General features: G+C 72.9%; 51 protein-coding genes, 3 pseudogenes and 1 riboswitch (1 of these 55 cut by a window edge). Of the genes and pseudogenes, 30 read left to right on the plus strand and 24 right to left on the minus strand.

The window, feature by feature from the left end:
• Positions 1–347: NUDIX domain-containing protein (locus tag ACRX5S_RS20580; protein ID WP_436774467.1), on the plus strand; the 347-nt coding region annotated here is incomplete at its 5' end.
• Positions 348–381: 34 nt separating this feature from the next.
• On the opposite strand, the gene ACRX5S_RS20585 is transcribed toward ACRX5S_RS20580, so the two are convergent.
• Both ACRX5S_RS20585 and ACRX5S_RS20590 read right to left on the minus strand, forming a co-directional pair.
• Entirely contained in the window at positions 382–1,548 is a 1,167-nt protein-coding gene (locus tag ACRX5S_RS20585) for a lactate 2-monooxygenase (protein WP_436774682.1), read from the minus strand.
• Positions 1,549–1,782: 234 nt separating this feature from the next.
• Positions 1,783–2,529 (minus strand): hypothetical protein, encoded by a 747-nt coding sequence (locus ACRX5S_RS20590; RefSeq protein WP_436774468.1) that lies wholly within the window; start codon positions 2,527–2,529, stop codon positions 1,783–1,785.
• 175 nt (positions 2,530–2,704) lie between these two features.
• On the opposite strand from ACRX5S_RS20590, the gene ACRX5S_RS20595 reads away from it, so the two are divergent.
• Together ACRX5S_RS20595 and ACRX5S_RS20600 are read left to right on the plus strand one after the other, a co-directional pair.
• Entirely contained in the window at positions 2,705–3,967 is a 1,263-nt protein-coding gene (locus ACRX5S_RS20595) for a sensor histidine kinase (RefSeq protein WP_436774469.1), read from the plus strand.
• Positions 3,968–3,975: 8 nt separating this feature from the next.
• Positions 3,976–4,680 (plus strand): response regulator, encoded by a 705-nt coding sequence (locus ACRX5S_RS20600; RefSeq protein ID WP_436774470.1) that lies wholly within the window; start codon positions 3,976–3,978, stop codon positions 4,678–4,680.
• A 118-nt stretch (positions 4,681–4,798) separates the two neighbouring features.
• On the opposite strand, the gene ACRX5S_RS20605 is transcribed toward ACRX5S_RS20600, so the two are convergent.
• A complete protein-coding gene (locus ACRX5S_RS20605) occupies positions 4,799–6,187 on the minus strand; it encodes a serine/threonine-protein kinase (RefSeq protein WP_436774471.1) in 1,389 nt (462 codons plus the stop codon).
• The gene (locus ACRX5S_RS20610; RefSeq protein ID WP_436774472.1) at positions 6,174–6,821 is read right to left on the minus strand and encodes a hypothetical protein; all 648 of its coding nucleotides are present in this window, start codon (positions 6,819–6,821) and stop codon (positions 6,174–6,176) included. Before ACRX5S_RS20610 ends, ACRX5S_RS20605 begins: the two co-directional genes overlap by 14 nt.
• A gap of 212 nt (positions 6,822–7,033) precedes the next feature.
• Here ACRX5S_RS20610 and ACRX5S_RS20615 point away from each other — a divergent pair, with 212 nt between their 5' ends.
• The 3 genes from ACRX5S_RS20615 to ACRX5S_RS20625 are packed head-to-tail and all read left to right on the plus strand — an operon-like array spanning position 7,034 to position 8,657.
• Positions 7,034–7,942, plus strand: a complete 909-nt coding sequence (locus ACRX5S_RS20615; RefSeq protein ID WP_436774473.1) for a hypothetical protein — start codon at positions 7,034–7,036, stop codon at positions 7,940–7,942.
• Positions 7,943–7,957: 15 nt separating this feature from the next.
• Positions 7,958–8,098: an SDR family oxidoreductase gene (locus ACRX5S_RS20620; RefSeq protein ID WP_436774474.1), complete on the plus strand. Its 141-nt coding sequence runs from the start codon at positions 7,958–7,960 to the stop codon at positions 8,096–8,098.
• Positions 8,099–8,141: 43 nt separating this feature from the next.
• The gene (locus tag ACRX5S_RS20625; RefSeq protein ID WP_436774475.1) at positions 8,142–8,657 is read left to right on the plus strand and encodes a YchJ family protein; all 516 of its coding nucleotides are present in this window, start codon (positions 8,142–8,144) and stop codon (positions 8,655–8,657) included.
• An 85-nt stretch (positions 8,658–8,742) separates the two neighbouring features.
• Here ACRX5S_RS20625 and ACRX5S_RS20630 read toward each other — a convergent pair whose 3' ends face one another.
• The 3 genes from ACRX5S_RS20630 to ACRX5S_RS20640 form a co-directional block, all read right to left on the minus strand.
• A complete protein-coding gene (locus ACRX5S_RS20630) occupies positions 8,743–9,180 on the minus strand; it encodes an ankyrin repeat domain-containing protein (RefSeq protein WP_436774476.1) in 438 nt (145 codons plus the stop codon).
• 325 nt (positions 9,181–9,505) lie between these two features.
• The gene (locus ACRX5S_RS20635) at positions 9,506–11,143 is read right to left on the minus strand and encodes an ABC-F family ATP-binding cassette domain-containing protein (protein WP_436774477.1); all 1,638 of its coding nucleotides are present in this window, start codon (positions 11,141–11,143) and stop codon (positions 9,506–9,508) included.
• 140 nt (positions 11,144–11,283) lie between these two features.
• Positions 11,284–12,885 (minus strand): MFS transporter, encoded by a 1,602-nt coding sequence (locus ACRX5S_RS20640; protein WP_436774478.1) that lies wholly within the window; start codon positions 12,883–12,885, stop codon positions 11,284–11,286.
• A gap of 202 nt (positions 12,886–13,087) precedes the next feature.
• On the opposite strand from ACRX5S_RS20640, the gene ACRX5S_RS20645 reads away from it, so the two are divergent.
• On the plus strand, positions 13,088–13,810 hold the full coding sequence (locus tag ACRX5S_RS20645) for a TetR/AcrR family transcriptional regulator (protein WP_436774479.1): 723 nt from the start codon (positions 13,088–13,090) through the stop codon (positions 13,808–13,810).
• A gap of 79 nt (positions 13,811–13,889) precedes the next feature.
• On the opposite strand, the gene ACRX5S_RS20650 is transcribed toward ACRX5S_RS20645, so the two are convergent.
• The gene (locus tag ACRX5S_RS20650; RefSeq protein WP_436774480.1) at positions 13,890–15,107 is read right to left on the minus strand and encodes a PucR family transcriptional regulator; all 1,218 of its coding nucleotides are present in this window, start codon (positions 15,105–15,107) and stop codon (positions 13,890–13,892) included.
• Between the two features lie 205 nt (positions 15,108–15,312).
• Here ACRX5S_RS20650 and ACRX5S_RS20655 point away from each other — a divergent pair, with 205 nt between their 5' ends.
• Both ACRX5S_RS20655 and pruA read left to right on the plus strand, forming a co-directional pair.
• Positions 15,313–16,242 carry a proline dehydrogenase family protein gene (locus ACRX5S_RS20655; RefSeq protein WP_436774481.1) on the plus strand — a complete coding sequence of 310 codons (930 nt, stop codon included), beginning with the start codon at positions 15,313–15,315 and terminating at the stop codon, positions 16,240–16,242.
• An 82-nt stretch (positions 16,243–16,324) separates the two neighbouring features.
• Complete coding sequence (gene pruA, locus ACRX5S_RS20660) at positions 16,325–17,953, plus strand: L-glutamate gamma-semialdehyde dehydrogenase (RefSeq protein ID WP_436774482.1); 1,629 nt, start codon at positions 16,325–16,327, stop codon at positions 17,951–17,953.
• A gap of 97 nt (positions 17,954–18,050) precedes the next feature.
• Here pruA and ACRX5S_RS20665 read toward each other — a convergent pair whose 3' ends face one another.
• A complete protein-coding gene (locus ACRX5S_RS20665) occupies positions 18,051–18,653 on the minus strand; it encodes a hypothetical protein (RefSeq protein WP_436774483.1) in 603 nt (200 codons plus the stop codon).
• 283 nt (positions 18,654–18,936) lie between these two features.
• On the opposite strand from ACRX5S_RS20665, the gene ACRX5S_RS20670 reads away from it, so the two are divergent.
• From ACRX5S_RS20670 to ACRX5S_RS20680, 3 genes are all read left to right on the plus strand, one after another.
• Entirely contained in the window at positions 18,937–20,205 is a 1,269-nt protein-coding gene (locus tag ACRX5S_RS20670; RefSeq protein WP_436774484.1) for a sensor histidine kinase, read from the plus strand.
• Positions 20,206–20,328: 123 nt separating this feature from the next.
• Positions 20,329–21,021, plus strand: coding sequence for a response regulator (locus ACRX5S_RS20675; RefSeq protein ID WP_436774485.1), 693 nt, complete (start codon positions 20,329–20,331; stop codon positions 21,019–21,021).
• Positions 21,022–21,498: 477 nt separating this feature from the next.
• Positions 21,499–22,029: a nuclear transport factor 2 family protein gene (locus ACRX5S_RS20680; protein ID WP_436774486.1), complete on the plus strand. Its 531-nt coding sequence runs from the start codon at positions 21,499–21,501 to the stop codon at positions 22,027–22,029.
• 121 nt (positions 22,030–22,150) lie between these two features.
• On the opposite strand, the gene ACRX5S_RS20685 is transcribed toward ACRX5S_RS20680, so the two are convergent.
• The gene (locus ACRX5S_RS20685) at positions 22,151–23,044 is read right to left on the minus strand and encodes a hypothetical protein (protein WP_436774487.1); all 894 of its coding nucleotides are present in this window, start codon (positions 23,042–23,044) and stop codon (positions 22,151–22,153) included.
• A gap of 159 nt (positions 23,045–23,203) precedes the next feature.
• Positions 23,204–23,297: riboswitch (cobalamin riboswitch) on the plus strand.
• 235 nt (positions 23,298–23,532) lie between these two features.
• Between ACRX5S_RS20685 and cobN the strand changes: the two genes are divergently transcribed.
• Genes cobN through cobM form a run of 3 tightly spaced genes read left to right on the plus strand, consistent with a single transcriptional unit; the run spans position 23,533 to position 28,749 of the window.
• The gene (gene cobN / locus ACRX5S_RS20690) at positions 23,533–27,171 is read left to right on the plus strand and encodes a cobaltochelatase subunit CobN (protein WP_436774488.1); all 3,639 of its coding nucleotides are present in this window, start codon (positions 23,533–23,535) and stop codon (positions 27,169–27,171) included.
• Positions 27,164–27,937 (plus strand): precorrin-6Y C5,15-methyltransferase (decarboxylating) subunit CbiT, encoded by a 774-nt coding sequence (gene cbiT, locus ACRX5S_RS20695; protein ID WP_436774489.1) that lies wholly within the window; start codon positions 27,164–27,166, stop codon positions 27,935–27,937. Before cobN ends, cbiT begins: the two co-directional genes overlap by 8 nt.
• A complete protein-coding gene (cobM, locus tag ACRX5S_RS20700) occupies positions 27,934–28,749 on the plus strand; it encodes a precorrin-4 C(11)-methyltransferase (RefSeq protein WP_436774490.1) in 816 nt (271 codons plus the stop codon). The genes cbiT and cobM overlap by 4 nt, the downstream gene beginning before the upstream one ends.
• A gap of 29 nt (positions 28,750–28,778) precedes the next feature.
• On the opposite strand, the pseudogene ACRX5S_RS20705 reads toward cobM, so the two are convergent.
• Positions 28,779–29,273 (minus strand): annotated as a pseudogene (locus tag ACRX5S_RS20705) (LuxR C-terminal-related transcriptional regulator); the annotation flags it as partial.
• On the opposite strand from ACRX5S_RS20705, the pseudogene ACRX5S_RS20710 reads away from it, so the two are divergent.
• From ACRX5S_RS20710 to ACRX5S_RS20720, 3 genes and pseudogenes are all read left to right on the plus strand, one after another.
• A pseudogene (locus ACRX5S_RS20710) lies at positions 29,239–29,679 on the plus strand (DUF2306 domain-containing protein); the annotation flags it as partial. The pseudogenes ACRX5S_RS20705 and ACRX5S_RS20710 overlap by 35 nt on opposite strands.
• Position 29,680: 1 nt before the next feature.
• Positions 29,681–30,010, plus strand: coding sequence for a DUF4288 domain-containing protein (locus ACRX5S_RS20715; RefSeq protein WP_436774491.1), 330 nt, complete (start codon positions 29,681–29,683; stop codon positions 30,008–30,010).
• Positions 30,011–30,081: 71 nt separating this feature from the next.
• Positions 30,082–30,900, plus strand: a complete 819-nt coding sequence (locus tag ACRX5S_RS20720) for an MOSC domain-containing protein (protein WP_436774492.1) — start codon at positions 30,082–30,084, stop codon at positions 30,898–30,900.
• Between the two features lie 12 nt (positions 30,901–30,912).
• Here the strand turns inward: ACRX5S_RS20720 and ACRX5S_RS20725 are convergent, their stop codons facing one another.
• Positions 30,913–31,443, minus strand: a complete 531-nt coding sequence (locus ACRX5S_RS20725; protein WP_436774493.1) for a nuclear transport factor 2 family protein — start codon at positions 31,441–31,443, stop codon at positions 30,913–30,915.
• Positions 31,444–31,583: 140 nt separating this feature from the next.
• Here ACRX5S_RS20725 and ACRX5S_RS20730 point away from each other — a divergent pair, with 140 nt between their 5' ends.
• Together ACRX5S_RS20730 and ACRX5S_RS20735 are read left to right on the plus strand one after the other, a co-directional pair.
• The gene (locus ACRX5S_RS20730) at positions 31,584–32,159 is read left to right on the plus strand and encodes a TetR/AcrR family transcriptional regulator (protein ID WP_436774494.1); all 576 of its coding nucleotides are present in this window, start codon (positions 31,584–31,586) and stop codon (positions 32,157–32,159) included.
• A gap of 62 nt (positions 32,160–32,221) precedes the next feature.
• Complete coding sequence (locus ACRX5S_RS20735) at positions 32,222–33,403, plus strand: GDSL-type esterase/lipase family protein (protein ID WP_436774495.1); 1,182 nt, start codon at positions 32,222–32,224, stop codon at positions 33,401–33,403.
• Positions 33,404–33,423: 20 nt separating this feature from the next.
• On the opposite strand, the gene ACRX5S_RS20740 is transcribed toward ACRX5S_RS20735, so the two are convergent.
• From ACRX5S_RS20740 to ACRX5S_RS20750, 3 genes are all read right to left on the minus strand, one after another.
• Positions 33,424–34,836 carry an MFS transporter gene (locus ACRX5S_RS20740; protein ID WP_436774683.1) on the minus strand — a complete coding sequence of 471 codons (1,413 nt, stop codon included), beginning with the start codon at positions 34,834–34,836 and terminating at the stop codon, positions 33,424–33,426.
• 202 nt (positions 34,837–35,038) lie between these two features.
• Positions 35,039–36,268, minus strand: a complete 1,230-nt coding sequence (locus ACRX5S_RS20745) for an MFS transporter (RefSeq protein WP_436774496.1) — start codon at positions 36,266–36,268, stop codon at positions 35,039–35,041.
• Between the two features lie 253 nt (positions 36,269–36,521).
• Entirely contained in the window at positions 36,522–37,625 is a 1,104-nt protein-coding gene (locus ACRX5S_RS20750; RefSeq protein WP_436774497.1) for a cobalt-precorrin-5B (C(1))-methyltransferase, read from the minus strand.
• An 86-nt stretch (positions 37,626–37,711) separates the two neighbouring features.
• Here ACRX5S_RS20750 and ACRX5S_RS20755 point away from each other — a divergent pair, with 86 nt between their 5' ends.
• Positions 37,712–38,476: a cobalt-precorrin-6A reductase gene (locus ACRX5S_RS20755; protein WP_436774498.1), complete on the plus strand. Its 765-nt coding sequence runs from the start codon at positions 37,712–37,714 to the stop codon at positions 38,474–38,476.
• 254 nt (positions 38,477–38,730) lie between these two features.
• Here ACRX5S_RS20755 and ACRX5S_RS20760 read toward each other — a convergent pair whose 3' ends face one another.
• The 3 genes from ACRX5S_RS20760 to cobG all read right to left on the minus strand — a co-directional run bounded on the left by ACRX5S_RS20760 (position 38,731) and on the right by cobG (position 42,340).
• Positions 38,731–40,347, minus strand: a complete 1,617-nt coding sequence (locus tag ACRX5S_RS20760) for a precorrin-2 C(20)-methyltransferase (protein WP_436774684.1) — start codon at positions 40,345–40,347, stop codon at positions 38,731–38,733.
• 128 nt (positions 40,348–40,475) lie between these two features.
• Complete coding sequence (locus ACRX5S_RS20765; RefSeq protein WP_436774499.1) at positions 40,476–41,102, minus strand: precorrin-8X methylmutase; 627 nt, start codon at positions 41,100–41,102, stop codon at positions 40,476–40,478.
• The gene (gene cobG / locus ACRX5S_RS20770; RefSeq protein WP_436774500.1) at positions 41,087–42,340 is read right to left on the minus strand and encodes a precorrin-3B synthase; all 1,254 of its coding nucleotides are present in this window, start codon (positions 42,338–42,340) and stop codon (positions 41,087–41,089) included. Before cobG ends, ACRX5S_RS20765 begins: the two co-directional genes overlap by 16 nt.
• Positions 42,341–42,498: 158 nt before the next feature.
• Between cobG and ACRX5S_RS20775 the strand changes: the two genes are divergently transcribed.
• The gene (locus ACRX5S_RS20775) at positions 42,499–42,996 is read left to right on the plus strand and encodes a Fur family transcriptional regulator (protein WP_436774501.1); all 498 of its coding nucleotides are present in this window, start codon (positions 42,499–42,501) and stop codon (positions 42,994–42,996) included.
• Between the two features lie 267 nt (positions 42,997–43,263).
• On the opposite strand, the pseudogene ACRX5S_RS20780 reads toward ACRX5S_RS20775, so the two are convergent.
• Both ACRX5S_RS20780 and ACRX5S_RS20785 read right to left on the minus strand, forming a co-directional pair.
• A pseudogene (locus ACRX5S_RS20780) lies at positions 43,264–43,632 on the minus strand (sigma factor); the annotation flags it as partial.
• Positions 43,607–44,842, minus strand: a complete 1,236-nt coding sequence (locus ACRX5S_RS20785; protein ID WP_436774502.1) for a serine hydrolase domain-containing protein — start codon at positions 44,840–44,842, stop codon at positions 43,607–43,609. The gene ACRX5S_RS20785 and the pseudogene ACRX5S_RS20780, both read right to left, overlap by 26 nt.
• 325 nt (positions 44,843–45,167) lie before the next feature.
• On the opposite strand from ACRX5S_RS20785, the gene tsaD reads away from it, so the two are divergent.
• The 3 genes from tsaD (at position 45,168) to ACRX5S_RS20800 (ending at position 47,895) form a co-directional block, all read left to right on the plus strand.
• Positions 45,168–46,247, plus strand: coding sequence for a tRNA (adenosine(37)-N6)-threonylcarbamoyltransferase complex transferase subunit TsaD (gene tsaD, locus ACRX5S_RS20790; protein WP_436774503.1), 1,080 nt, complete (start codon positions 45,168–45,170; stop codon positions 46,245–46,247).
• A 65-nt stretch (positions 46,248–46,312) separates the two neighbouring features.
• The gene (locus ACRX5S_RS20795; RefSeq protein ID WP_436774504.1) at positions 46,313–47,329 is read left to right on the plus strand and encodes an aminoglycoside phosphotransferase family protein; all 1,017 of its coding nucleotides are present in this window, start codon (positions 46,313–46,315) and stop codon (positions 47,327–47,329) included.
• Entirely contained in the window at positions 47,326–47,895 is a 570-nt protein-coding gene (locus ACRX5S_RS20800) for a DUF1697 domain-containing protein (protein WP_436774505.1), read from the plus strand. The genes ACRX5S_RS20795 and ACRX5S_RS20800 overlap by 4 nt, the downstream gene beginning before the upstream one ends.
• Positions 47,896–47,928: 33 nt before the next feature.
• Here ACRX5S_RS20800 and ACRX5S_RS20805 read toward each other — a convergent pair whose 3' ends face one another.
• Entirely contained in the window at positions 47,929–49,134 is a 1,206-nt protein-coding gene (locus ACRX5S_RS20805; RefSeq protein WP_436774506.1) for a hypothetical protein, read from the minus strand.
• A 90-nt stretch (positions 49,135–49,224) separates the two neighbouring features.
• Here ACRX5S_RS20805 and ACRX5S_RS20810 point away from each other — a divergent pair, with 90 nt between their 5' ends.
• Together ACRX5S_RS20810 and ACRX5S_RS20815 are read left to right on the plus strand one after the other, a co-directional pair.
• Positions 49,225–49,704, plus strand: a complete 480-nt coding sequence (locus ACRX5S_RS20810; RefSeq protein WP_436774507.1) for an RrF2 family transcriptional regulator — start codon at positions 49,225–49,227, stop codon at positions 49,702–49,704.
• A 66-nt stretch (positions 49,705–49,770) separates the two neighbouring features.
• On the plus strand, positions 49,771–50,238 hold the full coding sequence (locus ACRX5S_RS20815; RefSeq protein WP_436774508.1) for a carboxymuconolactone decarboxylase family protein: 468 nt from the start codon (positions 49,771–49,773) through the stop codon (positions 50,236–50,238).
• A 24-nt stretch (positions 50,239–50,262) separates the two neighbouring features.
• On the opposite strand, the gene ACRX5S_RS20820 is transcribed toward ACRX5S_RS20815, so the two are convergent.
• Entirely contained in the window at positions 50,263–51,054 is a 792-nt protein-coding gene (locus ACRX5S_RS20820; protein ID WP_436774509.1) for an AraC family transcriptional regulator, read from the minus strand.
• A gap of 85 nt (positions 51,055–51,139) precedes the next feature.
• Here ACRX5S_RS20820 and ACRX5S_RS20825 point away from each other — a divergent pair, with 85 nt between their 5' ends.
• The 3 genes from ACRX5S_RS20825 to ACRX5S_RS20835 all read left to right on the plus strand — a co-directional run bounded on the left by ACRX5S_RS20825 (position 51,140) and on the right by ACRX5S_RS20835 (position 54,111).
• Positions 51,140–52,609 (plus strand): MFS transporter, encoded by a 1,470-nt coding sequence (locus ACRX5S_RS20825; RefSeq protein WP_436774510.1) that lies wholly within the window; start codon positions 51,140–51,142, stop codon positions 52,607–52,609.
• Between the two features lie 121 nt (positions 52,610–52,730).
• Positions 52,731–52,889 (plus strand): hypothetical protein, encoded by a 159-nt coding sequence (locus ACRX5S_RS20830; protein WP_436774511.1) that lies wholly within the window; start codon positions 52,731–52,733, stop codon positions 52,887–52,889.
• Between the two features lie 691 nt (positions 52,890–53,580).
• On the plus strand, positions 53,581–54,111 hold the full coding sequence (locus tag ACRX5S_RS20835; protein ID WP_436774512.1) for a hypothetical protein: 531 nt from the start codon (positions 53,581–53,583) through the stop codon (positions 54,109–54,111).
• Between the two features lie 364 nt (positions 54,112–54,475).
• Here ACRX5S_RS20835 and ACRX5S_RS20840 read toward each other — a convergent pair whose 3' ends face one another.
• Positions 54,476–54,985, minus strand: a complete 510-nt coding sequence (locus ACRX5S_RS20840; RefSeq protein ID WP_436774513.1) for a DUF5134 domain-containing protein — start codon at positions 54,983–54,985, stop codon at positions 54,476–54,478.
• Between the two features lie 93 nt (positions 54,986–55,078).
• Positions 55,079–55,310 carry the final stretch of a Cmx/CmrA family chloramphenicol efflux MFS transporter gene (locus ACRX5S_RS20845; protein WP_436774514.1) on the minus strand. It continues 911 nt past the right edge of the window, so the window shows 232 of its 1,143 coding nt (coding positions 912–1,143); the start codon falls outside the window, past its right edge — the gene reads right to left on this strand; the stop codon is at positions 55,079–55,081.

Here is a 55,310-nt window from a genome sequence, read left to right on the forward strand (position 1 = left end):
GCGCCCGCGACGAGGCGGGCGCCTGGGACTGCGGGGCGGGCGCGCTGGAGTTCGGCGAGACCTTCGAGGCCGCCGTCACGCGCGAGGTCCGCGAGGAGTACGTCGCGCCGCCGCTGGCGATCCGCGGCCTCGGCGTCCGCAACGTCCTGCGTGGCGACCCCGTCGAATCGCACTGGGTGGCGGCCGTGTTCGCGGTGCGCGTGGACCCGGCCCGAGTCGCGATCGGCGAGCCCCACAAGTTCGACGCCCTCGACTGGTTCACCCCGGACCGGCTCCCCGAGCCGCTGCACACGCAGCTCGCCGAGACCCTGCGCATGCTGCCGGACGACCCCGCGACCTGGGGCTGACGACCCTTCCGGCCGCGACGCACGGGTCCGCAACTCAGCGGCGCACCAGCACCCGCGGGTTCAGCTCGTCCACATGCGCGTGCCCGGACAGCGCCAGCGTCAGGTCGAGTTCGGCCAGCAGACAGCGCAGTACGTGGCGTACCCCCTCCTCGCCGCCCAGCGCGAGACCGTAGGCGTACGGCCGCCCGACCAGCACCGCCTGCGCGCCGAGCGCCAGTGCCTTGACGATGTCGGCACCCGAGCGCACCCCGCTGTCGAACAGCACCGCCATGTCGTGTCCGACCGCTTCGGCCACCGTCGGCAGCGCGTCCAGCGCGGCGATGGCGCCGTCGACCTGGCGGCCGCCGTGGTTGGACACGACGACGCCCTCCATGCCCGCGTCCCTTGCCCGCCGAGCGTCGTCGGGGTGCAGGATGCCCTTCAGCACCACGGGCCCGTCCCAGTGCTCGCGCAGCCAGGCCAGGTCGTCCCAGGTGAGCGCCGGGTTCGAGAACAGGCCCGCCCACTGCGCGACCGCTCCGAACGGGTCCTCCTCCGCGGGCTTCGCCAGCTTGGCGCGGAACACCGGGTCGCTCAGGTAGTTCGCGATGCCGATCGATTGCAGGAACGGCAGGTACGCCTGGTCCAGGTCGTACGGCCGCCACCCCAGCATGCCGGTGTCCAGCGTGACGACCAGGTGCGTGTAGCCCGACGCCTTCGCCCGCGCCAGCAGGCTCGCCGCCACCTCGGGGTCGCGCGACCAGTAGAGCTGGTACCAGCGCGGCCCGTCCCCGGTTGCCTCGGCGACCTCCTCCATGGGCGTCGAGGACGCCGTGCTCAGCACCGTCGTCAGGCCGAGTGCGGCGGCCGCCCGGGCGGCGGCGGGCTCGGCGCCCTCGTGCACGATCGACAGCACGCCGATGGGGGCGAGCAGGACGGGTGCGGGCATGGGGGTGCCGAGGACCGTACGGGAGGTGTCCCGTACCGCGACGTCGGCCAGCATGCGCGGCACGATGGCCCAGCGGTCGAACGCCTCGCGGTTCGCCCGCACCGTCGACCCCGTGCCGGCCCCGCCCGCGACATAGCCGAACGGGCCCGGCTCCAGCACGCTGCGGGCGGCGTCCTCCAGCTTCGAGGGATCGGTGGGGAAGGGCGGCACCCCGCCGCCGAGCGCACCGTTGAGGTAGATCTCGTCCTGGAAGCGGGAGAGGGCCGCGGACATCTCGGCGGGCGGTGCGTCCGCCTCGTCCGGGCGCGGTCCGTCCTGCTGGTCATGCGTGTTGTTCGAGGTCATCGACCCTTCATACACCTCACGGGTGCAGACATCGATGCGTGCGGACGGACGCGCGCGGAGGCGGCTCCGACCTGGGGGCCGCCACAATCCGCCGCCGCCGATCGGCCGCCTGTCAGCCGTCGATCCGCCCTCGATCCGCCGTCGATCCGCGGTCTCCCCAGGTCACCCGTTGCGCCTGCGGCGGAGGTAGTAGGCGACCGTGACGACGCCGAGCAGCGGACCCCAGAGCACCAGCGGCGCGTAGGAGGCCGTCATGATCCAGTACTTCGTGCCGTCGGGGGCGGCCGGGTCGCCCATCGCGCCGGGGTCGTTCCAGGCAAACGCTCCCATGACGGTGATCAGCGTGACCGCCAGGGCGCCGAGCGAGGCGGGTATGACGGCGGCCAAGGGCGGAATGCGCCGCCCGCCGAGCCACGGCACCCGGCGCGGCAGCACCTCGCCCCAACGCTGCACGAGGCCCAGCGCCAGCAGCCCCACCAGTTCGGCGAAGATGCTCAGGCCGATCAGGTAGAACGACGTACCGCCGGGGAAGTTGGAGTGGTGCAGCGGATCGCCCGCCGCGAACCCTGAGTCCCAGCCGAACGCGATCGCGACGCGCCACAACCCGCTGGGCAGCAGGGTCAGCGCCGCGGCCTTCGCCGTCCACCGCAGCCAACGCGCGACCTCAGGGCGGTCCGACGTGCCTTCGGTTCCGCCCGCGACATCCGCCCGCGTCGTCTTGGGCCCCCGATCGCGGCCCCCGTTCCCCGCCGACACCTCGATCGCAACCCTTGCCTCGGTCCCAACCTCTTCCGCGCTCCTCACCTCGGTCGGCTGCATCGGGTCCTTCTGCGCCGTCGCGCGACCGACCCGGGAAGTCGTGGCGGTGACGTGTGCGGCGGCGGCGGGGTTCGGGAGCGTCGCGGTCATGGCTGAGTCCCTGTCAGGAGGCGTCGTGGTGATGGCTCAAGCCTCGTCCGCACACCGGGTCCGCGGCCATCCGCCGATCGGCAGATCATGCCGCTCACCTGCGGAGTGGCCCGCGGAGCGGCTACGCCGATCGGCAGATGCCCGGTGCCGCGGCCCCTCGCATAGCCTCGTGTCCGTGTCCACGATCAAGGAAGACGAACGCGGTGACCCCGCCGCCGGGGCCCCCGCCCGCCGATCCCTACGCGGTGGGTCCCGGTACGCCTGGGCCGAGCCGGGCGCCGCCCCCGGCGTCCTGTCCAGGCGCGACCGGGCCGTTGCGGCGTTCTCCGGTGCCGCCGTCGTCGTCGCGCTCGTCCTGACCCGCGGGCACGGCCTCCACAACACCGTCCCGACGGTCCTCGTCCTGGCACTCGCGCTCTGGGCGCTGATCTGCCGGCGCCGGGCGCGGTACGTGCTGGCCTGGCCCGTGGCCGCCGTCTCCGTCCTGTCGCTCGCCGCCGACTTCGCCCGGCCGCACCCGATCCCGGAGGCCGCCGGCGCCTGGAAGATCACCGAAGTCTTCGTGCTGATGGCCCTGATCGGCGCCGTCGTGTGCTGGTCGCCGCGCCGCGACGCCCTGGTCGGTGCAGTACTCGGCGGAGCCGCGGTCTCGCTCTGGACGATCCCCTTCGTGGACGACGGCACCTGGCAGGACCGGGCGTTCGCCGTGGTGTTCTGGGCCGCGGCGGCCGCGATCGCGGCGGGCGTCGGAGCGTACCCGCGCCGCCTTGCCGGTCGCGGGCGCCGCGCCGTCGCCGCCGCGCGCCGCGAACAGCAGCTCGAACTCGCCCGCGACCTACACGACTTCGTGGCCCACGACGTGAGCGCGATCGTCGTCCAGGCGCAGGCCGCGCGCTTCGTCGCGGAGACCGACCCGCGGGCCGTCGTCCAGGCGCTGGAGCGCATCGAGAAGGCCGGTCTGAGCGCGCTCGCGTCGATGGACCGTACGGTGCAGATGCTGCACGCGGCCGACGGCGCGCCGCTCGGCGCCTCGGCACCGCCCGGACTCGGCGAACTCCCGGATCTGGTAGGGAGGTTCGCCGCCGAGCGTACCGGCGGCGCCGACCTCGCCATCGAGCCCGACGCCGAAGCCGGGCTGCCGCGCGAGGCGGGCGCGGTCGCGTACCGCGTGGTCGTGGAGGCGCTCACCAACATCAGGCGGCACGCGGCGGCGTGGTCGCGGGTCGAGGTGAGCGTACGCCGCGACGCGTCCGGCATCCGGGTCGCCGTCGCGAACGACGCCTCGTCCGCCGGGGCCCCGTGGACCCGGGGCCGACGGGGCGGCCGCGGCCTCGTCGGCCTGCGCGAGCGCGTCGCCGCGGTCGGCGGGACCCTCGACGCCGGACCGGACGGCGGCGGCGGATGGTGCGTCGTGGCCCGCTTCCCCGAGGAGGCATGATGGCCGCGATGAGTACGCGCATCCTTCTCGCCGACGACCAGGACGACATCCGCAGCGGATTCCGCCTGATCCTCGACTCGCAGCCGGACATGACCGTCGTCGGCGAGGCGTCCGACGGCGAGACCGCCGTCGCCCTCGCGCACGAGCTGCGGCCGGACGTCGTACTCGCCGACATCCGCATGCCGCGCCTCGACGGCCTGGAGGTGACCCGGCAACTCGCGCCCACCACCCGCGTCGTGGTCGTGACCACCTTCGACCTCGATGACTACGTGCACACCGCGCTGCGCCACGGCGCCTGCGGATTCCTGCTGAAGCGGTCGGGCCCCACGCTCCTGATCGAGGCGGTGCGCGCGGCGATGGCGGGGGACACGCTGATCAGCCCGCAGATCACGGTACGCCTGCTCAGCCGCCTGTCCGCGGTGGCGGACCGGCCCGTTGCCGGGACGCCTGCCGGGCCCGCCCCCGTCGCCGCCGCGGCGACCGAAGCGGCGGGCGCCGCGCACCCGCTGACCGAACGCGAACTCGAAATCGCCCGCCTCGTGGCGCGCGGCCTCACCAACGCGGAGATCGCCGCAGCCCTGTTCATCACCGCGGGCACCGCCAAGACCCACATCGCGAACATCCAGGCCAAGCTCGCGGCCCGCAACCGCGTCGGCATCGCGGCGTGGGTGTGGGAGAACGGCCTCGCCGAGTCCAGCGCCGAGACCGCCTGAAGAACACGGGACCGACGGCGTGTACGACGGTGACGTGAGCGATGAAACCCAGCGAAAGCGCCTGGCCGGACCTACCCCCCTTCCGTGCCACCACCGTTGAGCCGAGAATGCGCCACCGTCAGCGGGTCGCCGATGCCAGCCACCGCCGGGTTCGGGGCAGCGCGGCGGCGATCATCGCGCCCGCGGCCGCACAGCCGGTGAGCAGGCCGACGACCAGGAACGCGTGTGTGTCCTCGGATCCCGCGTCTCCTCCCGTGAGCGCGACCTGCACGCCGATGCTGAAGCCCTGGAGGGCTGCCAGGGTCCCGGCGACCACGATCGTGCGCCGGCCGGCGGGCCTGCGGCGCGCCAGGAGCCACGAACCGAGCAGCAGTCCGACTCCGGCCACCGCGGTCGCCACCAGGTTGCCCATGATCACGCCTCTCGGCGCCCCCTCGTCGTCGACGAAGCCGATCGCCCGGGTGAACACGTAGGCGACCCCGGGAACACCGAGAAGGGCGAACACGACGGCCGCCACGGCCGACCCGGGCAGGGGCTCGGCACCGTGAAGTATGCGCGGAGCCGGGCCGCTTGGACCGGCGACCGGCGTCGTCGTGCGTGCCGTGGTCGGTGGTGCGGTGGGTGGCGCGGCGGGTGTGCGGGGCCGGGTCGAGGTTGCGTGGATGCGTTCGAATCGCCGTAGCCTAGACGCCAGTTCGGCGGCCGTCGAAGGCCGGTCGCCGGGGTCCTTGCTCAGCAGGGCCAGCAGGAGGTCGTCCCACGCGGTCGGGAGCCCCGGCACCAGTGAACTGGGCGCAGGTGGGGGCTGCGTCAGGTGGGCCGTGAGGTACCCCACCGTGTCCGGTGCCTTGAACGGCAGTTCGCCGGTGGTGAGTTCGAACAGCAGGCAGCCGAGGGCATACAGATCGCTGCGCGGCTCGGCGTGGCCGCGTGCCTGCTCGGGTGGCATGTACGCCGGTGTGCCCACGATGAAGCCGGTCTGCGTCAGCCGGTCGGCAGCCGCGTACGGGTCCGCCGCCCGGGCGACGCCGAAGTCGAGCACCTTGGCCGTCCTCGCCGCCGTGACCAGGATGTTGGACGGCTTGATGTCCCGGTGCAGGATCCCCGCGTCGTGCGCTTCTGCCAGCGCCCCGCAGATCTGCACTCCCCACCCGGCCGCCTCCGCGACGCCGACGGCGCCCTCGCGCAGGATCTCGTCCATACCCCGGCCTCGGACGAGCTCCATCACCAGGAACGGAGCGCGGCCGGCGTCGGACGCCGTCTCGCCGAGGTCGTGCAGCGTCACGATGTGCGGGTGTTGCAGGCGTGCGGTGAGCTTCGCCTCGCGCAGGAACCGGGCGCGCGACTCCGTGCCCCGGCTTCCTCGACCGGACAGCAGCGAGATCACCTTGACCGCGACCGGCCGGTCGAGCGTTTCGTCGTGGGCCTCCCAGACCTCCCCCATACCGCCCTCGCCGAGCCGGCGCACCAATCGGTAGCGTCCGCCGAGAAGTTCATCGCGCACCATGCTGCCGCCCCGTCAGGTCGCGCGGTGGGGTGCCGTCGAGGGCTTCCAGTTCGTCGGCTCGGCGCAGGTCCTTGGGGCGGCCCACGGCTCGGCGCATCGCGATCAGGTCCTCGCGGCGCAGGTAGTGGACGGTGACCCCGTCGCCCTCCGCGGACTCCGCACGGGTGAGATACGCGGCTACATCCAGGTCACCCCAGGGCAGTTCGGGTGTGCACAGGTCGCCGCTCGCAGCCGGCGTCGTGTAATCGCACTTGTTGCGGCGTACCGCGGCGGGGGTCGGGGGCGCGGAGGTGCCGTCGTCCTCGACGAGGGCGCCGTCGACCGACGCGAGTGCCGTGGAGATCGCCGCCGCCTGCTCGGCGGAACCGTCCCAGAGCAGGTCCAGGTCGCCGGTCAGTTCGCTGGAACCGTGCATGATCCCGGCGACTTGGCCGATCACCACGACCCGCGCACCGGCCGCGTGCAGTGCCGTCAGGAAGGGCAGCGGGTCGAAGCCGATGGCGCTGTCGGTCGCCAGCGTCCCGGCGGTGTCGTCCGCGTCGTTGTGGGTCAGGCCGGACGCCGGGCGCCCGCGGGTGAGTTGGGCCGTCCGGCGTACTGCGTCGCGTAGTCGGGCAAGAGCTTGATCGGTCATGCCGCCATCCAACCCACTGCGCGCCGCCGCGTCGCGCCGATCCGCGCGAAGCCGCGGCGGATCCGCGGCGGATCCGCGGAAGCGGAGGTGGAAGTGGAAGCGGAAGCGGAGGCGATCTGGCGGGCACGGCGTCCGGGACGCCCGACAGCGCGGCGCGCCGAACGTCCGAAACGTTCAAGACAGCCGGGCCCGCGGACGCGAAGCTGGGGGGCATGACTCACGTCGACCTCCGCGCCGCTTCCGACTTCATGGCCACCCACGCCCGCATCCTCGATCGCCTGCGCTTCCGCGTCCTGGTGGGCGACGCCGTCGACGCGGGGCAACTGCTCGCGGCGGTGGACGCGTACCGCAATCCGGACGGCGGCTACGGCTGGGGCCTCGAATGCGACCTGCGCTCGCCGGAGAGCCAGGTGGGCGCCGCGCTGCACGCGTTCGAGGTGTTCGAGGACGCCGCCGCGCCCACGCCGCACCAGGGCGCGGCGCTGTGCGACTGGTTGGCCTCGATCACGCTGCCGGACGGCGGCCTGCCGTTCGCACTGCCGATCACCGACCCGGCGGGATCCGCGCCGTGGTGGGGCATGAGCGACCCGTCCGCGTCGTCGTTGCAGCTCACGTCGGTGGTGGCGGCCGCCGCGCACCGCGCCGCCGCGTACGACCCGGCGATCCGCACGCACACGTGGCTGAACCGGGCGACGCGCTATTGCATCACGGCCGCGATCCGCACCGCCGCCGAGGGCCGCACCCCTCACGCGCTCGAACTGGCCTACGCCGTACGGCTCCTGGACATGGAGGCGGTGCGCGCCGCCCACCCCGACGCGGCGGAAGCGCTGGACGTCCTGGCCGCCCACGTCCCCGCCGACGGTATGGTCCACGTCGACGGCGGCACCGAGAACGAGTACATGCGCCCGCTCGACTTCGCCCCGCTGCCCGGCACCCCCGCGCGCCGCCTCCTCGCCTCCGCCGACATCTCCGGCGAACTCGAACGCCTCGAACGCGGCCAGCACGACGACGGCGGCTGGACGGTCGAGTACGCCCGCATCTCGCCCGCGGGGGCCATGGAGTGGCGCGGGCACGCCACCGTCCGCGCCCTGGGCCTCCTGCGAGCCAACGGCGTTCTGTAGGCACCACGGAGTCCTGTGTCGGACCCACGGGTGCCGATGGGCAGGTGGGCCGATCCCACCGAACTCGCCGGCGCCGCACTGCTGTTGGCAGGACCTGCGGCGTCGTACGTGACCGGTGCCGTGCTGCCGGTGGACGGCGGCTGGACGGCGCACTGACCGGTAGGGGGAGCGCGCGGGACCGGAACGCGATAATGGCCGCATGTCCCGACGCAAGGCCGGCCAGGCACGTTCCGCGAAGGCGGGTTCCCGGAAGGCGGGTTCCCGGAAGGCACGCTCCCCGCAGGTGGGTGGCGCTGTCCCCGCGTGGCCCGCGATGGACCCGTCGGAGCCGTGCCCGTGCGGGCGCGGTGAGGCGTACGGCGACTGCTGCGGGCGGTTCCACCGAGGCGACGCCGCCGCGCCGACCGCCGAGCGCCTCATGCGGTCGCGCTACGCCGCCTTCGTCGTCGGGGACGCCGCCTACCTGCTGCGCACCTGGCACCCCGACACCCGGCCGGCGCAGCTCGGCCTCGACCCGCGCACCCGCTGGCTCGGCCTCGACGTGCTCGACACGACCGACGGCGGGCCCTTCCACAACGACGGCACCGTCGCCTTCCGCGCGCACTACCGCGAGGGCGGACGGGACGGTGTGATCGACGAGCACAGCAGCTTCACGCGCGTGGACGGGGCGTGGGTGTATGTGGCGGCGCTGGGCGGCGGATCCCAGTCGGGTTGAACCGGTCTTGCCTGGTCCGGGCTCGGCTGGTCCGGGCTCGGCTGGTCCGGAGTCGCCTGGTCCCGAACCTGCGGACCCGGACCGATCAGACCAGAGCGAGCGGTACGAACGCCCCCGCGTCCCGCAGGATTTGCCGGGTCGACGGCTGCTCGTACCCCGCCTGCGTGGTCCACTGGATCGCGGTGCGCCCGAAGCCGCCGTCCTCGCGCCGGTTGACGTCGGCGCCGCCCGCGAGCAGCACCCGTACCGCGTCGTCGTGCCCCCAGCACGCGGCCCCGCACAGCGGCAGCCCCTCCTCGCCGTGCCCGCTCTCGCGGTTCGGGTCGGCCCCGGCCGCGATCAGCAGTTCGGCGATCTCGGCGTCGCCGCGCACCGCCGCGGCGTACAGCGGCGTGGTGCCCTCGGAGTCGGGGCGGTCCGCGTCGGCCCCGGCGCGCAGCAGGCGCCGGGTGGCCTCGATGTCCGCGAAATGCACGGCAATGACGAGCTTGTTGGACAGCTTTTTCACGGTACGGCGGTTCATGGGCCTCGGCGATCCGGTACGGGCGGGGGTCCGCGGGTGGGTTCGTAGGGTTTGTGAACGGTGGTTCGTAAAGGGTTTGTGAATGAAGCTTCGTAAACTGTTTGTGAACGTTGATTCGTAAAGCTTTTGGTGAACCGTGATTCGTAAAACCGTTTGTGAACGCTGGTTCATGAACTGCTCGGGCAACGCCGGGCCGCCGGGCGGCGGCCGCAGCGATTGGGGAGGCCGGTGACGACCGGGTCCGGCGGGGACACAGCCTCCACTGGCCGCCCACTGAAGGGCCGCCCACTCAAAGACCGCCCACTGAAAGGCCGTCAACCTCCGTCTAACGGTCCGTGATGTGCCCCGCCTCGACGGTGATCCGGCGGTTGGTCTCCACCGCGTCCAACATGCGCCGGTCGTGTGTGACCAGCAACAGCGTCCCGTTGTACGACGACAGCGCGGACTCCAGTTGCTCGATCGCCGGCAGGTCGAGGTGGTTGGTCGGTTCGTCGAGCACGAGCAGGTTCACGCCGCGCGCCTGGAGCAGCGCCAGCGCGGCACGCGTGCGCTCGCCCGGCGACAGCGTCGCCGCCGACCGCAGCACGTGGTGGGACTTGAGCCCGAACTTGGCCAGCAGCGTGCGGACATCCTCCGGCGCCATGTCCGGCACCGCCGCCCCGAAGGCGGCCAACAGGGTGTCGTCGCCGAGGAACAGCCCGCGCGCCTGGTCGATTTCGCCGACCACGACGCCCGGGCCGAGTGCCGCCTGCCCCTCGTCCAGCGGAACGCGCCCGAGCAGCGCGCCGAGCAGGGTCGTCTTGCCGGAGCCGTTCGGGCCGGTGATGGCGACCCGGTCGCCCCAGTCCACCTGGAGTTCCGCCGGGCCGAAGCAGAAGTCGCCGCGGCGCACCACCGCACCGCGCAGCGTCGCGACCACCGCGCCCGCGCGCGGGGCCGCCGCGATCTCCATGCGCAGCTCCCACTCCTTGCGGGGCTCCTCGACGACATCGAGGCGTTCGATCATGCGCTCGGTCTGCCGGGCCTTGGCCGCCTGCTTCTCGCTCGCCTCGGAGCGGAACTTGCGGCCGATCTTGTCGTTGTCGGTCGCCTTGCGGCGGGCGTTCTTGACGCCCTTGTCCATCCAGGAGCGCTGGGTGCGCCCGCGCTCCTCCAGGGCGGCCTTGGTGTCGGCGTACTGCTCGTACTCCTCGCGGGCGTGCCGCCGGGCCACCTCGCGTTCGTGCAGGTACGCCTCGTAGCCGCCGCCGTACGCCCTGACCTGCTGCTGGGCCAGGTCCAGCTCCACCACGCGCGTCACCGTGCGGGTCAGGAACTCGCGGTCGTGACTGATCAGCACGGTGCCGGCGCGCAGTCCGGTGACGAACTTCTCCAGCCGGTCGAGGCCGTCCAGGTCGAGGTCGTTGGTCGGCTCGTCGAGCAGGAAGACGTCGTACCGGCTGAGCAGCAGCGAGGCCAGCCCCGCGCGGGCGGCCTGGCCGCCGGACAGCGAGGTCATCGCCTGGTCGAGGTCGACCGACAGGCCCAGATCGGCGGCCACTTCGTCGGCGCGCTCCTCCAGGTCGGCACCGCCGAGGTCGAGCCAGCGCTCCAGGGCGACGGCGTACTCGTCGTCCGCGCCGGCGCGCCCCTCGACCAGGCCCTCGGTCGCGGTGTCGAGCGCGGCCTGCGCCGCCGTGACGCCGGTACGCCGCCCCAGGAACTCCCGTACGGTCTCGCCCGCACGCCGCTCCGGCTCCTGCGGCAGGTGGCCGATGGTCGCGGTGGGCGGGCTGACCTGGATCGTGCCGCCCTCGGGCGCGGCCAGGCCCGCCACCATGCGCAGCAGCGTGGACTTCCCGGCGCCGTTGGCCCCGACGAGCCCGACGACGTCGCCGGGTGCGACCACGAGGTCCAACGCGGAGAACAGGACGCGGTCCCCGTGCCCGGCGGAGAGGTCCTTGACGACGATCGTGGCGCTCATAGGACTGCGATGTTATCGGGCCCCGGGCCGCACACGGTGCCCCCGCCACCGCGGCCCGCGACGCCATCGGGTCCCGGCCCGCACACGCCGTTCCTGCCGCCGCGGTCCGCGATGCGGCAGCCGAGCCCGATCGGTCGGGCTCAACTGCCGCATGCTGCCGACGAGACGCAATGTGCGTCCGCCGCCGCGGCGGGATCGACCGGTTCGACCTCCTGCCGGGCCACGTCGATCGACCCCGCGGGCGCCTCCGGGCCTCGGGCGAAGGCGAGGAACGCGCCCGCCACCAGCGCGGCCGCGGCCGTCCAGCCCGCGAAGCGGAGGCCGTCGACGACCGCCGCGTCCGTCGGGGCGGCGCCGAGGCCGCGGTTGGCCGCGGCGACGAACGCCGCGAGCCCTACCGCCGCGCCGATCTGCTGCGCGGTTGTGGCGACCGCGGAGGCGACGCCCTGTTCGGCGGCCCGCACGCCGGACGCCGCGGCGGCGAACAGCGCGGTCCAGCCCATGCCCACGCCGAGCCCGTACACGACGATGCCCGGGACCACCTCGCCGTATGAACCGTTCGCGTCCATCCCGATGGCGATCAGGGCCATGCCCGTGCCGAGGACCGCGAGGCCGGCGAACAGCGCGGCTCGGACGCCGAGCCGGTTCAGGATCGGCGCCGCGACCTTGCCGCCGCCCACGACACTCGCGAGGCCGAGTGGCAGGAAGGCGAACCCGGCCTCCAGCGCGCTGAAGCCGAGCACGTTTTGCAGGTACGTGGTCAGCAGGTAGTACTCGGCGCCTCCCGCGGCGAAGTACACGAACCCCACCGCCATCGACACGGCGAGGCTGCGGTTGCCGAACAGGCGCAGCGGGACCAGCGGGTCGTGCGTACGCGACTCGACGACCAGGAACAGCACGATGATCACGACGCCCGCGACGAGCGCCCCGGAGCCCTGGGCCGTGCCCCAGCCCTCCTCGGGCCCGCGGACCAGGCCGAAGACCACCAGCGCGACCCCGATCGTGGCGAGAAACGCACCGGGCAGGTCGAATCCCCTCGCACCGCTGGGTCGTTGGCTGCGGCCGGTCGCTGCGGCGTCGGCGGACGCGGCGGCCGGGATGAGCCTGGGGGCGGCGATCACGGCCGGGATGGCCAGGACGGCGTTCACGTAGAAGACCGCCTCCCAGCCGAGTTGGGCGGTGAGCACGCCGCCGAGGACCGCGCCGGTGGCCAGTCCCGCCGAGGCGACGGCGCCCCAGACCGAGAGCGCCCGGTTGCGTTCCGGACCTTCGGCGAACGAGGTGTTGAGCAGTTTGAGGATCGCCGGTCCGAGCAGCGCGCCGCCGGCGCCCTGCACCGCGCGGGCGGCGATCAGGACGCCGGGGTCCTGGGCGAGCCCGCCGACGAGCGAGGAGGCGCCGTACAGCCCGAGCCCGATCATGAACATCCGGCGGGCGCCGAGGCGGTCGGCGGCCCGTCCGCCGAGCAGCAGCAGCCCGCCGAAGACGACCGTGTACGCGCTGACGACCCATTGCGACGACGTTGCGGAGAAGCCCAGGTCGCGGGCGATGTCGGGGAGAGCGATCCACACGATGTTGTAGTCGATGGCGATGATGAACTGCGCGAAGGCGAGCAGGGCCAGGATCGGCCCGGTCTTCGGTCCGGTCTCCGCCTCGGCCTTCGGGCGGGGCCCGGCGGCGCCGGGTGTGGGTGCGGCTGCGGCGGCCGTGTGGCCGGTGGGTGTGCCGGTGGGTGTGTCCACGGTGGCAGGTGCCCTTCGTTGCGTGGATTCGGTGCGCGGATATCGGCGCGGTGCGCGGACGGGTGCGCCGTTTGTGGCGCGGGTCTTCCTGGGGGCCGACGCGGCATCGGAGTGCGTCGGGGTGGCAACGCCGTGCTTTTTCTACACGGCGTTTAGTTTTCCCACGCCGGATACTCATCCAACGATGTGTAAGCTGTCAAGCGTGCGAGACCAGCCGACCCAGCCCCCGTCCCGGAGGGCCCGCCTGCGTGCCGAGACGACGCGCGAGATCAAGGCGATCGCCCTCGGCCACGCCGCCACCGGCGGTCCGGACGCGATCTCGCTCCGGGCCATCGCGCGCGACATGGGGATGACGGCCGGGGCGATCTACAGCTACTTCCCGACGCGCGACGACCTGGTCACCACGCTGATCAACGAGGTGTACGAGGCGCTCACGGACGCCGTCAGCGGCGCCCTCGCGTCCGTCCCGTCCGAGGACGCCGCACGCCGGATCCTGGTCTGGGGCGAGGCATTCCGCGACTGGGCCCTAGCCAACCCCGCGGGCTTCAAGCTGATCTACGGCGACGCGGTGTCCGGCTACCGCGCCCCGGAGGGCGGCGCCGCGCCGGAGGTCGGGCACCGCGCGTGCACGATCGTGACCGGACTCGTCGCGGCCGCCTGGCCGGAGGCCGCCCCCACCCAGGCCGGACGCACGTACGCGTGGTCCGACTTCGGTGCCGGACTCGTCGAGGCCGTGCGCCGCGAGCACCCCGAACTACCGCCCGCGGGCGTCGCGTTGGCCCTGCGCATGTGGGGCCGTACGCACGGGCTCGTCGCCCTGGAGGTGTACGGCCACCTCGGCGCCATGGTCCACGACCCCGGCCCGGTCTACCGTGCCGAACTCGTGGACATGATCCGGTCGATCGGCCTCACGCCGCCGGAGTGAGCCCCGGGCATCGTGGCGACCGTCCGCCGAATCCGCCCGCGAGCCGGCCGAATCGGCTGTCCCGCGCGTCGCGCCCGGATCACGAACTGCCGCCCCGGTGCAGGCGGGCCGCCTTGAGAGCCATGTGCAGCAGCAGCCGGTGTTCGCCGTGCCCGAGCGAGAGTCCGGTCAACTGCTCGACGCGCGACAGGCGGTAGTAGAGCGTCTGGCGATGGATCGCCAATTCCTCGGCGGCCCGTGTCGCGTGGGCGGCGTGGTCGAGGTACGTCTCGGCGGTCCGGGCGAGTTCGGCGTGCCGGGGCGCGAACAGCGGGGCCACCGCCGGATCGGGCGTGCCGGGCAGCGCGGACAGCAGCCGGAACGGCCCGAGTTCTGGCCAGGAGGCGACCGGTGCCCGCTCGGGGAACGCCGCGGCCGTCCGCGCCGCCGCCCGGGCCTCACCCAACATCCTGGCCGTGCTGCTCAGCTCGGCGTCCCAAGCGGAAACGCCGGCGCGGGCGCCGCGCTTGCCCTTGGTGATGCGGCGGGCCGCCTCCGCGGGCGCGCGGGCGGTACGTACCAGGGCGACCAACTCGGCTTTGTCGCCTTCCTGGTCGGTGTAACAGGCGATCACGTCCGGCATCGCGTGGACGGTCGAGGCGTCCGGCAGGTTGTCGGGGGTGTCGTGCACCACGATCAGGGCGTACCGAGCGGACGGGCCGCCGACCCCGGACGCGGCGGCGGCCAATGCCGCGGCAGCCGCCCGGGCGACGGCGTCGGAAGGCTGCGCGACAGCCGCGGTACCCGCAGCACCGGCGCTGCGGTCCGCCGCGTCCGCCGTGGCTGCCATCCCGCTTGCCGTACGCAGCAGTTCGCGCAGGCGTTCGCCCAACTCGGCGCCTGCCTGGACCTCCTGGGCCAGGAGGTCGCCCGCGCGCCCCGCGAGGGCGAAAGCTGCGTCCAGGTCGGCGGGCGGCCACTCGGCACCGTCCGGGTCGAGGAGCCAGATGTAGCCGTACGTCACGCCCAGGTGCCGGGCCGGGAGGCACACGCGGCCGCGTACCCCCGTCGCCGGATCCGGCGGAATGCGCACCGGGCCGGTCGCCCGGGTGATGCCGAAGCTCTCGAACCACGCCTTCACCTGCGGCGACGACGTGCGGCTGAGGATCGAACGGGCGCGCACGTCGTCGGCGGCGGTCTCGCCCTCGTGGGCGGCGAACGCGACGAGGGCGAAATCCCGGTCCTCCAGCGTCGCGGGCGTGCCCAGCAGCGCCGCGACCTCGTCCACCAGGCGCTGGTACTCGCGCTGGTCCGCCACCGTCCCCACCTCCTACCCACACCCTGCCCTGCTTCCCGCGAGTCAGCTGACCTGCGGAGTTCCTTCATACATGTGTACAAGACAGGGCGACGCAAACGCGACTCGCGTCCATATCGCCGGGGCCCGGCCGGGCGTACGTTCGGCGCAAGCGCCCACCGGCGCACCACATCACCATCGCCACACATGCGACTCGTCGGAGGACCCCGTGCTCGGCCGCATGCTGCTCACCGCGTCGCGCAGCGAACGCCTGCGCGACTTCGTCGCGACCGCGCCCGTCACCCGACCGGTCGTGGACCGCTTCGTCGCCGGGGACGACCTTCCCGGCGCCCTCGCGGCCGTCCGCGGCCTCGTCGCGGACGGCCTGGACGCCACCGTCGACCACCTCGGCGAGGACATCACCGACGCCGCCCAGGCCGCCGCGAACCGCGACGCGTACCTCGCCCTGCTCGACGCCCTCGGCCCGCTGGGCGCCGGACCGCGCATCGAGGTGTCGGTCAAACTGTCGGCCTTCGGCCAGGCCCTCGGCGCGGGCGGCCACGACCTGGCGTTCGCGAACGTCCGTCCGGTCGCCGAGGCCGCGGCGCGCATCGGCAGCACGGTCACCCTCGACATGGAGGACCACACCACAGTCGACTCGACGCTCGCGATACTCGCCGAGCTGCGCGCCCAACACCCGGGTACGGGCGCGGTGTTGCAGTCGTACCTGTTCCGCACGGAAGGGGACTGCCGCAAGCTCGCGACCGAGGGCTCGCGCGTCCGGCTGGTCAAGGGCGCCTACCGCGAGCCCGCGTCCGTCGCGCATCAGGACCGGCGCGAGGTGGATCTCGCCTACGTGCGCTGCCTCAAGATCCTCATGGCCGGGAGCGGGCACCCGATGGTCGCCACCCACGACCCGCGCCTGATCGCCATCACCCAGGATCTCGCACGCCGCCACGACCGCGTGCCGGGCTCCTACGAGTTCCAGATGCTGTACGGCATCCGCACCGACGAACAGCGGCGGCTCGCCGAGGCGGGTGAGCGCGTACGCGTGTACGTGCCCTTCGGGACCGACTGGTACGGCTACTTCACCCGCCGCCTGGCCGAACGCCCTGCCAACGTCGCCTTCTTCCTCCGCTCGTTCCTCCCCGCGCACTGACGCCTGGCGCCGCCGTCCCGGACACGCTCGCCCCCCGCCACCCCCGGCCGCCTCACAACCCCTCCCGAGAAAGGCAGTTGCCATGGACGCCGTCACCCAGGTCCCCGCCCCGGTCAACGAGCCGGTACGCACGTACGCCCCCGGCAGCCCCGAACGCGCCCGCATCGAGGCCGAGTTGAAGCGCCAGGCCGGGACTCGGGTGGAACTGACGCAGACCATCGGCGGCGTGCGGTCCACCGGTCGCGGCGCGCGGACCGAGGTCGTCCAGCCGCACCACCACCGGGCCGTGCTGGGCGAGTTCGCCGCATCCACGCAGGACGACGCGCGGGCCGCGGTGGCGGCGGCGAAGGCGGCGGCACCGGGCTGGCAGGCGCTGAGCTTCGACGACCGTGCGGCGGTGCTGCTGCGCGCGGCCGAGCTGCTGGCCGGGCCCTGGCGCGAGCGGATCGCGGCGGCGACGATGCTGGGCCAGTCGAAGACGGTGCAGCAGGCGGAGATCGACAGTCCCTGCGAACTGGTCGACTTCTGGCGGTTCAACGTGCACTTCGCGCGGCAGATCCTGGCGGAGCAGCCGATCTCCTCGCCGGGCGTGTGGAACCGCCTGGACCACCGGCCGCTGGACGGGTTCGTGTACGCGGTCACGCCCTTCAACTTCACGGCCATCGCCGGCAACCTGCCCACCGCTCCCGTGCTGATGGGCAACACGGTCGTGTGGAAGCCCGCCCCCACGCAGACCCTGGCCGCGTGGCACCTGATGCGCCTGCTCGAAGAGGCCGGACTCCCACCCGGCGTCGTCAACATGCTCCCGGGCGACGGCGCCGCGGTATCCGAAGTCGTCCTGTCGGACCGGGACTTCGCCGGCCTGCACTTCACCGGCTCGACGCCCACCTTCCAAAAGCTCTGGTCGACGATCGGCGCCAACATCTCCGGCTACCGGACCTACCCGCGCATCGTGGGGGAGACGGGCGGCAAGGACTTCGTCGTGGCCCACCCTTCCGCCGATCCCGCCGTCCTGCGCACCGCGCTCGTCCGCGGCGCGTTCGAGTACCAGGGCCAGAAGTGCTCCGCCGCGTCCCGTGCCTACCTCCCCCGCTCCCTCTGGGAGTCGGGGCTGCGCGACGAACTCGTCGCCGAGACCGAGTCGCTGACGATGGGCGACGTCACCGATCCGGCGAACTTCATGGGCGCCGTCATCGACGCCCGCTCCTTCGCCAAAAACAAGGCGGCCATCGACCGCGCCCACGCGGCCCCGCACATCGAGGTCCTGGCCGGCGGCACCTACGACGACAGCGAGGGCTACTTCGTCCGCCCCACGCTCCTCAAGGCCGACGACCCCACCGACGAGGTGTTCACCACCGAGTACTTCGGCCCGATCCTGGCCGTCCACGTGTACGACGACGCCGACTGGCGCCAGATGCTCACCCAGATGGAATCGGTGTCCCCGTACGCCCTCACCGGCGCCGTCATCGGGAACGACCGGGCGGCCCTGGCCGAGGCGACCCGGCTGCTCCGCTTCGCCGCCGGCAACTTCTACCTCAACGACAAGCCGACCGGCGCCGTCGTCGGCCAGCAGCCCTTCGGCGGCGACCGCGCCTCCGGCACCAACGACAAGGCGGGTGCGGCCCAGAACCTGATGCGTTGGACCAGCACCCGCACGATCAAGGAGACGTTCGTACCACCCACCGACTACCGCTACCCGCACATGGGCTGACCGGGACGGCCGCTCAGCCCGTCCCGCTCAGCCCGTTCCGGTCAGCCCGTTCCGGTCAGCCCGTTCTACTTGGCGAGCCCCACCCGGCGCCGCGCGTTCAGTGTTTTCCGCTCAGGTACTTGTCGATGCGCGGGTCGCGCTGCCCGTCGCTGTCGTGGCCGGGGCCGCCGGGGCGTTCCTTGGGCCACAGGGTGTAGGTCAGCGCGATGACGGCGTTGATTCCGGCGACCAGGCCCATGCGCCACTGCCAGGACGACAGCGCGTCGGTGCGGGACGAGTCGTCGATGACCCAGATCGCCAGTTGCAGCAGTCCCGCCGAGATGCCGCTCGCGACCGCCGTCATCCCGGCGAGCTTCCATTCGTGCGCGGCCCGGGCCATGCCGTACTTCGGCGGCTTCACCGGTGCCGGGCCGCCCGCGAAGCGGTGTGCGAACCGGGCGTCCGCCCACTTGATCAGGTAGTGCCCGTAGGCCACCGAGAAGCCGATGTACGCGGCCGACAGCCCGTGCTTGAAGTCGGCCGTCGCGCCGTTGCTCAGGTCGACGACCGTGGCCACCAGCAGCACCACGTCGACGAGCGGCACCGCGACGAGCAGCGCCGTGCTCGTACGCCGCAGCCGGAAGACGTAGCGCGCGGTCAGGGCGAGAACGAGGATCACCCAGAAAGCGATCTCGCACCCGACGATCAGGGCGATCAGCATGGTGCACTCCTTAGCGGCCTTGTTGCTGCCTCCGCCGCCGCCTCCGTGGCCGGTCGGTCGCCGGCGGTCTTTGCGTCCTGCTTCCAGGCTCCCGGCGCGAGGCCGCCGAATCGTCGTCGGACGCGACGATCGTGGGCTGCATAGTTCGATGTACGCGGAGTCACCGGGGACACGCCCCGGGGAGGGCGGCACGGCGTAGTCGCGCATGGTGCGATGGACTCGTACAACCGCCCCGCCGCCTCCGGTCCCCACCCGAACGCGGCACAGCACGCGAAAGGCCGTCATGGCACGGAAGCGCCCCCACCCGCACGATGTGCTGCTCGCCGCCGCAGGCTGGGTCGGCGGCGTGGCGCTGTGGGCTCTCGGCCTGAACGACTCGTACCACGGCCTCCCGCGCGCGCTGACGCTGATCCCGCTCACGGTCATGGCCTGTACGACGCTGCTGCGCCGCACCGCCCCGCGTGCCGCGCTGGCGATCGGCACGGTGGTGGTGGTCGTGGACCAGACCACGGTGCCGAACGTCGCCACGGTGATCCTCTTCGCCGACGTGATCTATGCGGCGGCGCTGTACGCCCCTCTGCGTACCGCGCGCCGGGTGGCTCCGGGCTGCGTGGCGTTCACGATCCTCACCACCGTGATCGCGCTCAGCGTCATGCGGGACGTCAAGGCGCTCATCATCGGCATCGTCGCCGGGCTGGTGACCGTGACGTCGGCGTGGACCGGTTGGATCATCAGGACGCACCGCGACGAGGCGGCCGCCGAGCGGCTGCGTGCCGAACAGACCGCGCTGCTCGCGGAGTTGGACCGGCGTTCCGCCGTCGAGCAGGAACGGGCACGGATGGCACGGGAGTTGCACGACGTCGTGGCCAACCACCTGTCGGCGATCGCGATCCACTCGACGGCGGCGATGACGGTCGCGAAGGGAGATCCCGAGGCGACCTCGCGGGCGCTGGGGGTGATCCGGGAGAGCAGTGTGCAGGGGCTCGCGGAGATGCGGCGGCTCATCGGACTGCTGCGCAACAGCGGCGGCGGCGAGGCGGCGTTCCCGGGGGACCACGACGGGGCGCAGGCGGCCGTGCCGCGCCTGGACTCGCTGGACGCGATGCTCGCGCGGGCGTCCCGCAGCGGGGCCGGCGACGGGCTGGAGTTCTCGCTCGACGACCGCAGGTTGAACAGCGGCAGCCAACTGCCGGCGCCGGTCGAGCTGGCGGCGTTCCGGATCGTCCAGGAGTCGCTGACGAACGCGCTCAAGCACGCGGCGCCGGGGCTCGTGACGGTACGGCTCGTGCAGTCGACGCGGCGGCTGGTGGTCGCGGTGGAGAGCCCGTACACCCCGGGCGACGGGCCGCGGGCGCCGGGTGCGGGGGCCGGTCTGGTCGGCATGCGCGAGCGGGCGTCGCTGCTCGGCGGCTCGTTCGAGGCGGGGCCGCGGACGGAGGTGGCGGCCGGACGCGGCACCGGGTCCGATGCCGGTTCCGCATGCTGGCAGGTCCGCGCCGAACTGCCGCTCGGCGACCCGGATGAGACCGAGAGCCCCAGACAGCGCACGTAGCGCCGCCGCGCACGACCGAGCACCGGAGCGCCGGCTACCGAGCACCGCCGCACCACGCACACCACTAGCACATCGTGCACACCCCGCACCACCAGACCACCGCACCGCGGAGAGAGGCAGAGCATGGAGACCGGCGCCGCCACCACCATCCGCATCGTCGTCGCGGAGGACCAGGGCGCGGTCCGCGCCGGACTGGTGCTGATCCTGGGCTCGGCACCCGGCATGGAGGTCGTCGGCGAGGCCGCGGACGGCGAGGAGGCGGTCCGCCTGGCCCGCGAGCTGCGGCCGGACGTGGTGCTCATGGACGTGCAGATGCCGCGCATGGACGGCGTCACCGCGACGCGCGAGGTGGTGCGGGAGGGGTTGGCGGACGTCCTGGTGCTGACGACGTTCGACCTCGACGAGTACGTCTTCGGCGCCCTCCGAGCCGGGGCCTCCGGCTTCCTGCTGAAGGACTCCGACGCCGCCGTGCTCACCGAGGCGGTGCGCCTCGTGGCCCGGGGCGAGGGCATGATCGCCCCGTCGGTGACGCGCCGCCTGATCGCCGCCTTCGCGGGCGACCCCGGCTCGAAGACCCCGCCGCGCCCCGACACCGCGGCCGTGCGAGCCCTCGATTCCCTGACCCCCCGCGAACGCGAGGTCTTCGTGTGCCTCGGCCGAGGAATGTCCAACCACGAGATCGCCGAACACCTGACGATGGCCGAGGCCACCACGAAGACGCACGTGAGCCGCATCCTCCCGAAGCTGGGCGTCCGCAGCCGAGCCCAAGCCGCGGTTCTGGCCCACGAGCTGGGCTTGCTGGACGAGGACGCCTGACCGCGGCGGCTTCGCCGCGCGAGCGCGGGAACGGGCGGGGCGGGGGAGCGCCCCGGCGGGGATCCGAGCCGCCGGGGCGAGGGCGAGAGCGTGGGGCGCGGGGCAGGATCGCCTGCATCCGCGCCGCCGGGGGCGAGGGCGTGGGCGTGGGGGCGCGTCGGGAGCTCGCCCGTGGGGCGCGGGGTGGGATCGCCTGCACCCGCGCATCCCGCGCTGTCGCGCATCCGCGCTGCCCGCGCTGCCGCGCATCCCGTGCTTCCACGCATCCCGTGCTTCCGCGCATCCGCGCTGTCGCGTCGGGGCGAGGTACGTGGGGGCGCGTCGGGAGCTCGTTTGTGGGCGCGGGGGTGGGATCGCCTGCCGCCCTGTCTGCCGCCCCGCCCCCGGTCCCCTCGCTCCATCCTCGGCGATCTGACGGTGTGTCAGACTGGGGGCGTTGTTGATCGGCGGGGAGTGGACCACACGAGGAGCGGCGGGATGGCTGAGGCGGAGCGGCTTGCGCGGGTGGAGGCGTACGAGGAGATCCGGCAGTTGGCCGCCCGGTATGCGCTGGCGTTGGACAGTCGCGACGTGCCGACCCTTGCCTCGCTCTTCGTCGACGACGTGCAGACGGGCGACGGCGGCGTGGGGCGCGACGCGCTGGCCAGGTGGTTCGACCCGGTGCTGCGGCCGTACGGCATCACGTTCCATCTGATCGGCAATCACATCATCGACTTCGTGGACGACGACCACGCGACCGGTGTCGTCTACTGCCGTCCGGAGCACGAAGTCGGCGACCTGTGGGTCGTCATGCCGATGCAGTACTGGGATCGGTACGAACGCCGGGACGGGCGCTGGTACTTCCGCAGCCGCAAGCCCAAGGTGTTCTACGCGGCGGACGTGCAGGAGCACCCGCTGAAGGTCGCCGACCGCTACAACTTCCCCGGCAATCCGCTCATCACGAAGGCCGAGCTTCCCGAGAAGTGGGTGTCGTGGCAGGAGTTCTGGTCGCGGACCGGCAGCGAGTAGCGCGTCAGGCCACGCCGTCGTCCGGTTCCCGCGGGTACGGCCGCCCGGTGAAGTCCCGTACCGGGCCGTACCGTTGGCGGGCCGGGGGGGGGGCGTGTNCGGACCGGCAGCGAGTAGCGCGTCAGGCCACGCCGTCGTCCGGTTCCCGCGGGTACGGCCGCCCGGTGAAGTCCCGTACCGGGCCGTACCGTTGGCGGGCCGCCGCGGCCGCTCCGTCGGCCGCGGCGCGGATGCCGGAGGCGAGCAGGGCCGGGTCGCGGCCCGCCGCCCGCACCATGTTGAGGCCCACCAACGATGCGGCGTCCGGCGGCTGAGGGCTCGTCAGTTCCGCCGTCGCCGGAACCGCGCGCAGCACGCCGTGGGTCAGGGCCAGCCACGAGCCCGCGATCGCCCGCACCATCAGCGCCTCGGGGTCGACGCGGTCCGACGCCCGCCGCGGCCACAACCGCGTTTCCAGGATCGGCACGTACGGCAGCGACAGGTGGCCCGCGGGCAGCCACGGCCCCACATGCGCCAGCCCGAGCCGGGCTTCCGTCTCGGACAGCCGCCCTTCCCGGACCTCGCGCGCCGCGGCCGCCTCCGCGTCGAACCACCAGGTGAGCCACACTCCCGCGAAGTGCCGCGGCAGGCCGGGGCCCCACGTCGCGGCCGTAAGCGGCGTGCAGTTGTCGGACGGGTCGACGCCCACCGGCAGTTGGAACATCAGCAACCCTCGTGCGGCGGGCAGCACTTCGGCCGCCATCGGGAGGCGGAGGCCGACGGAGGCGGTCAGGAGGGCGCGTACCGCGACGTCGTCGAAGGCGTAGGCGGGCCCCTCGACCACGCGCGACACCTGCACCCGGGCCATGCGCGCGGCCTGTTCGGCCGGCGGCTCGCCGCGCCACTCGGCCGGGGCCATCGTGCGCGCCCCGTGCGCGATCATCGCCGCCCAGTGCCGGGGTGCGCGCTCCACGAGGTACTTCAGCAGGAGCGCACGCCGGTCCGCACAGCGTCGCGCGTTCCAACTACCCGGCATATATACGAAGTTAGACCCAGTTATTGGTCAGAGTATGCTTTTCGGCTATTTTCCTGAATCGTTACACATCGCGCGACGGCCGTCCGCACTTGCGGGACTGTCGTGCCCTACGCGATGCTGACCCCGCACCGGCCCTCGCCGGTGCGGGGAGGACGCGGACAGGAAGCCGGTGGAAGTCCGGCACGGTCCCGCCACTGTGACCGCCCGTGTGCGGCTGCCCGAGGCAGCGGCGCGGTGCGGGAGTCAGGAACTGCGCGTCCCGCCCCTGTTGTCCGATGGGGCGAGGACCCCGGAGAGGCGCGCACAGTGACGACTCCGTCGTGCCCGCAAGCCGCACCACGCGTACGCATACCCGCGGGCACCACCGCGACCGCGCCCGCGACGACCGCCGACCGGGGTCCCTGCGCCCGCCCCACGGCGCCCGCGCGTACCCGGGCACTTGCACATACAGCGTGTATGTCGCGTCCCGCCGCGGCGGGGGTGCCCCGGTGATCCTCCTCCTCTCCACCTCCGACACCGACCTCCTCAGCGCAAAGGCGAGCACCGGGGACTGGCGCCTCGCCAACCCCGCCCGGACCGCCCCCGAGGAGCTGCCCGCCCTGGTCGACGGCTGCGACCTCGTCGTCGTCCGCCTGCTCGGCGGCCGCCGCGCCTGGGAAGAGGGCCTTGACGCTCTGCTCGCCGGACCGCGCCCGGTGGTCGTCGTCTCCGGCGAACAGGCCCCCGACGCCGCGCTGATGGAGCTGGCCACCGTCCCGGCGGGGGTGAGCGCCCAGGCCCACGCGTACCTCGCCCAGGGCGGCGCCGACAACCTGACGAACCTGTACGGGTTCCTCTCCGACACCCTCCTGCTGACCGGCCGCGGCTTCGACCCGCCCGTCGAGGTCCCGGCCTGGGGCCGCCTCGAACGCCCCACCCGCAACCCCGGCGCCCCCGGCGTCGGCGTGCTCTACTACCGCGCCCACCACCTCGCCGGGAACACCGCCTTCGTGACCGCGCTCTGCGACGCGATCGAGGACGCCGGAGGCCGCGCCGTCCCGGTGTGGTGCGCCTCCCTGCGCGGCGCCGAACCCGCGCTGTTCGACGAACTGCGCGAACTGGACGCCCTGTTGGTGACCGTCCTCGCCGCGGGCGGCGCCCGTCCCGCCGAGGTCTCCGCGGGCGGCGACGACGAGTCCTGGGACGTCGGAGCCCTGGCCGCCCTCGACATCACCGTCCTCCAGGCGCTCAGCCTCACCACCAGCCGCGCCGAGTGGGAGGCCGGGGACGCGGGGCTGTCGCCGATGGACGCCGCGACCCAGGTCGCCGTCCCGGAGTTCGACGGCCGCCTGATCACTGTGCCGTTCTCGTTCAAGGAGACCGGTGCCGACGGCCTCACGCACTACGCCGCCGACCCCGAGCGGGCCGCACGCGTCGCGGGGATCGCGGTGCGCCACGCGCAACTGCGCCGCGTCCCGGCCGCCGAGCGCCGCATCGGCGTCGTGCTGTCCGCGTACCCGACCAAGCACGCCCGGATCGGCAACGCGGTCGGCCTCGACACCCCCGCGAGCGCCGTCGCGCTGCTGCGCGCGATGCGCGGGGCCGGGTACGACGTCGGCCCCGTCGAGGGCCCCGACACCCTGCCCGGCATCGAACCGCCGGACGGCGACGCGCTCATCCACGCCCTCATCGCGGCGGGCGGCCAGGACCCCGAGTGGCTCTCGGAAGCCCAGCTCGAAGGCAACCCGGTGCGCATCCGCGCCGCCGAGTACCGCGAGCGGTACGCCCGGCTCCCGGTCGGCCTGCGCGCCAACATCGAGGAGCACTGGGGCCCGCCGCCCGGCGAACTGTACGTCGACCACTCGCGCGACCCCGACGGCGAGATCGTGCTGGCCGCCCTCCGCGCCGGCAACATCGTGCTGATCATCCAGCCGCCGCGCGGCTTCGGCGAGAACCCCGTCGCCATCTACCACGACCCCGACCTCCCGCCCAGCCACCACTACCTGGCCGCCTACTGGTGGCTCGACGCGGCCCGCGACGCCGGCGGGTTCGGCGCGAACGCCCTGGTGCACCTGGGCAAGCACGGCACGCTGGAGTGGCTGCCCGGCAAGAACCTCGGCCTGTCCGCCGAGTGCGGGCCGGACGCGGTGCTCGGCGACCTCCCGCTGATCTACCCCTTCCTCGTCAACGACCCGGGAGAGGGCGCGCAGGCCAAGCGCCGCGCGCATGCGGTCATCGTGGACCACCTGGTGCCGCCGATGGCGAGGGCGGAGACGTATGGCGACCTCACGCGGCTGGAACAGCTCCTCGACGAGTACGCCAATGTCTCGGCCCTGGACCCCGCCAAGGCGCCCGCCGTGCAGGCGCAGATCTGGACCCTCGTGCGGGCCGCCCGGCTCGACCACGACCTCGGCATCGACGACCGGCCGCACGAGGCGGAGTTCGACGACTTCCTGCTGCACCTGGACGGCTGGCTCTGCGAGGTCAAGGACGCGCAGATCCGCGAGGGCCTGCACGTGCTCGGCACCGCGCCGACCGGCGACAGCCGAATCAACCTGGTCACCGCGATGCTGAGGGCCCGTCAGGTCTGGGGCGGGCGCACCGCCGCGCTGCCGGGACTGCGCGAGGCCCTGGGGCTCGTGGAAGGCGGCGCGGCCGGGCGGCGCGAGACCGACGACGCGGAGGCACGCGCGTTCACCCTGGTGTCGGCCATGGAGGCACGCGACTGGGACCCGGACGCCGCGCCCGCCGTTGCCGCCGAGGTGCTGGACGGCGTGCCCGGCGCCGACATCCGCGCCGTGGCGGACGTGCTGTTCTTCGCCGCCACCGAGGTCGTGCCCCGGCTCGACCGCACCGGCGACGAGATCGGCGCGGTGCTGCACGCGCTGGACGGCGGCTACGTCGCCGCCGGGCCGTCCGGGTCGCCGCTGCGCGGCCTGGTCAACGTGCTGCCGACCGGCCGCAACTTCTACACCGTCGACCCCAAGGCCGTGCCCAGCCGCCTCGCCTGGGACACCGGCCAGGCGCTCGCCGACTCGTTGGTCGCCAAGTACCGTGCGGATAGCGGCGATTGGCCCCGCTCGGTCGGCCTTTCGGTGTGGGGCACCAGCGCGATGCGCACCAGCGGCGACGACGTCGGCGAGGTGCTGGCGCTGCTCGGCGTACGCCCGGTCTGGGACGACGCCTCGCGGCGCGTCACCGGCCTGGAGGCCGTCCCGCTCGCCGAACTCGGCCGCCCGCGCATCGATGTGACGGTCCGTATCTCCGGCTTCTTCCGGGACGCCTTCCCACACGTCGTGCTGCTGCTCGACGACGCGGTGCGGCTGGCCGCGGGGCTGGAGGAGCCCGACGAGGACAACTACGTGCGGGCGCACGTGCGTTCCGACCTCGCCGCGCACGGCGACGAACGCCGCGCCACGACGCGGGTGTTCGGCTCGCGGCCGGGAGCGTACGGGGCGGGGCTGCTGCCGCTCATCGACGCCCGCACGTGGCGGGACGACGCGGACCTGGCCGAGGTCTACGCGACGTGGGGCGGGTACGCGTACGGCCGGGGCCTGGACGGGGTGTTCGCCCGGCAGGACATGGAGGGGGCGTACCGGCGCATCGCGGTGGCCGCCAAGAACACCGACACGCGCGAGCACGACATCGCCGACTCCGACGACTACTTCCAGTACCACGGCGGCATGGTCGCGGCGGTGCGCGCGCTGACCGGGACCGCGCCCGCCGCGTACATCGGCGACTCGACCATGCCGGACGCGGTCCGCACGCGGACACTGGAGCAGGAGACCGCCCGGGTGTTCCGGGCCCGGGTGGTGAACCCCCGCTGGATCGAGGCGATGCGGCGGCACGGCTACAAGGGCGCCTTCGAACTCGCCGCCACCGTCGACTACTTGTTCGGCTACGACGCGACGACGGGTGTCGTGCAGGATTGGATGTACGAGCGACTGGCCGCCGAGTACGTGCTCGACCCGGAGAACCGGGCGTTCATGCGGACCTCCAACCCGTGGGCGCTGCGCGGCATCGCGGAGCGCCTCTTGGAGGCTGCGGACCGCGGGCTGTGGGCGAAGCCGGACGCGGCCACGCTGGCGGGGCTGCGGGACGCGTACCTGGAGGTCGAGGGGGACTTGGAAGGGGGCGAGGATGGCTGAGCACGCGCTTGCGGGGGCGTCTGCCGAGGCGGCCGGCGCTTCGGGTGCCGCCGCTTCGGATCCCGCCGCCCCCACCCCGGCCGACGTCCCGAGCACCGCTGCGACCACCACCGCTGCGACCACCACGGCTCCGACCACCGACGCTGCGACCGCCACGGCTCCGACCACCGATGCTGCGACCGCCACGGCTCCGACCACCACCGTCCCCGGCCTCCCCGACGACGTGTACGGCGGCGACGGCCAGTTGACGAAGCGTGAGGTCCGGGCCATCACCCTCGCGGCCCTCGCCCCGCGTCCCGGCGAACTCCTCTGGGACATCGGCGCGGGCAGCGGCAGCATCGCCATCGAGTGGCTGCGCGCGCACGAGAGCTGCCGGGCCGTCGCCGTCGAGGCGCGCGAGGACCGCGCCGACCGCGTCCGCGCGAACGCCGCCGCCCTCGGCGTGCCCCGGCTGTACGTCCTCGTCGGCTCCGCCCCCGGCGCCCTCGACGCCCTCGCCGACACAGACGCCCCCGACGCGGTCTTCATCGGCGGCGGCCTCACCGTGCCCGGCGTAGTCGAGCGCTGCTGGGCGGCCCTGCGCCCGGGCGGACGCCTCGTCGCCAACGCGGTGACTGCCGAAACCGAAGCCGAGCTGGTACGCCACCGGGCCGATCTGGGCGGCGACTTGACGCGCATTCAGATCAACCGGTCGACCCCCGTCGGCCGCTTCACCGGTTGGCGGCCCCTGATGCCCGTCACGCAGTGGATCGCGGTGCGCCCATGACCGTGCACTTCGTCGGCGCGGGCCCGGGCGCCGCCGACCTGATCACCGTGCGCGGCCTGCGCCTGATCGAGAAAGCGGCGGTGTGCCTGTACGCGGGCGCGCTCGTCCCGCGCGAACTCCTGGACGCCGCACGGGCGGACGCCCGGCTGGTCGATACCGCGAACCTCACGCTCGACCAAATCGTCGAGGAGATCCGCGCCGCCCATGCGAACGGCCTCGACGTGGTGCGCCTGCACTCCGGCGACCTGTCGTTCTTCAGCGCCGTGGGTGAGCAGACGCGCCGCCTCGAAGCGCTCGGGATCCCCTACGAACTTACCCCCGGCGTACCGGCGTTCGCGGCAGCGGCGGCTGCACTCGGACGGGAGCTCACGTTGCCGGGCGTCGGCCAGACCGTCGTGCTGACCCGCGTCGCCAACAACTCCACCGCCATGCCGCCCGGCGAGGACCTGGCCACGCTCGGGCGGTCGCGCGCCCTGCTCGTTCTGCACCTGGCCGTCCGCGAAACATCCCGCATAGTCGACGAGTTGGTCCCCTTCTACGGTGCGGACTGCCCGGTCGCGGTGGTCGCCCGCGCGTCCCGCCTGGACGAACTCGTCGTACGGGGCCGCCTCGTCGACCTCCCCGCGCTCGTGCACGACAACGGCATCAAGGCCGTCGCCGTCATCATGGTCGGTGAAGTCCTCGGCGACGCAACGGGGTTCTGCGAGAGCCACCTGTATTCACCGGCCCGGGAGCGCGCCACGGCCGCCGAACAGCCGGCGCGGCCCATAGCCGACTGCGTCGCCGGTGCGTGCCGTGCTCGGGTGCGGTAGGCGAACCCGGTCCGGTAGGCCCACACCACGGCCTGGGTGCGGTCGCGAACCTCCAGCTTGGTCAGGACGTGCTTGACGTGCGTCTTCACCGTCTCGACCGACAGGTGCAGCGCGGCCGCCCTGATGCCGGCCACCAGTTCCTCCGGGGACGCCCGCTTCAGCAGGAACCCGTCGGCCCCGGCGACGATCGCATCGTCCACGACCTCGTCCAGGTCGAAGGTGGTCAGCAGCAGGGCGCGCGGGCGCGGCTCGGCTTCGAGGACCACCGTGGGGCCGCACTCGCGATCGCCGTTTTCGCGCCGCTCCCGTACCTCACCGCGACCCTGGACGGCCTCGCGGCCGACGACGGCGACCTCGCCGCGAACTACGCGGACCGGTCGGCCTGGGCCCAGACGTTCTTCTACCTCCACGTGGTCGCGGGCGGCCTCGCCCTGATGTTCACCCCGCTGCAACTGTCCGGCCGGGTCCGACGCCGCGTCCCCGGCCTGCACCCGGGGCGTCGGGCGGGTCGCGGTCACCTGCATCCTCGTCGGCGGCCTCGCCGGGCTGGTCCTGTCCCCGATGGACGTCGCCGACGAGATCGGGTTCGCCGGGTTCGGATCCCTCGCGGTGCTCTGGACCGCCTTCGCCGGCGCCGGGCTGCGAGCCGTCCGCAACGGGGACGTCGCCGCGCACCGCCGCCGGATGCTACGTGCGTTCGCGATGACGTACGCCGCCGTCACCCTGCGCCTGTGGCTGGTCCTGCTGGTGCCGGTCACCGGCGACTTCCGCACGGCGTTACGACTGCGTCCCGTTCCTGTGCCGGGTGCCGAACCTGATCGTGGTCGAGGTGATTCTGCGCCGGTCCGGCCGCCGCCGCGCCCGCCACGTGGCGAAATGACACGCCCGCAGCCCGGGCGGTCGCCCCTGGCCGCCGGCCACGGTGGGTAGCGTGGCCGGGGTGCAGATCTACGTCGCGGTGTTGGTGAGCGAGTCGCATGTGGCGGGGGACGAGCCGCTGTTCCAGGAGAGCTTCGTGCTGGTGCACGCCGCCGGGGAGGACGAGGCGCGCGCGAAGGCGGAGGCGCTGGGGCGGGCGGGGGAGACCTCGTACGAGAACGCGGACGGGCGTACTGTCACCTGGACGCTGCGCCATGTCGTGGACGTGGCCCCGGTGCTCCGCGACGACCTCGGCGACGGCGCCGACCTGTACACGCGGCACTTCCGCGACATCGAGGCGTACGAGGCCTTCGAGCCGCTGCTCTCCGGCGAGGAGTTGTAACCCTCGAACGGACGGGCGCGCGGTCGAGTCGGGAGTCAGGTCCGCATGATCCTCCCGGCTAGGCTGTCGCCATGGCATCGGTCGTCGAACTCAACGTCTATCCGGTCAAAGGATGCGCGGCGCTCCCCGTGTCCGAGGCCGTGCTGACCGATGCCGGGATCGCGCACGACCGGACCTTCATGGTCGTGGACGCCCGCGGTGTGCTCCGCAGCCAGCGCACCGACCCGAGGTTGTCCGTCGTGCACGCGGGCATCGACGCCGAGGGGCGGACCCTCGCCCTGCGCGCCGAGGGCGTCGGCGACTTGCGGGTCGACGTCGACACCGAGTCGCCGCGCGTCGGCGTCGAGATGTTCGGGACGCCGTACCGCGCCATCGACCAGGGCGACGCCGTCGCCACGTGGCTGACCGAGGCGCTCGGCGTGCCGAGCCGCCTGGTCCGCGTGCCGCCGGAGCACAGGCGCGTCACTCCGGGAGTGGTCCCGGGCACCGCGGCGTTCGCCGACGCCGGGGCGCTGCTCGTGGTCTCGCGCTCGTCCCTCGACGGCCTCAACGCGCGCATCGGCGACGGCGGTCCGCTGCCGATGACGCGCTTCCGCCCGAACATCGTGGTCGACGGCTGGACCGAGCCGCATCGCGAGGACGACGTCCGCCGCATGCTCGTCGGCAACGCGGAACTGGCCTTCGCCAAGCAGGCCGGGCGCTGCGTCGTCACCACCGTCGACCAGCTCCGCGGCGTGAAGACCGGGCCGGAGCCGTTGCGCACGCTGGCCACGTACCGCCGGGGTGCGAGCGGCGGGGTCTTGTTCGGCGCGCAGTATTCGGTGGTACGCCCGGGCAAGCTCGCGATCGGCGACCCGGTCGAGGTCACCGAGTGGGCCGCCGAAGGCTGAGCGGCGGTCCCGCTACCGGCCGAGCACCGCGTACGACGGGTCCTCCGTGTCGCGCCGCCCGGCGTGCTCCGGCGGCACCAGGTCGGCGGCCGCGCGCGGAAGCATCTGCACCGTCTGGAAGTCCAGGGTGTGCCGCCGCGCGTCGACGGCCCAGCGGCCGTCGCGCAGCGACCAGCGGTCGGCGTACCGGCCGCGCGCGGTGATCTCGGCGACCGTCGACTCGTCGCCGCCGGGGCCGCGGAGCACGACGGTCACGTAGGACTCGCTCACCGCCGTCGCGCCGTCCTCGCCGACCCGGATCAGGATGTTGGTGATCTGGTGGGAGTGCGCGGTCAGGGCCTCGTGCGCCTTCCAGACCCAGTCGACGAAGCCCTCGCCGGTGCCGGTGAACATCGGCGGGTAGTCGGCGGTCCCGCCCGGGTGCCACACCGACAGGGCGAGGTCGCGGTCCATGCGGTCGAGGGCCCGGCAGTAGGTGTGGATGACTTCGGTGATCGCCTGCTTCGCGAGGAGGTCGCGTACCGCAAGATCGTGTTCGGTCATGCGGCGGAGCCTGCCCGCAAGCGGCGGCGGATACAAGGGCGTCCGCGATGCCGCCGCGCTGAGCTAAGGCCCAAAGCAATTTGCCTAAAGTCATTAGGAATCGCATACTCGGTCCTGTCGACGAAGGGCAGGAGCACGCCATGGCACGCGCCGGACTCACCGCCGAACGCCTCACCCGGGCGGGCGCCGAACTCGCCGACGAGGTCGGCTTCGACCAGGTGACCCTGTCCGAGGTCGCGCGCCGCTTCGACGTCAAGGTCGCAAGCCTGTACTCGCACCTCGCGAACTCCCAGGAGCTCAGAACCCGGATCGCGCTGCTCGCCCTGGAGGAGATGGCCGACCGCGTCGCCGCCGCACTGGCCGGACGCGCCGGCAAGGACGCCCTGACCGCGTTCGCCGACGTCTACCGCGACTACGCCCGCGAGTACCCGGGGCGCTACGCCGCCGCACAGATGCGGTTGGACCCCGAGACCGCGGCCGCGAGCGCCGGGGTCCGGCACGCGCAGATGACGCGCGCGATCCTGCGCGGCTACGACATCGACGAGCCCGACCGGACCCACGCCGTACGCATGCTCGGCAGCGTCTTCCACGGCTACATCACCCTGGAGATGGGCGGCGGCTTCAGCCACAGCGCGCCCGACACTCAGGAGACCTGGACGCGCATGCTCGACGCGCTGGACGCGCTGCTGCGCAACTGGCCCGCGCCGCCCGCGTAACCGCCGCGCCTGGCCCACTCCGCCCCGACCACCCGCCGCCACCCCACCGAAGGCCCCGTCTCATGCCCGAATCCACGCCCGGCCTCATCGCCGTACCCCTCACCTCCGACCTGCTCCGCGGCGCCCTGGAGCTGGAGCGCACCGAGCGCGGCATCCTGCCGCACCGCCTGCCGGCGTGGGCGCGAGCCCAGTGGCTGGACGGGCAGTTGGCCTTGGCGGAGTCGCAACCCTCGGGCGTACGCGTGGTGTTCCGCACCCGCGCGGCCGTGGTCGAACTCGACACCGTGCCCACCAAACGCGTCTACCCCGGCGCCCCGCCGCGTCCCGACGGCGTGTACGACCTGCTCGTCGACGGCCGCCTGACGGCCCAGGGCACCGTCGCGGGCGGCGACACGCTCGTGTTCGACATGGCCGCCGGCACCGCCGAGACGCGGCGCGGCGCACCGGGCACCCTCCGCTTCGCGGACCTGCCCACGGCGGACAAGGACGTCGAGATCTGGCTCCCGCACAACGAGACCACCGAACTGGTCGCGCTGCGCACCGACGCTCCGGTCACGCCCCTGGCCGATCGAGGCCGCAAGATCTGGCTCCACCACGGGAGTTCGATCAGCCACGGCTCCGACGCCGCGAGCCCGACGACGACTTGGCCCGCCCTCGCGGCGGCCCTCGGAGGCGTGGACCTCGTCAACCTCGGCTTCGGCGGCAGCGCGCTGCTCGACCCCTTCACCGCCCGCACGATGCGCGACACGCCCGCGGACCTGATCAGCGTCAAGCTCGGCATCAACCTGGTCAACCACGACCTGATGCGCCTGCGCGGGTTCGCCCCGGCCGTGCACGGGTTCCTCGACACCATCCGCGAGGGTCACCCGACCACACCGCTGTTGGTCGTCTCGTCCATCCACTGCGCGATCCACGAGACCACGCCGGGCCCCGCGTCCCTCGACCCCGACGAACTGGCCGCCGGACGCCTGCGGTTCCGCGCCACCGGCGACTCCTCCGACCGAACGCGCCTCACCCTCACCGTGATCCGCGACGAACTGGCCCGCATCACCGCCCACCGCGCCACGACCGACCCCAACCTGCACTACCTCGACGGCCTCACCCTCTACAACGAAGCCGACGCCGCCGAACTCCCCCTCCCCGACCACATCCACCCGGACGCGGCCACCCACCACCACATCGCCCACCGCTTCGCCCGACAGGTGTTCGAGAACGACGGCCCGTTCGCCCCCGAACCCGCATAGCGCGTGGAGCCGTTCGGACCTCAACCTCTCGCTGCGTCGCCGCTCGGCAGGGGTACCGGGGCGTGTTGGCCGGCCACTTGGGCGTTGGCTACTGAACCTGCCAGGCGCCATGGGGGTGTTGGGGGCTCCTCCGTCGCCTTCTTCGCATCCTTTTCTTCCTTCAGGTCTTGTGCACGCCAGGGGAGGAGGAACGGGGTTGCCAACAGGAGGAGTCCGGCGATGGCGATGGCTGTTCGGGGGCTGTGCGTCGCGGCTGCGAGGACGCCCCAGAGGGCGGTCATGGTGGCGATCGAGGCTTTTGTGGTCACCGACCACGCGGTGAGGACGCGGGTCACCTGGTCCTGCGGTGTGCGCACGAGGCGCTGGGTGGCGAGGACCGGGTTGAAGACCCCCGCCGACGCGATCAGTCCGAACTCGACCGTCATGACGAGCAGCAGGCCCGTGGCGCCCGGGTGGATGAACGCCAGGCCGATCGGCCAGCACGCGCGCAGCGTTCCCGCGGTGAGCAGGACCGTGCGGCGGCCGTGCCGGGCGACGAGGCCGGGGGCCAGTTGGGAGCCGACGAGGCCGCCGAGGCAGGGGACCGCGAAGGCGAGGCCGTACTGCCAGGGGGCGAAGCCGAAGTCGTCGAGCATGAGGACAGCGAGCAGTGGGGCGGAGGCCATGATCAGGCCGTTCACCAGAACGACGTTGAGGAACAGCGGGCGCAGCACGGGGTCGGTGAGGATGTGCCGCCAGCCGACGAGCAGTTCGCCGGTGCGGGACGTGCGGGACCTGCGGGACGTTCGCGATTTGCGAGCCGCGGCGTGCTTCCCCTTCCGGCGGGGCGGCTGCGCCGGTCGCGGCGGCCGGGCTTTCGACTCGCGGACGCGTCCGATGCCCGCCGCCGACAGCACATAGGTCAAGGCGTCGGTCGCGACCGTGGTCATCGGCCCCAACGTCCCGCTGGCGGCCCCGCCCAGTGGTGGACCGAGGACGCTCGCGGTCCATGTGGCGCCCTCGAAGCGGGCGTTCGCGGCAAGCAGGTCCTCGGGCGGGAGCAGCGCCTTGAGGAACGCCGCGCCCGCCGCCGTGAAGGTGATGTCCGCCGCCGCCACCACGACCGACACCGTCACGAGCTGCACAAAGCCGAGCAGCCCCAGCGCGTACGCGAACGGCACGCTCAGCATCGCCGCGCACCGGACCGCGTCCGCCCCGATCATGACCGGCCGTTTTCGGCGGAACTCCACCCACGGGCCGAGCGGCACCGCCACCGCGGCGCCCACCGCCGGGCCGACCGCCGCGAGCAGCGCGACCTCGGCGGGACCGGCGTCCAGGACCTTGATCGCGATCAGCGGGAACGCGCCGAAGGCGAGCCAGGTCCCGAGGGTGCTCGCCGCGTACGACGACCACAGCCACCGGAACTCCCGTCCCAGCGAGCGCCCGCCGCGCACCTGCACCGTCGCGTCCCCACTTACGTCCGCCGGTCCGGGTGTCCGGATGACGCAGGCCATCCAACCCGCCCGCACGCCGCCGATCAAACAACCGCCACTCGTCCGGTCACAGCCGCCGGTTGTACGCCCGGGCGCGGCGGTCACGCGGTACGCTGCCGCCCCACGCCCCCGACGCGGCCCGCGATGCCCCCGCCGAGCCGGATCACGACGGATCCCGCGACAGCGCCGCGGCCGCCACCGTCGCCAGGCACACCGCACCCCCGAACACCATCACCGCCGACGCCGACGACGCGTCCACCACCACACCCCCGAGCAGCGCACCCCCGGCCAGCGCCGCCTGGAAGGACGCGGTGAACACCACCATCGCCGCCTCGCCCTCGTGCGGGGCGGAGCGGGCGAACCAGGTCTGCGACGCGGCCGGGACCGCGCCGTACGCGAACCCCCACACCAGCAGCAGCGCCACCGCGCCGGGCAGCGTCCGACCGACGACCGGGAACAGCAGGACCGCCGCCGCGATCCCGGCCGCCGCCACCGCGAACGTCGCGCGCGGACCGCGGCGGGCCAGGGCCACGCCCGCGGCGAAGTTGCCGGCCACGCCGGCCGCGCCGTACAGCAGCAGGAACGCCGTGACGCCGGACCCTTCGACGTCGGCGGCGTCGCGCAGGAAGGCGGTGACATACGTGTACGCCGCGAAGTGCCCCACCACGATCAGGCACGTCACCACCAGCCCCGCCCGCACGCCGGGCAGCCGCAGCAGCCCACGCAGCACACGCGGACCGGTCGCCGTGCCCACCGGCAGCTTCGGCAGCGACGCGGCGAGCAGCACAGCCACCGCCAGCGCGGTGCCCGCGAGGATCGCGAACGCCGCGCGCCGTCCCACGTGTTCGCCGAGCAGGGTGCCCGCGGGCACGCCCAGCACCGACCCGGCCGGGACCGCCGAGAAGACCACGGCGGTGGCGGTCGCCACGGAAGCGGCGGGGACGAGGCGCGGCGCGAGTCCGGCGCCGATCGCCCAGAACCCGCCGATGACCAGGCCGACCAGCCCCCGCGCGACCAGCACGACCCAGAACTCGGGTGCGCACGCGGTCAGGAGGTTCGCCCCCACGAGCACGGCCATCAGCGCGATGAGCACGATCCGCCGGTCGAGGCGCCCGACGGCCGCGGCGACGAGCGGTGCGCACAGCGCCGCGAGCACCCCCGGCAGCGTCATGGCGAGCCCGGCCGTGCCCTCCGACACGCCGAAGTCCTCGGCGATGCCGGTCAGCATGCCGATGGGCAGGATCTCGGTCGTGACGATGGCGAAGATCCCGAGGGCCACACCGACGACGGCGAGCCAGTGCGCCGGTTCTCGCGACGAGGCGGCGGTACGGACGCCTCCGTCGCGTACGGAGCGTCCGGTGGCGTCGGGAGGTGTGGTTTCGGCGGTGGACACGATGCTGCTCCCGCTGGCTGTGCGCTGGCTGTGCGCTGGATCGCCGGGACCGCTCGGACGGCGGCGGCAAGATCCAGTAGAGCGGGCGGCGGGCGCGATCTCCGGCGGGAATCGGCCGTGACCAGTCGCCCCCTCGGAGTCGGAACAACTCGGCCAACCGTCGGCCCGGGAACGGCCCCGAGGCCCGCGTCAGTGCTCCGCCTGAGTGCTGCGCCTGAGCGTCAGTGCTCTGCCGCAGCGTCAGTGCTCCGCCTCAGTGCCCCGCCCGCCCCACGATCGTCCCCGCGCGGTCGATCGCGATGATGTCCGTCTCGATCGGGAACGCGGAACCCCGCAGCACCTCGTCGACGCTCCGCAGCGCCGCCCGCGCGACCGCGTCGCCCAGCGGTACGTCGGCCGCGCGGGCCAGTTGCAGCGCGTGCAGGGCGGTGTTGGCGTGCCGGATGCGGCGTACCAGGGCGGCGTCGGCGGTGAGTTCGGCGGCGCGGGCGGCGAGCGCGTCGAGGTCGACCTGCGAGCGCGCGGAGTGCAGGTCGAGGTGCCCGTCCGCGAGTTTGGACAGTTTGGCGAACCCGCCCGCGACGGTCAGGCGCGGGACGGGGTGGCGGCGCAGGTACTTCAGCAGCGCGCCCGCGAAGTCGCCCATGTCCAGCAGCGCCGTTCCCGACAGCCCGTGGACCTGGGCGGCCACGCGTTCGGACGTCGTGCCCGTCGCTCCGACCACGTGCGTGTCGCCGGCGGCGACGGCGACGTCGACGCCGCGGCGGATCGAGTCGATCCAGGCCGAACACGAGTACGGGATGACGATGCCGGTCGTCCCGAGGATCGACAGCCCGCCGAGGATGCCGAGGCGCGGGTTCCACGTCTGGGCGGCGATCTCCGCGCCGCCGTCGACCGACACGGTGATCTCGACGTCGCCGGGCGCGCCGTGCGCCTCGGCCACGCGCGCGATGTGCTCGCGCATCATGCGGCGCGGCACCGGGTTGACGGCCGGTTCGCCGACGTCGAGCGGCAGGCCCGGCAGTGTGACGGTGCCGACGCCGGGCCCGGCGCGGAAGGCGACGCCGGTTCCGGGAGCGGTACGCCGCACCGTCGCGCGGACCAGGGCCCCGTGCGTGACGTCGGGATCGTCGCCCGCGTCCTTGACGACCCCCGCCATGGCCCCGTCACGGTCAGGTCCCGCGCTCAACTCCTCGACGGCGAGGGCGAACGCCGGGGTCTGCCCTCCGGGCAGCGTGATGGTGACCGGGTCGGGGAACTCGCCGGTCAGCAGGGCCTGGTAGGCGGCGGTGGCCGCCGCGGTTGCGCAAGCCCCGGTCGTCCAGCCGCGCCGCAGCGGTCCCGCGGGGCGGGTCATGTGCAGGCCCCGGCGGCGGAATGGTGGGATGGACCCGCAGCGGGTGCGGAGGAAACCGGTACCGCGGACGAGCGGGAGGGCGGGCGATGGCGGAGCGACGGCGGCCTGTCGTGCTGATCCTCGGCGGTACGTCCGACGCACGGCAGTTGGCGGCACGGCTCGCGGCGGATCCGCCGGGCGGTGCGCGTGTGGTCTCGTCCCTCGCCGGGCGTACCAAGGCCCCCGTGCTGCCGCAGGGGGAGACGCGGGTGGGCGGCTTCGGCGGTGCCGCCGGGCTCGCGGCCTGGCTCCGCGAGCACGGCGCGGCCGCGGTCGTGGACGCGACGCACCCGTTCGCCGCGCGGATCTCCGCCAACGCGGTCGCGGCGTGTGCGGAGGCGGGCGTACCGCTGCTCCGGCTCCAGCGGCCGGGCTGGACGGAGCGCGACGGGGACGACTGGCGGCGCGTCGGGTCGGCGGCTGAGGCGGCCGACTTGCTGCCGAGCGTGGGGCGGCGGGTGTTCCTGACGACCGGGCGCATGGAGACGGCGCCGTACGCGGGCCTCGACGACCTGTGGTTCCTGCTCCGGAGCGTGGAGCCGCCCGAGGACGCCGCACCGCGAAACCTCGAACTCCTGCTCGCCCGCGGCCCTTTCACCGTCGCGAACGAGATCGCGCTGATGCGCGGGCATGCGGTTGACGTGATGGTCACCAAGGACAGCGGCGGCGGGCAGACCGCCGCCAAGCTCGACGCGGCGCGCGAACTGCGGCTGCCGGTCGTCGTGATCACCCGTCCGGCGGTGCCGGCCGAGGTGTGCGTCGCGTCCGCGGCGGAGGCGGAGCGGTGGCTTGCGCACGTCGTCGCGAGGTGAGGGCGGCACGGGGAGCCTTCCGGAATGCGGTGTTCGGCGCTTACTGTCGCATATGCGCGTGACGTTCGTGCGGCGCTGGAGAGCTCAGGGCGTCGGGCGGGTGGTTCGCGGGTGAGGCCGGTGTGGGCGCCGGTTTCCCGTCCCTGGTCGCCCGTCGCCCGTCGCCCGTCGCCCGTCGCCCGTCGCCCGTCTCCGGTATCCCGTGTCCGGTCTCCAGTCTCCGGCCTGCGGTCCGCCGCGACCGTCGCCGCCCTTCAGGCCGGGTAGCGGCGCGGCGTGTAGACGCCGAGGCTCCCGTCCGGCCGCGGGTAGGTCCGCGTCGTCGACGCGCCCACGATCAGCAGGGTCCGCATGTCGACCGTCTCCGGGTCGAGTTCGCCCAAGGCCACGATCCGCACGCTTTCGGTGGGGCCGCCCACGTCCCGGCCGACCACCACAGGTGTCGCCGGATCGCGGTGCGCGAGGAACAGGTCCCGTGCGTCCGCCACTTGGTGCCGCCGCGCCTTCGACGCCGGATTGTAGAGCGCGACCGCGAAGTCCGCGCTCGCGGCAGCGGTCAGGCGGCGCGCGATCACGTCCCAGGGCTTGAGCCGGTCGGACAGGCTGATGACGCAGAAGTCGTGGCCCAGTGGCGCCCCGGCCCGGGAGGCCACCGCCTGCATGGCCGACAGCCCGGGGACGACGCGCACCGGGACGGGGCTCTTGGTCTCGTCCGCTGCCTCAAGCACCGCCGACGCCATCGCGAACACGCCCGCGTCGCCCGACGAGACCACCGCGACCCGCGCGCCCGCCTCGGCGAGCGCCAGCGCGTGGCGGGCGCGTTCGGCCTCGACCCGGTTGTCGGTCATGTGCCGCCGCTGCCCCGGGCGCGGCTGGACACGGGCGACGTACGGGCCATACCCGACCAGGTCGTCGGCCGCGGCGAGGACCGCGTGCGCCTCCGGCGTCAGCCAGGCGGGACCGGCCGGGCCGAGGCCGACGACGTCGACCGACCCGAGAACGCCGGTCGGCGGCGGTACGGCGTACTCCTCCGCCACGACGCCGCGCGGCGTGCGGTTGGTCGCGAACGGCATGCCGGGGGAGGGGGACGGGGCGATCACCAGCGAGAAGTACGGCACGGTCCCGGCGTCGACGTCCGGCAGCGGCGCGACGCGCTGGCGCCGCGTGGTCGCGCGCTCGACGTACCACGCGCGCTCGGCGGCCCCGGCCTCCTCGAACGCCTCGCGCACGTGGCCGAAGTGCCGCCGCCCCAGCTTGATCACCGCGGCGGCGTCGGAGGTGCGCAGCCGCGCGGCCAGGACCTCGGGCGGCAGCGTGCCGGGCAGGACGGTCAGCACCTCGTCGTGCTGGACGAGCGGACGCCCGAGCACCGCGGACGCGCCGCTGACCGAGGTCACGCCGGGGACGACCTCGGCGGTGTAGCGGTCCGCGAGGCGTTCGTGCCAGTACATGTAGGAGCCGTAGAAGAAGGGGTCGCCCTCGCAGAGGACGACGACGTCGCGCCCGGCGTCGAGATGCGCGGCGATCTCGGCGGCGGTGGCGTCGTAGAACTCGGCGAGCGCGCCGTCGTAGCCGCCGGGGTGGTCGGTCTCGCCGGTCGTCACCGGGTACTCCATCGGCAGCCGGATCTGCTCGGGCCGCAGGTACGGAGCCGCGATGGTGATGGCCACGCCGGGCGCGCCCTTCTTGACCGGGTACGCGATGACCGGCGCCGAGGTGACGAGGCGGTGCGCCTTGAGGGTCATCAACTCGGGGTCGCCGGGGCCGAGTCCGACGCCGTAGAGGCGACCGGTGGGGGGCGGGGTCGCGGCTGCGCCTTCGGCTTCGACTGCGGCGCTCCGGCTCGTGTCCGTGGTCTGGCTCGTGCCCATGCTCCGGCTCGTGCCCATGCTCTGGTTCGTGCCCATGCTCTGGTTCGTGTCCGTGGTCTGGCTCGCGCTCCGGCTCGCGTCCGTGCTCAGGCTCGTGCTCACTTGCGCTGTCACTCCCGGTGCCGCCCTCACTCCCGCTCACTCGCCATCGCGTTCAGTGCCGCGGCCGCCATCGCGCTGCCGCCCCGGCGTCCGTGCACCACCAAGTACGGGATGCCACCGGCGTGTTCGGCCAACGCGCGCTTCGACTCCGCGGCGCCGATGAACCCGACCGGCACGCCGACGATCGCGGCGGGGCGGGGCGCTCCGGCGTCCAGGAGTTCGAGCAGCCGGAAGAGCGTGGTCGGCGCGTTTCCGACGGCGACCACGGCACCGGCGAGGTCGTCCCCCCACAGGTCCACGGCCGCGGCGCTGCGCGTGGTCCCATGTTCTGCCGCGAGTTGCGGTACGCGCGGGTCGGCCAGCAGGCACTTGACCGCGTTGCCGGCGGGAAGCCGGGCGCGCGTCACCCCGGACGCGACCATCTGCGCGTCGCACAGGATCACCGCGCCGCCGCGCAGCGCCTCGCTCGCCGCGCGCGCGACGTCGGGATGGAACGCCACGTCGTCCGGGAGATCGGTCATGCCGCAGGCGTGGATCATGCGGACGACGACGCGCGACACATCCTCCGGGAAGCGGGTGAGATCGGCCTCCGCGCGGATTGTCGCAAACGAACGCCGGTAGATTTCGGCGCCGTCCTTCAACCAGTCGTCCACGAAGGCCTCTCGGGGTTAGCGGGGTATGGGAGTTCGGTACGTGCGGGAAGGGCGTCGCTCGACACGGGAGTGCCGTCGTCCTCGACGACCATCAGCGAGGCACCCGGCGGTCTGCCGCAGCCCCGGGCACATGCGGCGAAGTGCACGGCAGTCGTACTCCCGTCGCCGTCCCGCCGTCGGGCAACGAAGTCCCGCGCCAGTGACCGCACATCGGCCCGCGCGCGTCGGCACTCGCCAAGCCCGCTGCACGCGCTGACGCCGTGCCAGGGCGAGTCCGGGTGCGACGGCAGCCCCACGGCGTCCAGTTCGGCGGCGACCGCGTGCACGCGGCCTTCGGGTATGTCGCCGACCACCACGCCGCGCCACGGCGCCACGCGAATCCGGTACGACGGAGTCGGGTGCGCCGCGAAGCCCGTCAGCATGGCGAGTTGGGACGCGTTCAGCCGCCCCAACGGCACGAGCGCCGAGATGCACCACCGGCCGTCCGCCTGGGGCAGGAGCCCGACCGGAGCCTTCTCCCGCGCCGTTCCCGCCTCTCGGCCCCGGACAGCCCCGTGTTCGTGGGCGCGCAATCGTTCGTGGGCCAATGCATCAGCCAACCCCTCGGCGCCACCGGGGAGTTCCCGTACGTGCCAAGCCCCGTTCGCGCGGCTCGCCCGAAGGAACACCCGGGCCGCCGACGTCGCCAGGTCGACGGCCTCCTCGCACGACGTGCCGCGCAGTCGCGTGTCGACCCCGGCCAGCCGCAGCGCGACCACCCCCGGGGCGACCGCCACGAGGGAGACGTCGTGCCGCGCGGTTGCGACCGGCAGTGTTCCGTCGTCCAGGGCGAACTGGAACCGCCCAGGCAGGGCCGCGAGTTCCGGGTCCGCGCACAACGCCGCGTCTAGGGCGGTGACCAACGCGTCCGCGTCGACCAGCGCCCCGGGCGCCCGGCCGGCGAACGGACTGGCAAGGATGTTCCGCACCCGGTCGTGCATCGCTGAGGGAAGCAGTCCAACGCCCCCGAGCCGCCGCGCGAGTTCGCCGACGCCGTCCGTCGAGAGCCCGCGGACCTGGACGTTCGCGCGTGCCGTCAGGTCCACCGAACCGCGGCCCAACTCAACCGCGCACGCGGTGAGTTCGCCGATCTGATTGGCGGATACCCGGCCGCCGGGAAGGCGTATGCGCGCCACGAGGCCGTCGTCCGCCGGTGCCGCGTCGAGTGTTCCCGGGCAGGCGTCGGTGCGTTCCCGCACCCGGCCTTCCTCCGCCTGTGCCAGTGGCAAGGGTGGCGCGGCAGCGCCATGCGGTGCTCGCGCCCTCGCGTCCATCCGCCGCCCTCCCGTCCTCCCGCGATCCGGCCGGGGCCGGGGCGCGGTCGTCCGTGCCGCGCCTAGATGCGACACTGTTGCATATGGACCCCGCAGCGCCCCACCCCACCCCCTCCCGGCCCGACCCGGTCGAGGAGGCGGTACGCCGCATCCGCGCGCACGGGGAACGCGTCACCGTCGCCCGGACCGCCGTGCTGCGCGTCCTCGCCGACGCCGGGAGCTACCTGACGGCCGATCAGACCTTTGTGCGGGTCAACCGCGCCGCACCCGGTGTCCATCGCACCACCATCTACCGCGCACTGGACGCCCTCGAACGCCTCGGGCTGGTCGTCCAGACCAGAATGGGCCAGGACGCCGCGGCCTACCAGCTCTCCCCATCCCTCCTCGGGGCCACCGAACCCCGCCTCCACGTAATCTGCCGCACCTGCGGCCGCGTGGACGAAGTAGCCGCCGACCTCCTCGCCGACGTCGCCCAACGCCTGGCCGCCGAAAACCAATTCACCCTCGACCCCACAGCCGTGGCCCTGACCGGCCAATGCACCCACTGCGCAACCGGCAATCGCTCGAACTCGCCTCGCTGATTCGCCCGCAACCCCGCCAGCTGCATGCGAACGGTTCCAACCGACGGGTTCTGTCGAGTCGTTCCCAGGCACCAGCCTCCATGCGGGCGGTCTGCCCGCCGCTCGTGTGCCGGTCACTGCACCCGCCCGGCAACGAGGTCCTGACAGATACCGAGGGTCCAAACTGCCGAGCGCGCGCGAGAGTTCGTCGCGCTGGTCGACCCGTGCGTACCCGTCGTCCGCCATGCCGTCGGGCGGGTGCGCGTCGGCCACCTCCCGGCGGTTCTTGCGGGCGTGCCGGATGGCCAGGTTGACGACGATGCGGTGCACGTACGCGTCCGGCGCCCCGCCGGCGCTGCCCCTCTTCCAGTGCCGGTGCAGCCGCACGAACGCGCCCTGCGCGAGGTCTTCCGCGGTCGCGCGGTCGCCGCAGACGAGATAAGCGGTGCGTACGACGACCGGCCAGCGCCGCGCCACATACCCCGCGAAGTCGCCGTCCGGGGGCGGTGTGCCCCCGGCCCGCGCCGTGTCCGCCACGCCCGCCCCCTCAACCCTCACGGAGAAGACAGACCGAGCGTGGCGGAAAGGTTCAGTCGGATCCGACGGTATGACCGGGATCACATTGTGGTGGTTATCCGGCGGCGCGCTTTGCCGCACGTACGACGGCCGCCGCCAATGCGTCGTTCTCCGGTGCCCCGCCCGACGGCGGGAAGTGGAAGCGCCGCCGCGTGTAGCCGTACGCGACCCCGCTCGCCGGATCCGCGAACGCCTGCGACCCCGCCGCCCCGCTGTGCCCGAACGCCGTGCCGCCCAGGAAGGGGTAGCGCACCGAGGAGGTCTCGAACCCCAGCCCGAAATGGTCCTGTTCGCCGGTGACCAGGTCGGTGCCCGGCGTGTGCAGCCGCGAGAACTCGGCGATCGTCTCGGGACGCAGCAGCGGCGCCCGGCCGTCCAGTCCGCCCATCGCGGCCGCGTAGAACCGGGCAAGGCCGCGCGCGTTGCCGACGCCGCCCGCGGAGGTCGGCCCGAGCGCGCGTACCGAACGCGTGTTCATGAACGCCGCGAGGTCGGTGGGCGGCTCCGCGTGCAGGTTGAACGCCACCGCGAGCAGACTGTCACGGGACGGCGGGCTCGCCGCGAGCTCGGCCGCCACGTCCGGAGGCGGCGCCATGGGACGCACCGGCTGGAAGCGGGCCTCCTGCTCCTCCGGCAGCCCGAGGTAGAAGTCGAGGCCGTAGGGCACCCGTACGCGCTCCTCCCAGATCTCCTGGGTCGTCAGCCCCGTCGCGCGCCGCACGACCTCGCCGGTCAGCGCGCCGATGACGTACGCGTGGTAGCCGTAGCCCTTCCCCGGCTCCCAGAACGGTTTCTGCGCCGCGAGGCGTGCGGCTGCGATCCGGTCGTCCGCCAACTCCTCGGTCGTGAACCCGCCGTCGACGCTGATGACTCCGGACCGGTGGGCCAGCAGCTCGCGCAGGGTCAGATCGCCCTTGCCCTCGGCGGCGAACTCGGGCCAGTAGGAGGCCACAGTGCGATCGAGGTCGAGCACGCCGTCCTGGACGAGCATCGCGACCACGGTGTGCGCGGCGCCCTTGGTGTTGGAGAAGACCGGGTGCAGCGAGTCACCGCGTATGTCGGAGCCCGCCCAGAGGTCGACGACAAGGTGGTCGCCGGCGTACGCGGCCAATTGCGCGCCGGGCTCGTTGTACTCGGCGGCGACAACTGCCTCGAACGCGTCGCGGACCTCTTCGAAGCCGTCCGCGACGGTGCCGTGCACCCGGCGGTCGTCGGCGGTGGGGTGCGGCGTGGTGGTCGTGTTTGTCTGCTGCGCGTCCTGCGGTGCGGTGCGTGCGGTGTCCTGCTGCATGTTCCCTCCCGGGGGCGGGGCCCGGTGGTGCCGGGCCGCTGCTGTGGACCGGTCGTGGACCCGTCCTGCCTTCGTGCGTGGCCAACCGGAACCAGCCGGGCACCGATTCCGAATGAGGGGGGTATCGCCGATCCCACCCACGCTGACCTGCGCGGACGTCGGATCGCATGTGCGGCGGCTAGCATCGTCCGGGCAAGCCGACGGGCGGCAGGCGCCCGACGGCACACGCTCGACGGCACGCGACCGGCCGCTTGCGAAGACGGCGCGGGCGCCGACGGCGGTGGCAGTGGCAGTGGCAGTACCGGTAGCAGCGGCGAGGGAAGGCATGGTGGCAGCGGTGGGTCCGGTGGTCCTGGGGATCGAGACGTCCTGCGATGAGACCGGCGCGGGCCTGGTCCGGGACGGCGTCGTCCTCGGCCAGGCCGTCGCGTCGAGCATGGACGAGCACGCGCGCTTCGGCGGAGTCGTGCCGGAGATCGCGGCCCGCGCACACCTGCACTCGGTCACGCCCGTGGTCCGCGCGGCACTTGCCGACGCCGGGCTCACGCCGGCGGACGTAGGCGCGGTCGCCGTCACCGCGGGCCCCGGGCTCGCGACCGCGCTCCAGGTCGGCGTCGCGGCGGCCAAGGCGTACGCGGTGGCGCTGGACGTACCGCTGTACGGCGTCCACCACCTCGCCGGGCACGTCGCCGCCGCGACTCTCGACGGCGAACCGCTGCCGAATCCGTCGGTCGTACTGATCGTGTCCGGCGGCCACACCTCGCTGCTGTACGTCCGGGACCTGGCCGTCGACCCGATCGAGCACCTCGGCGACACGGTGGACGACGCGGCGGGGGAGTGCTTCGACAAGGCCGCGCGCGTGCTCGGCCTGCCGTACCCGGGCGGGCCCAACGTCGACCGGGCGGCGCGCGACGGGGACGCGCGGGCGGTGCGGTTCCCGCGTCCGATGACCGGGCCGCGCGACGACCCCTTCGGCTTCTCCTTCTCCGGGCTCAAGACCGCCGCCGCCCGCTGGACGGAGGGGGAGCGCCGCGCCGGACGCGAGCCCAACGTCGCCGACGCCGCGGCGTCGCTCCAGGAGGCGATCGCCGACGTTCTGACGCGCAAGGCGATCGCGGCGTGCCGGGCGCGCGGTGTCGACACGCTCGTGGTGGTCGGCGGCGTGGCGGCGAACTCGCGCGTGCGGGCCATGGCGGAGGAGCGCTGCGCGGAGGCGGGCATCAGGCTGCGGGTGCCACCGCTGCGGCTGTGCACCGACAACGGGGCCATGACGGCCGCGGTCGGCGATCTGCTGATCCGGGCGGGGCGTCCGGCCGCGACGCTCGACCTGACGATCGACCCGTCGGCGCCGCTGGTGGACGCGTTGCTGCAACCGCGTCCGGTCGAACTGGCTTCGGCGGGCTGAGAGTTCGGGTCGGTTCGCGTCGATTTGATTCGATGCGGTTCGGTTTGGTTCGGGAACGGAGCGGGATGCGGGCGAACTGGAAGCCGGACCGCGCTTTCCGGCGCTTCGTCAGCAGCGCGCACGGTGCGGCGGGGCGGGCGTGGCTCGCCGAACTGCCGGGCCTGGTCGAGGCGTACGCCGCAGAACGCGACCTCGCGGTCGGCGACCCGTATCCGCTGTCCTACAACTTCGTGGTTCCCGTGGACGGGCCGCAGGGTGCCGCCGTCCTGAAGATCGCGCCGCCTGGCACCGACCATCTTGCCCGCGAGGCTGCCGTGTTGCGTGTGTGGGACGGCGAAGGGGCGGTACGCGTCCACGACTTCACTCCGGAGCTCAACGCACTCCTCATGGAGCGCGCCGAGCCGGGTGTGCCGCTCGCCGACCATGTCGCGGGCTCCGAGACCGCATTCGATTTCGGCGGGGCCTCCGGCACCGCCGCCGCGGACGACGAGGCCACCTCCGTTCTGGCCGCGACCATGCGCGCACTGTGGCGGCCCGTACCGGCAGAGCTGGATGTCCCCGACATCGCCGACCACGCACAGGACTTCGCCTGGTACCGCGCCAAGTTCGGTGCGGACGGCGGCCCGATCCCCGGCGCCTTGCCGGCCCGCGCCGCGGAGTTGTTCGACGCGCTCGTCGCGACGTCCGAAACCCGGGTCCTCCTGCACGCCGACCTGCACCACGACAACGTCCTGCGGGCCGAGCGCGACGGCGACCCGGTGTGGCTGGCCATCGACCCGCACGGCGCCATGGGCGACCCGGGATTCGACACCGCGCAACTGCTCTGGAACCCGGGCGACCTCCTCGCCGGATCCCTGGGCTGTACGGCGGCCCGCGTCCTCGACGCGCGGCTGGACCGCCTCGCGGCGGACCTCGACGGCACCGTCCCGGGCGCCGACCTCGGCCGCGAACGGCTCACCGCCTGGGCGTTCGCGAAGGCCGTCCTCTCAGCGGTGTGGATGATCCAGGACTTCGGCCACCCCGGCGACTCGGCACTGGCCGTCGCCCGCCTCCTCGACCCCGGAAAGGACGACCCCGTATGACCACCCGGACGACCAGACCCGCCACCACCACCCGCTACGTCGCCCTGCTCCGCGGTATCAACGTAGGCGGCCACAACAAGGTCCCGATGGCCGAACTCCGGGCACTCCTCGCCGACATCGGCTACATCGACGCCAAAACGCTGCTCCAGAGCGGCAATGCGGTGTTCACCGCGCCGACCACGCCGACGGACAAGGTGGCGAAGGCGGTTGAAGCCGCCCTTGCCGCGAAGTACGGCACCGACATCGCCGTCATGGTCCGCACCGCCGACGAGATCCAGGCCGTGGTCGACGCGAACCCCCTTGACGTGGGCCACCCTTCGCAGTTCCTCGTGGTCTTCTACGCCGATCCTTTCGACCGCACGCAACTTGAAGGCTTCGACCCGGGCGTCCACGCACCCGAGGAGATGGCGTTCTCCGAACGCGAGATCTACTACAACTTCCCCAAGGGCATGCGCGACGCCAAGCTCCCCCTCGTCGTCGAACGCAGGCTCAAGGTGCGAGGCACCGGCCGCAACTGGGCCACCGTCACCAAACTCCTCGCCCTCGCGCAGGCCGAGGTCGACTGACCACGCCGGTTGTGGGCCGCAGCGGTCGCGACTTCAGGAGCGATCCGGCGGCACACCGGCGGCGTCGAGCAAGCGGTGCATCAGGTCGTGCGGCAGGTTGGGGTTCCGGGCCGCGTCGTGCGGTAGGACGTCAATCAGCGCCGCCGCCCTCTCACCCGGGAACAACTCGTGCCGCACGGCCGCGGCCCGGACTTCCGGTGCCTGATCCTCCGCCAGCCGTGCGACCTGGTCCGCGGAGATGTGCGGCCCTTCGAGCGCGATGTATCGCACGCGCTCGTGCGCGTGGCTCACCAGCAACTCACTGTCGTACCAGGGGAATCCCGGGGCGTAGCGGAGGAATTCGCGCGTGAGGCCCGACCAGTCGAGGTACATGTCGAGCATCAGGTCGGCGGGTGCGTCCCGGCAACGCTGGGCGAGGGTGAGGCGTACGTAGAAGTCGTCGTCCGCGGCGAGCAACGCCACCACGTCCGCGGGGAGTCGGGGCGCGGCCGCGGCGCAGCGGCGCATGAGCACGAAGGCCGACGACGCGATCCGCCGCATGGCATCGGCGTCGTCGTACGAGTCGGCGATCCACTGAGGCACCGGGACCGGTTGAGCCTGCACCGTGTCGGGGACGGCCGAGCGCTCCTCGTCGCTCAGGCCCTCGCTCAGCGCGTAGGCGACCCGGACCTCCCAAGAGGAGTGGCGGGCGCGTTCGGCTGCGGTCGTCGGCTCGGGTGCCGGAACCCATGCAGTCTCCCGGCGCAGCTCGGCCATATGACGTTCGTAGCCGCTGATCCCAGGTGTCCGCGTGAGTTCGTGCGCCTGCGCGGACGCGACGCAGCGCCTGACGCGCGGATCCGGATCGTCGGCCGCACGGGCCAGTACGTCCGGCGGCAGGTGACCCCGGGCCACCTCGACGCCCCCGCCGGTCGTGACGAAGAGGAACCGGGTGCGGACGTCGGCGTCGGGATCGTCGAGCAGGCCGACCAGTTCGGCGGGTTGCATGGCGGTGTTGCTCGCCAGAGCCATGCGTACCGTCTTGTTGGGATGGGCGAGCACGACGGCGACGAAGTCGTGGTCCAGCACTCGCCATTCGAGGAACTTGGCGTCGGCGTAGAGGGGTTCCGTGGCGAGGAGTCGGCGGAAGACCGACAGCGGGGCACCGGTGTTGCCGCACAGCCCGCGCAGCCATTGAGCGTGGTGCTCGTGCGCGGCGGCTTCCACGGGCGGCTGCGACCGGTCGGGCGAGGTAGGCACGAAGAGCGAGTCTGGCACCGGGAGCGGATGCCCGAAAGCCCGGCCCTCCTCATCCTCTCAATCCTGAACATGTAATGTGTAGGAATGCAGATGAGCGAGGGTGTCGAGTGGGCGGTGCACAGCTGCCTCAACCTGGCCTGGGCGGAGCCGGGGGAGGCCGTCACGGCGACGAGGCTGGCGGCGTTCTACGAGCTGCCCGCCGCTTACCTGAACCGGCAGTTGCAGGCGCTTGCCCGGGCCGGGATCGTCAGTTCGACGTCCGGTCCCCGCGGCGGGTTCCGGCTGGCCCGGGATCCGGCGGACATCAGCCTGCTCGACATCGTGACCGCGATCGAGGGCGGCCAGGAGGCGTTCCGCTGCCAGGAGATCATGCGGCACGGTCCCGGCGGCCGTGACAACGTGGACTACCGCAAGCACTGCCTGGTCTCGCAGGCGATGCGCCGCGCGGACCTGGCGTGGCGGCGCGAACTCGCCGCGCAGACGATCGCCGACATCAAACTCGCGGTCGAGGGCACGCGTCCCGGCACACCGAAGATGGTGCGCAATCGCCTGGCCAAGCCGGTGAGTTGAGCCGTCGCCCGAAGGTCATGGGCTTCCACTTGTGTCGTATTCTGAACATTCAAAGTATAGAAAGTGATGGAAAAGATGTCCCAGGCACGCATGGAGAACATCTACCGGGCCGCTCCCGGTGGTTACCGGGCGTTGTCCGCGATGGAGGAGTTCCTGCGCGGTAGTTCGGCGCCGGACGGTATCCTCGAACTGGTCCGGCTGCGGGTCAGCCAGATCAACGGCTGCTCGCTGTGCGTCGATCTGCACTCCCACCGAGCCTCAGCCGCGGGGGAGACGAACGAACGCCTCTGGGCCGTCGCGGCGTGGCGCGACACCCCGTACTTCACCGACCGGGAACGGGCCGCACTGGCGCTCGCGGAAGCCACGACCCGCATCGCCGACAACCCGGACGGCGTGCCCGAGGACGTGTGGCAGGAGGCGTCCCGGCACTTCGACGAACCCGCCCTGGCCGCACTGGTGATGGCCATAGCCTCCGTCAACGCGTGGAACCGCGTGAACCTGGCCGCCGGGCTGCGGGCCGGTGCGCATCGCTGAACCGGACCGCCGAGACGAGCCTCGTCAAGGACGTGTGTCGCCGCCGTTCAGATAGCGGCCCGGCGATGTCCCGACCGTGCGGCGGAACGCGGCGAGGAAGGCGCTGGGGGTCGCGTACCCGACCGTGTGCGCGGCCCGGGACACCGGCAGGCCCTCGGCGAGCAGGGGGAGTGCGGCGCGCAGGCGTACGTGCGTACGCCAGCGGTCGAAGCTCATCCCGGTGTCCTGCACGAACAACCGGGTGAGCGTACGCCTGCTCACGCCCACGGCCCGCGCGTGCGCCTCCAGGCTCCGGGCGTCCGCCGGGTCGGCGAGCAGCGCATCCGCCACCTCGCGCACCCGGTCGTCGGTCGGGACCGGCACGTCGATCGGGGTCGAGGGCAGCGGTCGCAGCAGGTCGGGGACGACGGCCTCGGCCCGCAGCCGGGCGTCGTCGGCGAGGTCCCCGCGATTGAGGTACGCGATGAGCTGTGCGAGCAGCCCGTCGACCGCGACGGGCGTCGGCTCCGTCCAGTCGACGGCGCACCGCGCGGGATCGATGTAGAGGCTCGACAGCACCGCGTCGCGCGTGGCGCCTGTCCGGTGCACGACGCCGGCGGGCAGCCAGAGCGCCCGCGTGGGCGGCAACACCCAGTACGCGTCGTCGACCGCAATACCGAGCACCCCGCTTCGGGTCCACGCCAGTTGGTGGTGCGTGTGACTGTGTGCGGCGATCCAGTCGCCGGATGTGAGCGGGAAGTTGCCGACGACGATGGCGCCGACACTGTCCGGCACCGTGTCCGCGTTGACCGCCTCCAGGACGCGCAGTACCTCCATGGCGTCCAGGGTATGTCCTCAACGCGCTATCCCTTGGCCCGGTAGCGGATCGCGGACGCAGGTATGCCTTACCTAACGTCGAGACATGCCCATCGAACCTCCCGGCACGGCGGTCCCGCCGCCGGCGGCCACACAGCCCGTCGCCCCACCGCCTGCCGCACGCACCCGCAAACCGCGCTCCACCGACCGCCGCACCGCCGCCCTGACCGTTCTTTGCTTCGTCCAGTTCATGCTGGTCCTGGACGACACTGTGGTGAGCGTCGCTCTGCCGAGCATTCGCAGCGACCTCGGGTTCGGAACGGCCGGGTTGGCGTGGGTGGTCAACGCGTACTTCCTCTCCTTCGGCGGACTGCTGCTGCTCGGAGGCCGGATGGCCGACCTTCTGGGGCGCCGCCGCGTCTTCCAGTGGGGCGTGGCGCTGTTCGGTGCGGCGAGCCTGCTGTGCGCGGTCGCGCAGGAGCCGTGGCAGCTCGTGACCGGGCGCTTCATCCAGGGCGCCGGTGCGGCAATCGCGAGCCCGGCCGCGCTGTCGCTCATCAGCTGCCTGTTCCCCGCGCCGGAGGAGCGCGGACGGGCGCTCGGGGTGTGGGGCGGCATCGCGGGACTCGGCGGCACCATGGGTTTGGTCGTGTCCGGGGCGCTGACCGACCTCGCGTCGTGGCGCTGGATCTTCCTGATCAACCTGCCTGTAGCCGCAGTCGCACTCCTCCTGATGCCGCGCCTGGTCGAGGAGAGCCGGGCGCCGGAGGCGGGACGACGCCTCGACGTACCTGGCGCGATCCTCGGCACGGGCGCGGTCGCCGCGTTGGTGTACGGCCTGCTCCAGACCGCCGAATCGGGTTGGGGCCACGCGGACTCCACCGTCCCGCTGATCCTCGCGGCAGTTCTGGGTTCGGCTTTCGTGGCCGTGGAGTCGCGTACGGCCCAACCACTCGTCCCCGCCGCCTTCTTGGCGGTGCGCACCCTCCTTGTCGCGAATGTGGCGACGCTGTTGGTGTCCGCGGCGTTGTACGCCATGGCGTTCCTGTTGATGCTGCACCTACAAACGGTGCTGCACTACGAGCCGTTGACCGCAGGTCTCGCCTATCTCCCGTACGGTGCCGGGATCTTGGCCGGTGTCTGGCTGTCCTCGCGCGTGGTCGCCGCCATCGGGCTGCGCTGGGCGCTCACGACGTCACTCCTCATCACCGCAGCAGGCAACGTGGTCCTGGCCGGCATCGAACCAGGCGACGGCTACGCCGCAGGCGTCCTGCCAGGCTTGTTGATCACAAGCCTGGGCTGCGGCCTGGCCCTCCCCGCACTGGCAACCGCCGCCCTCACCGACACCGACGAACACGACGCGGGTCTGGGCTCCGCCATCTTCACCTCAATGCAACAGGTAGGCGGAGCAGTCGGTTTGGCAACCCTGGTGGCCCTGGCCGCCTCCCAAACCAACCCGACCAACCCCGAACAAGCCGCTACAGACGGCTTCGCCACAGCGCTACTGGTAGCCGCCGCCCTGACCGCGGCAGCCGCAGCCCTCACCGCCGCACTACGCCCGCGTTCCACCAACTAGCCCCACCGCCGACGGTATGAGGGGGGCATGTCAGCAAAGGGAACATAAGAGGCTGAATGAAGGCTTTTCTCCCCCTGAGGTCGGGGGACCCTTGTCCAAGGACCCGCGTCAGGAGGCAACCATGGCCAAAAAGGCCAAGCGCATATATCTCGGGCGGTTCTTCCTCGGAACCGTAGTCACTCCTGGCCGCGACGATGCCCGCGACGCCGAACGCGCCATGGACGCGCATGAACGCGAGGAACGCCGCCGCGACCGCGACCGCGAGGGCAAGAGGGACTAGGACTCCAGCCGACCACAATGGCCGGCGTGGCGGCAATCACGCGTCATGGCGGAGCGTAGGACCGTCCGAAGAGCCGCCAACGACAGAGGCTTCTGACGCGATGCGCTGTCTGTTGGCCGGTTTGCGTCGTTCCGGGCGGTGGAGCTGTGGTCGCCGACGGCGCGATGTCGTTGCGTGAACGCGGGCGCGGCGCAGTGTCGCGTCCGCCGGGCGGCGCTTGCGAACTCCCTTTTCACGGCTGTGTTCGGGACGCCGGGTCGACGTTGCGGCGGGTGGCGGTGACGGCGGTGTCTTGCGTGTCGGTCGGTCCTGGGTCGGGGACGTCGTCGGTCATTCGATGCTTGGGGCGGGCTTGTTCTCTTCGGCGGTCGGAGTGCGGCGTGTGGTCGGATCCGTTGTGGAACCAACACCTCGCTGATCTCTGAAGAAGGCTGCCTACATGTCCTTGGTAATTCGGCGCAGAAGCGACCGGTCGTACTCCTCGTGGAAGCGTCCGCGAGTTCGTCGGATTGCCGGTGTCGCGTTGACCGCCGCGGCCGTTCTGATCGCTACGACTGCGTGTGGCGGCGACGGCGGGAGCGGTGACGGCGGGAGCGGCGACACGCGCGGCAGCGGTGCAAGTGCGGGGAAGAACACGACAGCACCCACGCGCGACCCGGGAGCCCGGGTCGACATCGCCAAGGTGGCGACGTTGGACGTGTGTTCTCTCGTGGACCTGCAACCGCTCTCGGCCCTGCTGCAATCACCGGGCTACGAGTACGGACCGAAGTCGATCCCGAAGGGGACGGGGGTGGACGCGGGTGGCCCGCAGTGCGCCGCGCAGATCAAGCTGCCACCCCTGCGCAGCGTCTCCGGACGGCAGGCGACGACCATCCCGGCGCGCATCAATGTCGCAGTCGTGATGTACAGCACCCTCGACGAGACCAACACGCAGTTCGAGGCGCGTACCAAGCAGTCGAAGGATCTCCCGGGAACAGTCGCGGCGGACTTCCCCGGGACGTGGACGCGCGGCATGGTCCTCAGCAACAACGGCGACAGCGATCGCCTCATCTATGTCCTGGTCCAGACGGACCGCCTGCTGGTGAAGATCGAACTGCAAGTTGAAAGCGATCACTACTACCTGGACAAGCTGCCCGCCACGCTCGACCAGATCAAGGACCAGGTCGTCGCCATGATGCGCGACGACGCCTACCCGTCGGTACAGACCGCACTTGCCGGCTAGGCAGCGACTCATCAAGGAACTGGTCCTGGCTCTCTCTTCGAAGCGACGGCTCGCCAAGGGCTTTCCCTGCGCCGTGGTCGCGGCGACCTCGCCGAGGGGCAGCGCATCGGGATCCGGGTCGGCGCCGAAGGTCTTCACCCGGACCCGGGCCGGCCCCCGCGAAGGCGACGACAACGATGCGCCATTCATCACGCACACCAAGCCACTTCATCCCTGACCAGGGAAAGTGCACGCCGAACTCTCGGAAAGACAACGGCTTCTGAAGCACGTGCGGCTTTGCTGAATCGGGTACTGGATAGGCTGCGGCGATTGTATGGCCGACATCGCGCGAGCCAGGCTTCGATGTTCCCGGGGCGGGCCGACGTTACGGCGCGAAGGCCATGAGGGTCATTGCGGCCATCATTGCCGCCGAGCAGGCTGACGTGACGCGGGAGTTGGGGGCGGCCTCCGAGCGTGCGGGGCTGGGGGTTGCGGCGAGGGCTATGCGGGCTGTGGCCCAGATCGCGAGGACGGCGATGTACGGGCCCAGCCACCAGCTTGACGGGTTGCCGCCGGGGTGCGCGCCGTGGCCGCTGTGCAGGGCGGGCATCAGGAGGGTTAGTACGCCCATCACGTACAGGTCCAGCGCCACCGCCACGCGCGGGCGGGGTAGGCCCGGTTGGGGGCGGCCCAGGGCCCATGCGGCGGCGCCGGCCAGCAGGAGCATCCAGCCCGCCGGGCCGAGGGGGTCGTGGCGGGGAAGGAGCATCGCGCCCATCGCGGCGCCCATGGCCAAGTGCGGTAACCACGACCGCACTTGGCCGTTTCGGTGGACGTACGCCCCCACCAGCCCCGCGACGACTCCGAACACGCCGGCGATCACCTGTGCGTCCATTCCGGTGTTCTTCCCCGGAATTCCGCGAATTGCCCGTATCAGTGGGAGCACGGGGAAGACCGGCGAACGCGCCCCCCTGCGCACGAGGTCGCGTCATCGACGGGCGAGGGCGCGGTCCAGGAGCACCATGGGCAGGGTGGCGGCAGCCAGTCCCGCGCCGATCCAGGCGACGGATGTGACTCCGGCGCCCGCGTCCAAGGCCACGCCTGCCAGGGCCGGGACCAGGCTGATGCCCAGTTGGAAGGCGGAGACCGTCGTGGCGCCGGCCAGGGTCGGGGCGTCCGATGCGATGGCGAACACCCTTCCGTAGATGGCGGGGTTGAGC

The sequence above is a fragment of the Yinghuangia sp. YIM S09857 genome, from assembly GCF_051388915.1.
Lineage (GTDB): Bacteria > Actinomycetota > Actinomycetes > Streptomycetales > Streptomycetaceae > Yinghuangia.

Excerpts from the sequence above, each read along its gene's own strand:
- ACRX5S_RS20585 (WP_436774682.1), bottom strand. The coding sequence starts at position 1,548 with ATGTCCGCGGCCCTCTCCCGCTTCCAGGACGAGATCTACCTCAACGGT.
- ACRX5S_RS20590 (WP_436774468.1), bottom strand. The coding sequence starts at position 2,529 with ATGACCGCGACGCTCCCGAACCCCGCCGCCGCCGCACACGTCACCGCC.
- ACRX5S_RS20600 (WP_436774470.1), top strand. The coding sequence starts at position 3,976 with ATGAGTACGCGCATCCTTCTCGCCGACGACCAGGACGACATCCGCAGC.
- ACRX5S_RS20605 (WP_436774471.1), bottom strand. The coding sequence starts at position 6,187 with ATGGTGCGCGATGAACTTCTCGGCGGACGCTACCGATTGGTGCGCCGG.
- ACRX5S_RS20610 (WP_436774472.1), bottom strand. The coding sequence starts at position 6,821 with ATGACCGATCAAGCTCTTGCCCGACTACGCGACGCAGTACGCCGGACG.
- ACRX5S_RS20615 (WP_436774473.1), top strand. The coding sequence starts at position 7,034 with ATGACTCACGTCGACCTCCGCGCCGCTTCCGACTTCATGGCCACCCAC.
- ACRX5S_RS20625 (WP_436774475.1), top strand. The coding sequence starts at position 8,142 with ATGTCCCGACGCAAGGCCGGCCAGGCACGTTCCGCGAAGGCGGGTTCC.
- ACRX5S_RS20630 (WP_436774476.1), bottom strand. The coding sequence starts at position 9,180 with ATGAACCGCCGTACCGTGAAAAAGCTGTCCAACAAGCTCGTCATTGCC.
- ACRX5S_RS20635 (WP_436774477.1), bottom strand. The coding sequence starts at position 11,143 with ATGAGCGCCACGATCGTCGTCAAGGACCTCTCCGCCGGGCACGGGGAC.
- pruA (WP_436774482.1), top strand. The coding sequence starts at position 16,325 with ATGGACGCCGTCACCCAGGTCCCCGCCCCGGTCAACGAGCCGGTACGC.
- ACRX5S_RS20665 (WP_436774483.1), bottom strand. The coding sequence starts at position 18,653 with ATGCTGATCGCCCTGATCGTCGGGTGCGAGATCGCTTTCTGGGTGATC.
- ACRX5S_RS20670 (WP_436774484.1), top strand. The coding sequence starts at position 18,937 with ATGGCACGGAAGCGCCCCCACCCGCACGATGTGCTGCTCGCCGCCGCA.
- ACRX5S_RS20675 (WP_436774485.1), top strand. The coding sequence starts at position 20,329 with ATGGAGACCGGCGCCGCCACCACCATCCGCATCGTCGTCGCGGAGGAC.
- ACRX5S_RS20680 (WP_436774486.1), top strand. The coding sequence starts at position 21,499 with ATGGCTGAGGCGGAGCGGCTTGCGCGGGTGGAGGCGTACGAGGAGATC.
- ACRX5S_RS20685 (WP_436774487.1), bottom strand. The coding sequence starts at position 23,044 with ATGCCGGGTAGTTGGAACGCGCGACGCTGTGCGGACCGGCGTGCGCTC.
- cbiT (WP_436774489.1), top strand. The coding sequence starts at position 27,164 with ATGGCTGAGCACGCGCTTGCGGGGGCGTCTGCCGAGGCGGCCGGCGCT.
- cobM (WP_436774490.1), top strand. The coding sequence starts at position 27,934 with ATGACCGTGCACTTCGTCGGCGCGGGCCCGGGCGCCGCCGACCTGATC.
- ACRX5S_RS20720 (WP_436774492.1), top strand. The coding sequence starts at position 30,082 with ATGGCATCGGTCGTCGAACTCAACGTCTATCCGGTCAAAGGATGCGCG.
- ACRX5S_RS20725 (WP_436774493.1), bottom strand. The coding sequence starts at position 31,443 with ATGACCGAACACGATCTTGCGGTACGCGACCTCCTCGCGAAGCAGGCG.
- ACRX5S_RS20730 (WP_436774494.1), top strand. The coding sequence starts at position 31,584 with ATGGCACGCGCCGGACTCACCGCCGAACGCCTCACCCGGGCGGGCGCC.
- ACRX5S_RS20735 (WP_436774495.1), top strand. The coding sequence starts at position 32,222 with ATGCCCGAATCCACGCCCGGCCTCATCGCCGTACCCCTCACCTCCGAC.
- ACRX5S_RS20750 (WP_436774497.1), bottom strand. The coding sequence starts at position 37,625 with ATGACCCGCCCCGCGGGACCGCTGCGGCGCGGCTGGACGACCGGGGCT.
- ACRX5S_RS20755 (WP_436774498.1), top strand. The coding sequence starts at position 37,712 with ATGGCGGAGCGACGGCGGCCTGTCGTGCTGATCCTCGGCGGTACGTCC.
- ACRX5S_RS20760 (WP_436774684.1), bottom strand. The coding sequence starts at position 40,347 with ATGGGCACGAGCCAGACCACGGACACGAGCCGGAGCGCCGCAGTCGAA.
- ACRX5S_RS20775 (WP_436774501.1), top strand. The coding sequence starts at position 42,499 with ATGGACCCCGCAGCGCCCCACCCCACCCCCTCCCGGCCCGACCCGGTC.
- ACRX5S_RS20785 (WP_436774502.1), bottom strand. The coding sequence starts at position 44,842 with ATGCAGCAGGACACCGCACGCACCGCACCGCAGGACGCGCAGCAGACA.
- tsaD (WP_436774503.1), top strand. The coding sequence starts at position 45,168 with ATGGTGGCAGCGGTGGGTCCGGTGGTCCTGGGGATCGAGACGTCCTGC.
- ACRX5S_RS20795 (WP_436774504.1), top strand. The coding sequence starts at position 46,313 with ATGCGGGCGAACTGGAAGCCGGACCGCGCTTTCCGGCGCTTCGTCAGC.
- ACRX5S_RS20800 (WP_436774505.1), top strand. The coding sequence starts at position 47,326 with ATGACCACCCGGACGACCAGACCCGCCACCACCACCCGCTACGTCGCC.
- ACRX5S_RS20810 (WP_436774507.1), top strand. The coding sequence starts at position 49,225 with ATGAGCGAGGGTGTCGAGTGGGCGGTGCACAGCTGCCTCAACCTGGCC.
- ACRX5S_RS20815 (WP_436774508.1), top strand. The coding sequence starts at position 49,771 with ATGGAAAAGATGTCCCAGGCACGCATGGAGAACATCTACCGGGCCGCT.
- ACRX5S_RS20820 (WP_436774509.1), bottom strand. The coding sequence starts at position 51,054 with ATGGAGGTACTGCGCGTCCTGGAGGCGGTCAACGCGGACACGGTGCCG.
- ACRX5S_RS20825 (WP_436774510.1), top strand. The coding sequence starts at position 51,140 with ATGCCCATCGAACCTCCCGGCACGGCGGTCCCGCCGCCGGCGGCCACA.
- ACRX5S_RS20830 (WP_436774511.1), top strand. The coding sequence starts at position 52,731 with ATGGCCAAAAAGGCCAAGCGCATATATCTCGGGCGGTTCTTCCTCGGA.
- ACRX5S_RS20840 (WP_436774513.1), bottom strand. The coding sequence starts at position 54,985 with ATGGACGCACAGGTGATCGCCGGCGTGTTCGGAGTCGTCGCGGGGCTG.